General features: G+C 46.4%; 53 protein-coding genes and 1 riboswitch (2 of these 54 running past the window's edge). Of the genes, 1 reads left to right on the top strand and 52 read right to left on the bottom strand.

Annotation, left to right across the window (positions count from 1 at the left end; genetic code table 11):
- From ileS to RTV33_RS05515, 41 genes are all read right to left on the bottom strand, one after another.
- Positions 1-2737 carry the 5' portion of an isoleucine--tRNA ligase gene (ileS, locus tag RTV33_RS05715; RefSeq protein WP_312642445.1) on the bottom strand. It extends 56 nt beyond the left edge of the window, so only the first 2737 of its 2793 coding nucleotides appear in the window; its start codon is at positions 2735-2737; its stop codon lies off the left edge, out of view.
- A gap of 45 nt (positions 2738-2782) precedes the next feature.
- A complete protein-coding gene (locus tag RTV33_RS05710; RefSeq protein WP_312642443.1) occupies positions 2783-3691 on the bottom strand; it encodes a DivIVA domain-containing protein in 909 nt (302 codons plus the stop codon).
- An 11-nt stretch (positions 3692-3702) separates the two neighbouring features.
- The gene (locus RTV33_RS05705) at positions 3703-4479 is read right to left on the bottom strand and encodes a YlmH/Sll1252 family protein (protein WP_312642441.1); all 777 of its coding nucleotides are present in this window, start codon (positions 4477-4479) and stop codon (positions 3703-3705) included.
- 2 nt (positions 4480-4481) lie between these two features.
- Entirely contained in the window at positions 4482-4949 is a 468-nt protein-coding gene (locus RTV33_RS05700) for a cell division protein SepF (protein ID WP_312642440.1), read from the bottom strand.
- Between the two features lie 4 nt (positions 4950-4953).
- Entirely contained in the window at positions 4954-5679 is a 726-nt protein-coding gene (locus RTV33_RS05695) for a YggS family pyridoxal phosphate-dependent enzyme (RefSeq protein ID WP_312642439.1), read from the bottom strand.
- A complete protein-coding gene (locus RTV33_RS05690; RefSeq protein ID WP_312642437.1) occupies positions 5660-6877 on the bottom strand; it encodes an HlyD family efflux transporter periplasmic adaptor subunit in 1218 nt (405 codons plus the stop codon). Before RTV33_RS05690 ends, RTV33_RS05695 begins: the two co-directional genes overlap by 20 nt.
- A gap of 33 nt (positions 6878-6910) precedes the next feature.
- Complete coding sequence (hfq, locus tag RTV33_RS05685) at positions 6911-7153, bottom strand: RNA chaperone Hfq (RefSeq protein ID WP_312642435.1); 243 nt, start codon at positions 7151-7153, stop codon at positions 6911-6913.
- The gene (gene miaA, locus RTV33_RS05680; protein ID WP_312642433.1) at positions 7150-8106 is read right to left on the bottom strand and encodes a tRNA (adenosine(37)-N6)-dimethylallyltransferase MiaA; all 957 of its coding nucleotides are present in this window, start codon (positions 8104-8106) and stop codon (positions 7150-7152) included. Before miaA ends, hfq begins: the two co-directional genes overlap by 4 nt.
- Before the next feature lie 11 nt (positions 8107-8117).
- Positions 8118-10082 carry a DNA mismatch repair endonuclease MutL gene (mutL, locus tag RTV33_RS05675; RefSeq protein WP_312642431.1) on the bottom strand — a complete coding sequence of 655 codons (1965 nt, stop codon included), beginning with the start codon at positions 10080-10082 and terminating at the stop codon, positions 8118-8120.
- A gap of 21 nt (positions 10083-10103) precedes the next feature.
- A complete protein-coding gene (mutS, locus tag RTV33_RS05670) occupies positions 10104-12719 on the bottom strand; it encodes a DNA mismatch repair protein MutS (protein WP_312642429.1) in 2616 nt (871 codons plus the stop codon).
- A 38-nt stretch (positions 12720-12757) separates the two neighbouring features.
- Complete coding sequence (locus RTV33_RS05665; protein WP_312642428.1) at positions 12758-13165, bottom strand: YlbF family regulator; 408 nt, start codon at positions 13163-13165, stop codon at positions 12758-12760.
- A gap of 94 nt (positions 13166-13259) precedes the next feature.
- On the bottom strand, positions 13260-14684 hold the full coding sequence (miaB, locus tag RTV33_RS05660; protein ID WP_312642426.1) for a tRNA (N6-isopentenyl adenosine(37)-C2)-methylthiotransferase MiaB: 1425 nt from the start codon (positions 14682-14684) through the stop codon (positions 13260-13262).
- 120 nt (positions 14685-14804) lie between these two features.
- The gene (locus tag RTV33_RS05655) at positions 14805-16007 is read right to left on the bottom strand and encodes an FprA family A-type flavoprotein (RefSeq protein WP_312642424.1); all 1203 of its coding nucleotides are present in this window, start codon (positions 16005-16007) and stop codon (positions 14805-14807) included.
- Between the two features lie 146 nt (positions 16008-16153).
- Positions 16154-16312, bottom strand: a complete 159-nt coding sequence (gene rd / locus RTV33_RS05650) for a rubredoxin (RefSeq protein ID WP_312642422.1) — start codon at positions 16310-16312, stop codon at positions 16154-16156.
- 127 nt (positions 16313-16439) lie between these two features.
- Positions 16440-19271: an excinuclease ABC subunit UvrA gene (uvrA, locus tag RTV33_RS05645; RefSeq protein ID WP_312642420.1), complete on the bottom strand. Its 2832-nt coding sequence runs from the start codon at positions 19269-19271 to the stop codon at positions 16440-16442.
- Between the two features lie 63 nt (positions 19272-19334).
- On the bottom strand, positions 19335-19838 hold the full coding sequence (locus tag RTV33_RS05640; protein WP_312642418.1) for a GNAT family protein: 504 nt from the start codon (positions 19836-19838) through the stop codon (positions 19335-19337).
- A gap of 25 nt (positions 19839-19863) precedes the next feature.
- A complete protein-coding gene (uvrB, locus tag RTV33_RS05635; RefSeq protein WP_312642416.1) occupies positions 19864-21843 on the bottom strand; it encodes an excinuclease ABC subunit UvrB in 1980 nt (659 codons plus the stop codon).
- A gap of 527 nt (positions 21844-22370) precedes the next feature.
- A riboswitch (cobalamin riboswitch) is annotated at positions 22371-22559 on the bottom strand.
- A gap of 61 nt (positions 22560-22620) precedes the next feature.
- Positions 22621-23055 (bottom strand): cupin domain-containing protein, encoded by a 435-nt coding sequence (locus tag RTV33_RS05630; RefSeq protein WP_312642414.1) that lies wholly within the window; start codon positions 23053-23055, stop codon positions 22621-22623.
- Complete coding sequence (locus tag RTV33_RS05625; RefSeq protein WP_396327224.1) at positions 23055-24215, bottom strand: ethanolamine utilization protein EutH; 1161 nt, start codon at positions 24213-24215, stop codon at positions 23055-23057. Before RTV33_RS05625 ends, RTV33_RS05630 begins: the two co-directional genes overlap by 1 nt.
- 130 nt (positions 24216-24345) lie before the next feature.
- Positions 24346-24885, bottom strand: a complete 540-nt coding sequence (locus RTV33_RS05620; RefSeq protein WP_312642410.1) for a BMC domain-containing protein — start codon at positions 24883-24885, stop codon at positions 24346-24348.
- Between the two features lies 1 nt (position 24886).
- Complete coding sequence (locus RTV33_RS05615; protein WP_312642408.1) at positions 24887-26245, bottom strand: 4Fe-4S dicluster domain-containing protein; 1359 nt, start codon at positions 26243-26245, stop codon at positions 24887-24889.
- Between the two features lie 40 nt (positions 26246-26285).
- Positions 26286-26570 (bottom strand): EutN/CcmL family microcompartment protein, encoded by a 285-nt coding sequence (locus RTV33_RS05610; protein WP_312642406.1) that lies wholly within the window; start codon positions 26568-26570, stop codon positions 26286-26288.
- Between the two features lie 31 nt (positions 26571-26601).
- Entirely contained in the window at positions 26602-27330 is a 729-nt protein-coding gene (locus RTV33_RS05605; protein ID WP_312642404.1) for a hypothetical protein, read from the bottom strand.
- A 14-nt stretch (positions 27331-27344) separates the two neighbouring features.
- Entirely contained in the window at positions 27345-28166 is an 822-nt protein-coding gene (eutJ, locus tag RTV33_RS05600; protein WP_312642402.1) for an ethanolamine utilization protein EutJ, read from the bottom strand.
- A 19-nt stretch (positions 28167-28185) separates the two neighbouring features.
- Positions 28186-28797 (bottom strand): phosphate propanoyltransferase, encoded by a 612-nt coding sequence (gene pduL, locus RTV33_RS05595; protein ID WP_312642400.1) that lies wholly within the window; start codon positions 28795-28797, stop codon positions 28186-28188.
- 15 nt (positions 28798-28812) lie between these two features.
- Complete coding sequence (locus RTV33_RS05590; RefSeq protein ID WP_312642398.1) at positions 28813-29589, bottom strand: ATP-binding protein; 777 nt, start codon at positions 29587-29589, stop codon at positions 28813-28815.
- A gap of 40 nt (positions 29590-29629) precedes the next feature.
- Positions 29630-29914 carry an ethanolamine utilization microcompartment protein EutM gene (gene eutM, locus RTV33_RS05585; protein WP_312642396.1) on the bottom strand — a complete coding sequence of 95 codons (285 nt, stop codon included), beginning with the start codon at positions 29912-29914 and terminating at the stop codon, positions 29630-29632.
- Positions 29915-29973: 59 nt separating this feature from the next.
- The gene (eutM, locus tag RTV33_RS05580; RefSeq protein ID WP_312642394.1) at positions 29974-30258 is read right to left on the bottom strand and encodes an ethanolamine utilization microcompartment protein EutM; all 285 of its coding nucleotides are present in this window, start codon (positions 30256-30258) and stop codon (positions 29974-29976) included.
- Positions 30259-30294: 36 nt separating this feature from the next.
- Positions 30295-31761 carry an acetaldehyde dehydrogenase (acetylating) gene (locus tag RTV33_RS05575; RefSeq protein ID WP_312642392.1) on the bottom strand — a complete coding sequence of 489 codons (1467 nt, stop codon included), beginning with the start codon at positions 31759-31761 and terminating at the stop codon, positions 30295-30297.
- Entirely contained in the window at positions 31761-32369 is a 609-nt protein-coding gene (locus tag RTV33_RS05570) for a BMC domain-containing protein (RefSeq protein WP_312642390.1), read from the bottom strand. The genes RTV33_RS05575 and RTV33_RS05570 overlap by 1 nt, the downstream gene beginning before the upstream one ends.
- 13 nt (positions 32370-32382) lie before the next feature.
- Entirely contained in the window at positions 32383-33033 is a 651-nt protein-coding gene (eutL, locus tag RTV33_RS05565) for an ethanolamine utilization microcompartment protein EutL (protein ID WP_312642388.1), read from the bottom strand.
- A 19-nt stretch (positions 33034-33052) separates the two neighbouring features.
- Positions 33053-33946, bottom strand: coding sequence for an ethanolamine ammonia-lyase subunit EutC (eutC, locus tag RTV33_RS05560; protein WP_312642386.1), 894 nt, complete (start codon positions 33944-33946; stop codon positions 33053-33055).
- 18 nt (positions 33947-33964) lie between these two features.
- Positions 33965-35332, bottom strand: a complete 1368-nt coding sequence (locus tag RTV33_RS05555; RefSeq protein ID WP_312642384.1) for an ethanolamine ammonia-lyase subunit EutB — start codon at positions 35330-35332, stop codon at positions 33965-33967.
- Positions 35333-35445: 113 nt separating this feature from the next.
- Complete coding sequence (eutA, locus tag RTV33_RS05550) at positions 35446-36876, bottom strand: ethanolamine ammonia-lyase reactivating factor EutA (protein WP_312642382.1); 1431 nt, start codon at positions 36874-36876, stop codon at positions 35446-35448.
- A gap of 94 nt (positions 36877-36970) precedes the next feature.
- Positions 36971-38398, bottom strand: coding sequence for a histidine kinase N-terminal domain-containing protein (locus RTV33_RS05545; protein WP_312642380.1), 1428 nt, complete (start codon positions 38396-38398; stop codon positions 36971-36973).
- An 18-nt stretch (positions 38399-38416) separates the two neighbouring features.
- Positions 38417-39001 carry a response regulator gene (locus RTV33_RS05540; RefSeq protein WP_312642378.1) on the bottom strand — a complete coding sequence of 195 codons (585 nt, stop codon included), beginning with the start codon at positions 38999-39001 and terminating at the stop codon, positions 38417-38419.
- Positions 39002-39010: 9 nt separating this feature from the next.
- On the bottom strand, positions 39011-39442 hold the full coding sequence (locus tag RTV33_RS05535) for a EutP/PduV family microcompartment system protein (protein WP_312642376.1): 432 nt from the start codon (positions 39440-39442) through the stop codon (positions 39011-39013).
- A gap of 9 nt (positions 39443-39451) precedes the next feature.
- Positions 39452-39802 carry a BMC domain-containing protein gene (locus tag RTV33_RS05530; protein WP_312642374.1) on the bottom strand — a complete coding sequence of 117 codons (351 nt, stop codon included), beginning with the start codon at positions 39800-39802 and terminating at the stop codon, positions 39452-39454.
- 219 nt (positions 39803-40021) lie between these two features.
- Positions 40022-41161: a 1-propanol dehydrogenase PduQ gene (locus RTV33_RS05525; RefSeq protein WP_312642372.1), complete on the bottom strand. Its 1140-nt coding sequence runs from the start codon at positions 41159-41161 to the stop codon at positions 40022-40024.
- Positions 41162-41495: 334 nt separating this feature from the next.
- Positions 41496-42122 (bottom strand): CYTH domain-containing protein, encoded by a 627-nt coding sequence (locus RTV33_RS05520; RefSeq protein ID WP_312642370.1) that lies wholly within the window; start codon positions 42120-42122, stop codon positions 41496-41498.
- Between the two features lie 36 nt (positions 42123-42158).
- A complete protein-coding gene (locus RTV33_RS05515) occupies positions 42159-42842 on the bottom strand; it encodes a DNA repair protein RadC (RefSeq protein WP_312642368.1) in 684 nt (227 codons plus the stop codon).
- A gap of 145 nt (positions 42843-42987) precedes the next feature.
- Here RTV33_RS05515 and RTV33_RS05510 point away from each other — a divergent pair, with 145 nt between their 5' ends.
- Positions 42988-43953 carry an RluA family pseudouridine synthase gene (locus tag RTV33_RS05510; RefSeq protein ID WP_312642366.1) on the top strand — a complete coding sequence of 322 codons (966 nt, stop codon included), beginning with the start codon at positions 42988-42990 and terminating at the stop codon, positions 43951-43953.
- Between the two features lie 69 nt (positions 43954-44022).
- Here the strand turns inward: RTV33_RS05510 and hisB are convergent, their stop codons facing one another.
- The 11 genes from hisB to pyrH all read right to left on the bottom strand — a co-directional run.
- A complete protein-coding gene (hisB, locus tag RTV33_RS05505; protein ID WP_312642364.1) occupies positions 44023-44601 on the bottom strand; it encodes an imidazoleglycerol-phosphate dehydratase HisB in 579 nt (192 codons plus the stop codon).
- Positions 44602-44615: 14 nt separating this feature from the next.
- On the bottom strand, positions 44616-45668 hold the full coding sequence (locus tag RTV33_RS05500) for a histidinol-phosphate transaminase (protein ID WP_312642362.1): 1053 nt from the start codon (positions 45666-45668) through the stop codon (positions 44616-44618).
- A gap of 27 nt (positions 45669-45695) precedes the next feature.
- Positions 45696-46979 (bottom strand): histidinol dehydrogenase, encoded by a 1284-nt coding sequence (gene hisD / locus RTV33_RS05495; protein WP_312642360.1) that lies wholly within the window; start codon positions 46977-46979, stop codon positions 45696-45698.
- Positions 46980-47198: 219 nt separating this feature from the next.
- Positions 47199-51563, bottom strand: coding sequence for a PolC-type DNA polymerase III (locus tag RTV33_RS05490; RefSeq protein ID WP_312642358.1), 4365 nt, complete (start codon positions 51561-51563; stop codon positions 47199-47201).
- Positions 51564-51583: 20 nt separating this feature from the next.
- Positions 51584-52636, bottom strand: a complete 1053-nt coding sequence (gene ispG, locus RTV33_RS05485) for a flavodoxin-dependent (E)-4-hydroxy-3-methylbut-2-enyl-diphosphate synthase (RefSeq protein ID WP_312642356.1) — start codon at positions 52634-52636, stop codon at positions 51584-51586.
- A 29-nt stretch (positions 52637-52665) separates the two neighbouring features.
- Positions 52666-53706 carry an RIP metalloprotease RseP gene (gene rseP, locus RTV33_RS05480; protein ID WP_312642354.1) on the bottom strand — a complete coding sequence of 347 codons (1041 nt, stop codon included), beginning with the start codon at positions 53704-53706 and terminating at the stop codon, positions 52666-52668.
- Positions 53707-53735: 29 nt separating this feature from the next.
- Positions 53736-54884 (bottom strand): 1-deoxy-D-xylulose-5-phosphate reductoisomerase, encoded by a 1149-nt coding sequence (locus RTV33_RS05475; RefSeq protein WP_396327222.1) that lies wholly within the window; start codon positions 54882-54884, stop codon positions 53736-53738.
- A 119-nt stretch (positions 54885-55003) separates the two neighbouring features.
- Entirely contained in the window at positions 55004-55849 is an 846-nt protein-coding gene (locus tag RTV33_RS05470) for a phosphatidate cytidylyltransferase (protein ID WP_312642350.1), read from the bottom strand.
- A 1-nt stretch (position 55850) separates the two neighbouring features.
- Entirely contained in the window at positions 55851-56573 is a 723-nt protein-coding gene (locus RTV33_RS05465; RefSeq protein WP_312642348.1) for an isoprenyl transferase, read from the bottom strand.
- Positions 56574-56624: 51 nt separating this feature from the next.
- Positions 56625-57179 (bottom strand): ribosome recycling factor, encoded by a 555-nt coding sequence (gene frr / locus RTV33_RS05460; protein WP_396327221.1) that lies wholly within the window; start codon positions 57177-57179, stop codon positions 56625-56627.
- Positions 57180-57245: 66 nt separating this feature from the next.
- Positions 57246-57671, bottom strand: partial view of a UMP kinase gene (gene pyrH / locus RTV33_RS05455; RefSeq protein WP_312642346.1) — the 3' portion only. The gene runs 279 nt beyond the window's last position; only the last 426 of its 705 coding nucleotides appear in the window; its start codon lies beyond the right edge, outside the window — the gene reads right to left on this strand; its stop codon occupies positions 57246-57248.

Below are 57671 nucleotides of genomic sequence, written 5' to 3'. Positions count from 1 at the left end.
CGACAGTTTCACTATAAATCCAGCAACGCTCACATTTTTCGCCCTCTGCAAGTGTTACAGAAATTTTAAGCCCCTCAACTTCGCTCACAAACTCGCCCTGCAAATCTTTCACAAGCTCAACACTGGAAACGATAAATGCGGTTGCCAGTTCATCTCGAACAGAGGACAGGAAATCATACAATTCACCATCGCAGTGCAGAACAACCTTAGCCTCAAGAGATTTTCCAATTTCTTTGGCATTGCGCTTTTGTTCCAGTGCTTTGTTGACATCATCACGTACTGCATGGATTTTGTTCCATTTCTCCATGAACTCCTCTGTTACGTTGACATCAAAGTGCTCCGGCATCTGGTTATACATAACCGATGCTGCGTCCTCGTCCTTACCGTGCTTCATAGAACCCCAGATTTCCTCTGCGGTAAACGGAATAATGGGAGCAATCAGTCTGGTAAGACCGCTGAGAATTGTATAGATCGCAGTCTGTGCGGAGCGTCTTTCTTTACTGGTTGTAGCTTCACAGTAAAGTCTGTCTTTGATTACATCGAGGTAGAAGTTTGACATATCAATGGTGCAGAAATTGTGCACTGCATGGAACGCAACATGGAAATCAAATTTCTGATAGGCATCCTTAACCTTTTCGGTAAGTGCATTAAACTGTACAATTGCCCACTTATCCAGTTCAGCCATGTCGGCAAAAGAGACGCTATCGGTATCGATGTTAAAATCATAAACGTTTCCGAGGATATATCTTGCGGTATTGCGGATTTTACGGTATTGCTCGGAAAGCTGTTTCAAAATCTCTTTTGAAATTCTGATATCGGCATGATAATCGGAGGAAGCAACCCACAAACGCAGAATATCTGCGCCGTATTCTTTGATAATTTCCTCCGGCAAAATTCCATTTCCAAGCGATTTAGACTGCTTTTTACCCTCGCCATCAACCACCCAACCATGGGTGCAAACTGCTTTATAGGGCGCGGTGCCTTTCCAAGCAACCGCAGTCAGCAGAGATGACTGGAACCAGCCGCGATACTGATCAGCACCCTCAAGGTACAGGTCAGCCGGCCAATGTGTAAGGTCGCCACGGCCAGTAAGAACTGCAGCATGTGTAATGCCGGAATCAAACCAGACATCCATGATATCTTTCTCTTTGGTGAATTTCTTACCGCCACAATGCGGGCAGGTAAATCCATCCGGCAAAATTTCTGCCGCTGATTTTTGATACCATGCATCAGAGCCCTCTGCCGCAAATAGCTCGGAAACCGCGTTGATGCTCTCATCGTTTACGACAAATTTGCCGCAATCATCACAATAGAAAATTGGGATAGGTACACCCCAAACACGCTGACGCGAGATGCACCAGTCGCTTCTATCGCGAACCATGTTAACGATTCTGCCCTCTCCCCATTCAGGAATCCACTCAACCTTGTTAATCGCCTCAATGGTCTGCTCTTTAAAATCTTCAACGGAACAGAACCATTGCTCGGTTGCACGGAACAAAATTGGGCTATGGCAACGCCAGCAGTGCGGATACTGATGAACAATCTTCTGCAACGCAAACAAGGAACCGGTTTTATCGAGATACTGTGCAATTGTTTTGTTGGCATCGGTAGTGGAAAGACCGGCAAACTGTCCTGCTTCCTCCGTGAGAACACCCTCGCTGTCAACCGGAACAATAATGGGAATATCGGGATAGTGATTAACACACACTTCAAAGTCTTCGACACCGTGACCAGGGGCAGTATGAACACAACCTGTACCGCTCTCTAATGTGACATGCTCGCCGAGAATAATGGGAGAGACACGGTCGAGGAACGGATGCTTGTAGGTAATATGCTCAAGCTCACTGCCCGCCAAAGCGCCAACAACTTCATAGCTTTCAATCTTGGCAGTTGCCATGGTGGAAGCAAGCAGCTCGGTCGCAATCACATAGTATTCATCGTCTACCTTTACAATGCTGTACTCGTACGCGCCGCCCAGACAGATCGCCAGGTTACCGGGCAATGTCCATGTGGTGGTGGTCCAAATTACAAAATAGACCTTGGAGGGATCAATGCCCATAGCAGAGAATTTGCCTTTATCGTCTACAACATTAAATTTTACATAGATCGAATGGCATGGATCCTCTTCATACTCAATCTCTGCTTCTGCAAGAGCGGTATTACAGGTAGGGCACCAATAAACAGGCTTTAAGCCTTTGTAGATATAGCCCTTCTTTGCCATCTCACCAAAAATCTGAATCTGCTTTGCCTCCAGCTCGGGCTGCAGAGAGAGATAAGGGTGATCGTAGTCTCCGATGGAACCCAGACGTTTAAACGAATCTCTTTGCAAATCTACATAGCTGAGTGCGAATTCACGGCAGCCCTTACGAAGCTCTACGGGCGAAAGCTTTGTTTGATCGCCACCGATTTTCTTTCTTGCTTTGAGTTCGATTGGCAGGCCGTGGGTATCCCAGCCCGGAATATAAGGCGCCTTATAGCCCGTCATGTTTTTGCTTCTGACGATAATATCTTTCAGCACCTTGTTGAGTGCCGTGCCAAGATGGATATCGCCATTTGCATACGGAGGGCCATCATGCAGCACATACAGCGGTTTATCTGCATTTTTTTCAATCATCTTGTAGTAGCGGCGATCTTCTTCCCAAGTTTTAAGCCAATCGGGCTCACGCTGGGGCAATGCTGCTCTCATTGAAAAATCTGTTTTGGGCAGATTTAAGGTCTGGTTATAATCCTGAGACATTTAATTACTCTCTCCTTAATATTTTATATATCTCACAGTATGGTATTATTCACGGTTTAGGCTATAGCCGGCGCCAAATTTTAAAGTACCAAATTTCGATTCCTTCTTTGACCCGGAGCTATCTATTACTTGATCCTCATCTTCAAAATCTTCATAATACTCTTCGGCATACGGTGATTTTTTGCTTTCTTCCACGAGATCTTCATGATACGGTATAGGAATAAACTTTTTAGGCTTTGGTGCAGGCTCTTCAAAATCGTCCTCCTCATAATGAGGTGCTGAGTGCTTTTTCACCACAGAAAACCTTGGTACAGGCGGACGTTGCGGTTGTATAGGTTCACAAACCTCTTCTGGCTGAACCGATGCATCTTTGGGTGCAGCAGCAGGTGCAGGCTGCGCTGCAGGCTTTTCCGCTTCCCTTACCGGCTCGGTAACAACAGCATCTTCTTTTGCGGTATCTGCTTTTTGTTCTTTTTCCTCTGGTTTTGCAGATGCTGATTTATTCTGATCATCGGGGAGATTGCTGATAATTTCAAGATGCTGCTTGTAGATGGCGAGCAGTTTGTTTTTAAATGCTGCAACATCTTTCTGCATTTTAATCAAAACCATCTTTTCTTTTTCCACCTGATCGTGGGCTGTATTTACTAAGCGCTCTGCCTTAATGGTGGCATCACGCATAATAATTTCTGCTTTGTTTTTGGATTCACGAATGACACTGTCACCAAGCTTTTGTGCACCTAAAAGTGCAGAGCGCAGGCTCTCTTCATCGCTGCGGTATTCCTCCAGCTTTTCAGCCAAAACCTCCAGCTTCTTTGCGAGAACACTGTTCTGTTCCTCCAGTTCATCAAAGCTGCGCGCTACCTCACTTAAAAAATTATCGACATCGTCGTTGCGGTAACCGCCAATGGCAGCGCGTTCAAATTTGCGGTTTGCTATATCATTTGAAGTTAACATTACGAATCCCCCTATAAATATTTTTTACAAAGCACCTGAATGCGCCCTTTTTTTGTTATGCCTCCCACCTGCGCCACAATAAATTTACCGTAGCCGCGAATCGAGATTTTATCTCCTTCGCACACAGGATGAGAATTGTTTTGTATGCATTCATAGTTTTGGTTGACAAGACCCTGCCCAATCAATGCCGATGCTTTCTCTCTGCTTAGTCTTGTCAAAGTGGATACGATACAATCCAGCCTAAGGCTGCTAACGGTATCTTTTATTTCAAGAAAGCGTTCTTCGAGCGGTAAAACCTCAGGTAATGCGGCTTCACACCGTATCCCAACTCTACCGACCTTAGAAAGCTCATCTAGAATAATCTGTGTTACGGGGTGCATCACAAACAACACTGCAATTCCCTGCCCCACCAGAATGTCTCCAATCGATTCCCGTGAGATGTTCAGATTCATCAGTGCACCTAAAAAATCACGGTGTGAAAGACTGTCCTCGGTGCGGTAACGCAGGGTAACAGGATCAATGTTATCAAACAATGCGGTTGGTTCCTGCTCTATATCGATATAATCAGGAAAGACGCCAAGCACCTTTCTGGAGGCGCTGGCGTACCCACCAAACAAATAATAATTATGTTTATGATGCTGCTGTGCAAAAGATTTCGCGATTTCTTGCTGTCTTTCGTCAAGAAACCCTATCATTTTGACACAGCTTTTGGCGTCCGCCGCTTGAAAAGCGTCAGACACCTTAGCTAAAAAATATTTTTCGTCTTCCGACAGATTTGATAGGTTCATAATCAGAAGTAAACTCCGTTGTTTTCAAGTTCGTCAAGCAGGTCACCCATAATGTCGACGTTGTAAGGGGTAATGATGTATGTACTATTTGCAACGCGCTTAATCTGCCCATTGTTGGCGTAGGCAACACCACTTAAAAAGTCAATCAGACGGCGCGAAATATCTTTATTGGTGGATTCAAGGTTAAGTACAACCGTGCGCTTTTCGTTGAGATGATCTGCAACAGAGCTTGCATCCTCAAAACGTTCTGGCTTTACTAAAACTACCTGCAGCTGTGTTGTTGCATGGATGTTAACCACTTTGTTGTTGCGTTTTGGCACATCAGAAGTATAGGCAGGGGCAGCTGACGAAGATTGAGATGCAGATTGATAAGCTTCGTTATTGGGAGCTACATCATACTCATCTTCCTCGTAATCATAGTCATCTTCTGGAAATCCCATGAAGTCTTTGAATTTATCCATCAGTCCCATAGATTCAGTCCTCCTGTTTTTTTCTGGAACCAAACACGGAGGTTCCAACCCGTATAACATTAGCACCGCATTCCACTGCACAAATGTAGTCACCAGACATACCCATAGAAAGAAAATCCATATAGATATTATCTAATTTTTTACGGCTAATGTCAAGAAACTCTTTGTATAAACTGCTAAAATATTGCTTTGATTGTTCGATGTTTTCACAAATAGGCGGGATTGTCATCAATCCGCGTACACGAACGTGCTGTAAATGAGATACATCGATTAACAGCTGCTGCAAATCCTCAATAAGAACTCCGCCTTTGCTTTCTTCTCTTCCAATATTCACCTGAACTAAAATATCCATAACCTTACCTATTTTAGCGCACCGCTTATCAATCTCTGCTGCAAGCTTTATGCTGTCGACCGATTGGATCATGTCGACTTTATCGACGATATGCTTTACTTTGTTCAGCTGCAGATGACCGATGAATTGCACCGAGGCATGCACCTTGTCGTAGCCATCATACTTGGCTACCAGTTCTTGCACTCGGTTTTCACCAATATGCGTGATGCCATACGAAATAGCGCGGTTAATGGTAGTAACATTCTGCATTTTGGTCGCTGCCAGAATGGTAATGTCCTCCAGGCTGCGCCCACTCGCCTCAGCGGCCACGCGCACACGTTCTCGTACCATCTCAATATTCTGCTTTAAAAGGTTATCTTCAATTGACAGGCTTTCCATCTGTCATGTCAGTCCCTTCCACTACAATATCATCAAACAATTGAACTTGCTCTTTGTTTAGAACATCAATATTGCTTAAAACATAGCCGGTGCCCTCATAGATTACATCAATCGTTTTAAAGCGAATCTCACTGCCTGTGTTCACATATACTCCGCGCCGATTATCGACAAAACGTACTGCTTGATCAGGTATTTTCAGCCCGGTATAAACCTGAAAGTTTAGCTCTGCCGAGGGATTGCGCATTCTGGTAAGCTGCGGAGACATATAGTCGCAAGACATGACAACAATAACCTCATCTTCCCCTTCATCAGCGCGAATTGATGTAACGGTTGCAGGTACATCGCCGAAGGACGAAATGCCAAAATCAATGTTCAGTTTTACGCCTTCATATATGTTGACGGCTTCATCCTTAGGGACAGCTACAACAAAATACCATGGCCTTTGGCTGATGACTTTACCTATTTTGGCATTGTCTTGCTCGAACTTCTGCCCCAAGTAACCTTGAAGCTGTTCAACGGTAATCGATTCCAGTGTGTCCAAAGTCAAAACCTGCTCCATACCATCGACATAGCTGGAAAAGTAGCCGACTTGAGTTGCAGTGATAATCTCAGATCTGCTCGAAACTGAATTTTCAAGATTTGATTTTTCACTTTGAAGCTCATTTATCTTATTGGAAAAATCACTGACAACACCCGTTGCAAGTTGCTTTTTGTTTAGATTTGTGATCAGCTCCGATTTTTGAACAGAAATATCAGCCAGTTTGTGAGATTCGTTGCTCTCAATAATCGCATATAGATTTTCGTTGATCTGCTTTGAGATAGCCTCTGAATTCAGATAATAGTTATTGCCAGGGTTTTGAATGCTTTGACGCTTTTTAAGCTCCTCATCCAAATCCTTAATCAGGCGCTTATTGATGACATCTTCTTTGTTTGCGTAGACCTCTGCCACAGGTGTACCATAGGTTACCTTTACGCCGTCATCGTTATAATATGCCACCACACCAGGTGTAGATTGATCGATTATGTTCTCATCACGCACAATCAGCCCTTTTATTCGCTTTGTATCTTGTACGGTATAACTAAGCACAGTTTCTGTTTTGATGGGTGAATAATAATATCGGTAGCCTTGATACCCCACATATAGCAGCAGAAAAAGCGACATCAGCACGGTTAAAATTTTGCCCGATAGGGTTTCCATAGGTTTTCTCCTGTTCTATCTGTATGGGTACGGTTAGTTATCCGTTTCCTCATCCGAGATAGTCATATCAATTGCCCGCGCAGGAATAATGGTTGAAATAGCATGCTTGTAAACAAGGTTTTGTTTATCCTCGCAGTCCAGAATCACCGTAAAACTGTCGAAGCCCTTAACAATGCCTTTGAGCTGAAAACCGTTGGTAAGATAAACGGTAAGCGGTGTTCTTTGTTTTCTCGCCTGATTCAAAAAAATGTCCTGTAGGTTTCCGCTTTTTATCATGGTGAATCTCCTTCCATCATTTCGCGAATCAACTTTGACGCTTTCGCTAAAAGCTGATCAAAATTATCATATTCGTCTACATTCAACCAGTGAATACGCTTGTCCCTCCGAAACCAGGTGAGCTGCCGCTTGGCATACCGGCGAGATTCCAGCTTGACACACTCCGCAGCCTCCTGAAGCGACATCTTGCCGTCCAGATAATCAAAAAACTCTTTATATCCGATTGCCTGTACCGAGGTTTTGGAATATCCTCTTTCGGCCAAGGCGCGAACCTCGTCTAAAAGACCGTGTTGCAGCATTAAATCTACCCGTAAATCAATGCGGTCGTACAGGGTTTGCCGATTGCTGTAGTTCAGCCCCAGCATACAAAGCTCGTAAGGGGACTCTTGCAAGCGCGACAGCCGCTGGTGCTCTGTCATAGTGGTGCTGGTAAGGCGGTAGATTTCTATGCCGCGAATTACCCTGCCCTGGTTGTTCGGGTGGAGTGTTTGCGCCAGCTCGGGATCTATCTCATGTAGCATCTTCCAAAGATACTCATTACCATGCTCTTCGCCCAGTGCCTTTAATTCTGAGCGTAATGCCTCGCTACTTGAGGTTGGTGTAAACTTAATGTTATCAACAAGGCTGCTGACATAAAGCCCTGTACCTCCCGCCAATATCGGTAACTTTCCTCTGGTGGTAATCTCTGTAATCGCGGCTCTTGCGTGCTCTACATATTCTGCTACGCTGAATGTGCTGTCCGGTGTAATCAGGTCGATACAATGGTGCGGAATACCGCATATTTCCTCAGCGGTGGGTTTTGCTGTGCCAATGGTCATATATTGATAAATCTGCATAGAATCAGCAGAAACCACCTCACCGCGAAAGAGCTTTGCAAGCTCTACGGAAAGCTTGGTTTTACCCGATGCGGTCGGCCCGATCACACAGACCAACGGTATTTTTTTGCTGTGCATGTGTTCCTCCGTTATACTCTGCCAAATTGTTTTTCCAGCTCATATCTGGACATGGTGACGCATACCGGCCTGCCATGCGGACAGTGCTGAATGGAAGGGTCTTCCTCCAATAGCTTGATAATGGCAGATAGCTCAAGTTCACCGTTTTTATTCCCGCCTTTTACAGCGGTACGGCAAGCCACCGAGTGGTAGAGATCGTCTAAAAACTCAGGGGTAATGTCGTGCTTATGGCTTTTAAGGTTAGAGCAAAGCTCACTGACTACCACAGATACATCGCTGCTTACTAGCCACATAGGTGCACTGCGCACCAGTACCGAGCCGCCGCCAAAATCTTCTATTTCGAAGCCGCACTGTGCCAGAACATCTTTGTGTTCAATTGCCACAGCATACTCATCGCGTGAAAGCAGCACTGCCTGCGGACTGAGCAGTGTCTGGCTGAACTGATCTGCCTGCTCGGTTTTGATACGGTTGAACAAGATTCGTTCATGCGCCGCATGCTTGTCAATGATGAGAAACTTGTCCTTATTTTCGAGCAAAATGTAGGTGGAGAATATTTCTCCCACCATTCTCGCACTCTCATATTGGCCGGCTTCATCACAGCTTACTGCAACGGCAGTTGAGAGGGATGGAGACTCCGGCGGCTGTGCTGTTAACTTAGCAGGTTCTTTACACTGTGGCTCGCTCGTTGTATGTAAAGGTTTTCGACTTGTCACGTTATTTTCCTGTTCTGGAGGGCTGAACTTGGTTGAATAGTCCGAAAACAAATTGTTGTTATCTCGCATATCCATTGCTTTGTCGGGCTTCTGATCCATTTTAACAGTTACGGAATGCGAAACAGGGCGGTTTGTGGTGTTCTTCCAATTTTTTTCTGCCTGCGACTGCATCATCGCATGATACTGCTGCGCGATCATTCGTTGTTGAATAAATTCCTGCTGAGGGCTGTAATCTATAGGAGCGGGCTTGGGTATTGCCGTGATCTCCGGAGCTTTCAATGCAGCAAGTGCATTTTTCACTCCAAAGTACACCAAATCAAAAATCATCTTTTCGTTTTCAAAGCGCACTTCTATTTTAGCGGGGTGAACGTTTACATCCACCGTATGGGGTTCTATGGTAAGATTTAAAATGCATGCAGGAAATTTGCCAACCATAATCGCACCTTTATACGCTTCTTCAAGGGCTGCGGAACAGGTGCGGCTTTTGACAAAGCGTTTGTTGATAAAAAAGTTCTGCATAGAGCGGTTTGCGCGGCTGTGTTCTGTTTTGGATACCAGCCCGTCAATTGAAAGTGCTCCGTTTTTGTAGTGAAGCTCCGTAAGCCCTTTGGCAAACTCTCTGCCGAATACGGCATAAACCGCCGAAAGCAGCTTGCAGTCGCCGGGAGTGTTCAGCTTGAGCTCACCGTCTTTGATAAGCTTAAACGATATTTCAGGGTAAGATACCGCGATTTTATCTAAAACCCCGGCCACCGCATTTGCTTCTGAACTATCTTTTTTAATAAACTTAAGTCGTGCAGGGGTGTTATAGAACAAATCACGAATGATAATGGTTGTTCCCTTTGGGCAGCCTGCTGGGCTGTTTTCTCGCTCTACAGAGCCTTCAATCACATAGCGAGTGCCCTCCAGCTCCTCTTCGCGGCGTGTGAGCAGCTCTACTTTGGCAACCGCCGCAATAGAAGCAAGAGCCTCGCCGCGAAAGCCCATCGTCACAATTCCGTCAAGGTCATCCGCAGTGCAAATTTTACTTGTTGCATGACTTAAAAACGCATTTTTTACGTCATCGCGGTAAATTCCACTACCGTTGTCGGTGACACGGATAAACGTCATGCCACCGTTTTTAATTTCAACCGTTATGGCTGTGGCACCTGCGTCAATCGCATTCTCCACAACCTCTTTTACGATAGACGCGGGACGCTCAACGACTTCGCCCGCCGCAATTAGCTCAGCGATATGCCGCTCCAGCAGATTAATAACTCCCATTGTCCCGCACCTCCTTCGTTACTAGGATAACATGTTTTTCAGTTGATATAAAGCGTTTAAGGCCTCAATTGGCGTTAAGGTGTTCAGATCGATTGCTTTTAGCTTTTCAATTACAGGGCTGTCGGTAATCGAAAGCAGAGAAATTTGCCCGCTGTCGTACTGATCCAAATTCTGTTTTGGCCGTTTGGCGGCTGATGAAACAGAGTTGCCGCTTTCAAGGGCTATTAAAATTTCATGTGCTCTTGTAATAATCGCATCAGGAATACCAGCCAGCTTTGATACCTCGATACCGTAGCTGTCGTCTGCACCGCCGCGCACAATTCTGCGCAAAAATGTAATGTCATCGCCGCGTTTTTTTACCGCAATATTGTAATTCTTCACCGCTTCCAACTCATCCTCCAGCTCTGTCAGCTCATGATAATGGGTTGCGAACAGTGTTTTTGCACCAACCTTTTTCTTATCTGCGATAAACTCGATGACAGCGCGGGCAATGCTCATGCCATCAAAGGTAGAGGTTCCCCTGCCGATTTCATCGAGAATGAGCAGACTTTTGTTTGTGGCGCCTTTGAGTATCTGTGCCACCTCGTTCATTTCCACCATAAAGGTAGACTGCCCTGAAGCAAGGTCATCCGAGGCGCCGACGCGAGTAAAGATACCGTCTACAATGCCGATTTTTGCTGCAGATGCAGGGACAAAGCAACCGATTTGTGCCATGAGTACAATGAGTGCCACCTGGCGCATATAGGTGGATTTACCCGCCATATTCGGGCCTGTGATAATGTTGATCTGGTTATCAGTGCCATTGAGGAAGCAATCGTTTGCGACAAACGGTGCACCCGAAAGCAAGGCCTCCACCACTGGGTGCCTGCCATCCTTAATGTGCAGTTCGTCCGAAACGGTAATATCGGGGCGATTGTACCCGTACAGCATTGAAGCTTCGGCAAACGAGGCGTATACGTCAAGGCGTGCAATGGCATTAGCCGTAGCCTGTACGCGGTGCAGTTGAGAGGCAACAGTAACACGAACTTCTTCGAAAAGCTGCTGCTCCAACCGAACAATTTTTTCATTTGCACCCAGTATTTTCTCCTCGAGAATCTTTAACTCCTCAGTAATAAAACGCTCGCTGTTGGCAAGTGTTTGTTTTCTGATATAACGATCGGGCACATTCTCGGAGTTGGAGCGGGTAATCTCTATGTAGTAGCCGAAAACACGGTTATAGCCAATTTTCAACTTGGAGATGCCGGTTTTTTCACGTTCTTCTGCTTCAATTTTAGCTAGGTATTCTTTGGTGTTAAATACAATGTCGCGAAGCCCGTCAAGCTGTTCGTTGTAACCTTTTTCAATTACCTCGCCATCTTTAATTGTAATGGGCGGTTCTTCCTTGATGGCTCTGTGAATAAGGTCGTTAATATCGTTGAGCAGGTCAATACCTTCATATACCTGCGTTAAATAAGCCGATTTGAATTCTCTGATAGACTCTTTTAACTCGGGAAGCTTGGTTGCGGTATATTCCAGCGATTTTAAATCGCGCGGGGTACAGTTGCCGAATACCACCTTAGTCATCAGGCGCTCCATATCAAAAATACCAGCAAGCATTGTAATAATCTCGCTGCGCTGAATGCTGTTTTGATACAATTCATCCACCGCGTTCAGACGTTTGTTGATGGCGGTGGGGTTGATGAGCGGCTGTTCAAGATAAGTACGCAGCAAACGCTTACCCATAGCTGTTTTCGTTTTATCCAACACCCACAGAAGCGAGCCCCTTTTTTCACCGGAACGCATGGTTTCGGTAAGCTCCAAGTTTCTGCGGGCAATGATATCCAAATTCATATATTGTTTGTCGTTGTAATAGTCAATGGAGAGCAGACGCTCTAAGCCTGTTTTTTGGGTATCTCCAAGGTAACGCAGCAGCATTGCCACCGCATTTACACAATAAGGCTTGTCCTCAAGTGAGAGCTCGGAAAGTGTCTTTCGTTTAAAGTGTCCGAGAATAATCCCCTGTGCCGTGGCAATGATCTGCTCATCGTCATCGGTGAGATTCGCAGAGCAACCCAATTTGTTTTTAATAAAGGCTGTTACCTGCTTGTAGTCAAGAAAGCTTTGATTAAAAATGACCTCAATGGGGGAAAAACGCCCCAATTCGTTCATTAGCTTTTGCTGGGCGTCGCGCCCTATGTACTCGGTGGCGTTGATTTCTCCCGTCGAAATATCGGTAAAGCACGCGCCAAACCCCTTGGTATCGCAAAAAATGCTTGCAATAAAGTTATTGGTGCCTTCATCAAGCATACTGGTTTCCACAATAGTACCCGGGGTAATAACGCGGATAACATCGCGCTGTACCAGCCCTTTTGCCAGTGCAGGGTCTTCCATTTGCTCGCAGATGGCCACCTTATAGCCTTTTTTAATAAGCCTGGCTATGTATGCTTCGGCGCTGTGGTAAGGAACGCCGCACATAGGCGCACGTTCCTCCTGCCCGCAGTCCCGGCCTGTAAGCGTTAACTCCAGTTCCTTTGAAGCGAGCAGAGCGTCGTCAAAAAACATCTCATAAAAATCGCCCAGACGGAAAAACAGGATGTGATCCTGGTGCCTATTCTTGATGTCGTTATATTGCTCCATCATTGGTGAAAGCTTTCCCACTGTATTTCCTCCCGGCTATTTTATCTTATAACATTTTATTAGTGGCAACCGCCGCATGAACCGCAGCTGCCGCTGCACCCTTCAGATGCTTCCTCAACCGTAAACGGGTCTTCGCCGTTAACACTTGCGGTAAGAATTTGATTGATAAAGCTCATCATGCTGTCCACTGCTTTTTTGGTCGCATTGAATTCGATCATGGTTGGGTTTTTCATTACAGTATCGTAAAGCTCTTTGAGTTCTTTATCGAGAGCCTCAAGCTTTTCCTGATCAGGGTCTTGTGAGCTGACCGCATTGCTCATATCCATTCTCTTAAGATTAAATTTACCAATGAGATCCTGGAGCTCGGTATCGTTGTCTGCTTTGTCTTTTGCAGCGGTGAACAGCTTGTAGCCGTCATCCTCCTGAATTGCTTTGCCGAGTTCTCTTGTTAATTGAATAACATCCATATTAGTTTCCTTTCTGCCGCGCGTAATTTATAAGTTTTATTTATTTGATTCCGGTCTTGTCTCGCGCGGTGGCAAGAACGGTTGTTTGCGACCTTTATTCATCTACAATTTCGCCAAGCACAGCCCAACTGAGTGCTTTTGTAATATGCACCTTCACAAATTTGCCAATATGCCCATCATCTGCTTTAAAATCGACCACCGCGTTGCTGTCGGTACGCCCTGTGAGGTACCCTTCGCCAGATTTCGCATGCCCGTCGGCGAGCACCCGCAGGGTTTTGCCCACAAGCGCCGCATTGTGGCGGCTGCCGACTTCAGTTTGTGCTGCTTGCAGTTCGCGAAACCAAAGGGACTTTTCTTTTTCAGGCACTGGGTCGTCCATCCCTGCTGCTTTTGTTCCCTCTCGCTTCGAATAGATGAAAGTAAACAGTGCGTCATATTCCACCTCTTTGATCAGTTTAATTGTTTGCAGCAGGTCATCGTGTGTTTCAGATGGAAAGCCTACAATAATATCACTGGTAAAGGTCACATCTGGCATCTTCGCACGTGCATAGCGTACTAGGTCGAGATACTGATCGCGGGTATAGTGGCGGTTCATCAGCTTTAGGATGCGATCGCTGCCACTTTGTACCGGCAAATGAATATGCCTGCATACCTTGTCACACTGCGAAATCGTATCGAGTAGTTCATGCGTGCAATCCTTAGGATGGCTCGTCATAAACCGAACACGAAAATCTCCCTCTATCTCGTTTATCATGCGCAAAAGCTTTGAAAAAGATACATCGCCATCCAAACCCTTGCCATAGGAATTCACATTTTGACCCAGCAGAGTAATTTCTTTGTAGCCTTGTGCAACTAACTCCCGCGCTTCTGCAACAATCTTTTCGGGGCGGCGGCTGTGCTCTCTGCCACGTACATACGGCACAATGCAGTAGGTGCAAAAGTTGTCGCAGCCATACATAATCTGAATCCATGCCTTGTAGCTACCATCACGGCGTATGGGCAGCCCCTCTGCAATGACATTCTCGCTGTCGTCTATCTGGAACACACGCTGCTTTTGCGTGAGTGCCTGAAAAAGAATTTGCGGAAATTTATGCATTGCATGGGTGCCAAATACAATATCGACATGAGGATAGCTTTTTTTAATTTTTGCCGCCACTTGTTCCTGCTGCATCATACAACCGCACAACCCAATAATCATATCCTTACGGCTGCGTTTGTTGTGCTGCAGTTCGCCAACATTGCCAAACACTCTATCCTCTGCACCTTTGCGAATAGCACAGGTGTTGTAAAGGATGAAATCGGCGGAGTCGGTGGAATCGGTAAAGCCATACCCCATTTCGGCAAGCATGCCCTTAATGCGCTCACCATCGCTGACGTTAGCCTGGCAGCCAAAAGAGTGCACATGCGCCAGAGGCGGGTGCACATAACGGTGCTGTAAAATTTCTTTTACCTTTGCCATATATTCATATTGACAGTGTAATTCCTCTGCTGTCATCTCAACGTGTTTCTGACTTGACAAAATATATCCTCCAATGAAAAGATGTATCAATAAATTATAGCATTTTTTGCACAATTGTTCAAGAACTTGTCAATTAAAAAGGCTTATCGCAGAAATGAATCTACGATAAGCCTTTGGCTATTAAAGTGTTTTTGCAAACTCGCGGCCAAGCTCGGTTGCTTTTTCAAGATCTGCTTCAGAAGGTACAAACTGAAATCTGAATCCGTCTCCAAATACATTCAGCTTTAACCCTTGCATTCTTGCAATAATATTGGGGACACCTTCTCCGCTCCATCCATAAGAACCAAACGCAAGAGCAGGTTTCTTTTTGTTGTTAATTGCATCAACATGGCTGAGCAAATTCCACACAGGGGCAACTGCATCGGCATTGATGGTGGGTGTACCGATTGCAAAGGCGTCCGAAGCGTTTAGTGCAGCCTGCAAATCGGACATGTTATGGTTATTGATATCGTAAACAGTAACGTTTGCATCCGGAATAACCTCGTCGATGCCCGCCTTGATTGCCTTTGCGACTAGCCCGGTATTACCGTATGCAGAACAATAGAAAATCGGCACAGTTTTCACTGCATTTTTATGCGGCTGGCTCCATTCGTTGTACATTTTTCTGGTGTATTCCAAGCGGCCACCTTTGGTAAGGATAGGGCCATGGCTGTTGCAAACATACTCAATATCGAGATCTCTAATCTTATTTAAGCCATTCTGTACATAGGTTGGGAAAGGACCAAAGATTCCGGTATAATAATACTGAAAAGCATCCTCATACTTCTCAGGATATGCAATGTTATAGTCAAAATCATGCGGCTCACAGTAATGGCAGCCGAGGAAATCGCAGGAAAACAGAGTTTTTTCCTCTTCACACCAAGTAAACATAGAATCGGGCCAATGTAGAAATGGTGCGGAAATAAATTTAAGTTTTTTGTCGCCAAGGTCAATCATGTCGCCGTCTTTTGCAACACGCGCTTTAAAATCTGGTAGATTTGTAATTTTTTTCAGATAGATAGAACCCGCCTGCGACGCCACAATCTCCGCATTGGGGCAATGTTTTGCAAGCTTTGCAAGAACACCCGAATGATCCGGCTCGCAATGGTTGAGAATAATGTAATCTATCGATGCAGGATCGCAAACCTCCTCAATATTTTCCAGGTACTGCTTCCAGTAGGTAAGGTGGCAGGTATCGATTAGCGCTGTTTTTTCGCTGCCTTTCACTATATAAGAGTTATAGGTGGTGCCGTAATCGGTGGTCATGACGACATCAAAAATTCTCATAATTGGGTTAAGAATACCAACAGAATAGATGCTATCGGTAATTTTTCTGGATGACATATAGGATTACCTCCGTACTGTTAAACTTCGTTTAGGCGCTGACAAATTGCGCTAGGCGAAGCTTGCTGCTTCGCCTGACACAATTTCTCGGCGTCTGATGTACTGCGCAAAAATATTGAGGGGCATTTTGCCCCTCAATAAAAAACTTAAGCTTTTTCAAACATGTCTTTGCCAACGCCGCAAAGTGGGCATACCCAGCTGTCGGGAACATCTTCCCATTTTGTACCTGGAGCAACGCCATTATCCGGATCGCCTTCCGCTTCATCATAGATGTGACCGCAAATTGAGCAAACATATTTTTCCATTGAGATGTACCTCCTGTTAAATTTAATAATAATATGTCAATATTATACCACATAGGTGTAATATTTGTAAATATAAAATTGAGAACAGTTCTTACTTTTTTTATCTTACTTATAATAATACTAAAATTTATTTGTTTTGCAATAGTTTTTTCAAATATTTACCGGTATAAGATTTTTCGCATTTTATAATCTCCTCCGGGGTACCGGTAAAAATAACTTCGCCGCCCTTATCTCCGCCATCGGGGCCGAGGTCAATAAGATAATCTGCCGTTTTTATCATGTCCAGATTATGTTCAATTAATACAATTGAGTTTCCAGTATCGACCAGCTTTTGCAACACTTCTATCAGCTTGTGAACATCTGCAGTGTGCAAACCGGTTGTAGGCTCATCAAGAATATAAATCGTTTTGCCTGTAGGGCGTTTGGATAGCTCTGTTGCCAGTTTTATCCTCTGCGCCTCACCGCCTGAAAGCGTTGTAGCCGGCTGACCGATTTTGATGTAGCCGAGACCAACATCATAAAGAGTTTGCAGTTTGCGCTTAATCTTTGGCAGATTATCAAAGAACAGCAAGCCCTCTTCCACCGTCATCTCTAAAACATCGTAAATGGATTTATCCTTATATTTGACCTCTAGCGTCTCACGGTTGTAACGTTTACCCTTACAGACCTCACAGGGTACAAAAACATCAGGCAAAAAGTGCATTTCAATTTGGATGATTCCATCGCCTTCACATGCCTCGCACCGGCCGCCTTTTACATTAAAAGAGAAACGCCCCGAATTATAGCCGCGCATTTTTGCCGCATTGGTAGATGCAAACAAATCGCGGATATCAGTAAACACGCCGGTATAGGTTGCGGGATTAGAGCGCGGTGTTCTTCCAATGGGCGACTGATTGATGTCGATAACCTTGTCGAGGTTTTCGAGCCCCAGAAGATCATCATGTTTGCCCGCACGGATACGTGAACCGTTCAGCGTGGCAGCCAGCTTTTTGTAGAGTATTTCATTGACCAAAGAGCTTTTTCCCGAACCGGAAACACCTGTTACCACTGTAAAGGCACCCAGTGGGATTTTTACATCAACCCTTTTAAGGTTGTTTTCGGTTGCACCAATAATTTCAATCCAGCTTCCGTTGCCTTTGCGACGTACCTCGGGCACAGGAATTTTCTTACGTCCGCTTAAATACTGTCCCGTCAGCGATGCCGGACACGCTTCAACATCTTTCAGAGTACCTGCACAAACAACCTCACCGCCATGTACCCCAGCACCCGGGCCAATATCAACAATATAATCCGAGTTGCGCATCGTATCCTCATCATGCTCGACGACAATCAGAGTATTTCCGAGATCCCTCAGGCGTTTGAGCGTTGCAATCAGTTTATCGTTGTCCTTCTGGTGCAGACCAATGCTGGGTTCGTCCAAAATGTACAACACCCCCATTAGTGAAGAACCGATTTGCGTGGCGAGACGAATGCGCTGGCTTTCGCCGCCCGATAGAGTGCCGGCGGAACGTGATAACGTTAAGTATTCCAACCCCACACTTTGCAAAAAGCCGAGACGCTCTCGAATTTCTTTGATAATTTGAGACGCGATCATCTGCTCGCGGTCAGTTAGTTGAAGCGTGTTTAGAAAATCAAGTGCTTTCGCCACCGACATTTTACAAAAGTCGCTGATATTCGTCCCACCAATCAATACGGAAAGGTAAACGTCCTTTAAACGGTCACCGTGGCAGTCGGGGCAACACTCAGAGCCCATGTAAACAGTGAGTTCCGCCTTCATCCATTCGCTGCTGGTAACACGAAAACGGCGCTCAAGATTGTTGATAACACCTTCAAAATCGGTAGTATACTCTCCTTGCATCGAGCCTGCGTCACGGTAAATCGTGAATTTTTCTCCATTTGTACCGTAAAGCAATAAGTCTTTACAGTGCTGTGGTAGGTCTTTGAAAGGAATATCAAGCGAGAAGCCGTAATGTTTGGCAAGGCCCTCATAATAGCTTTGTGCCATACCACCCTCGGCATAGTACCAGCCGCTTGCTTTGATCGCGCCTTCTCGAACAGATAACTTTTTGTTTGGCACCACGAGGTCGGGGTCGACCTTCATAAACGTACCGAGGCCGGTGCATTTTTCACAGGCACCCTGCGGATTGTTAAACGAAAACATGCGCGGTGCAAGTTCTTCAATGCTTATATTGTGCTCTGGGCAGGCGTAGTTCTGCGAAAACATAATCTCGTCGCCGTCAATTACATCAACAATCGCAAGCCCGCCCGAAAGCCCTACCGCTGTTTCCAGCGAATCGGAAAGACGCGATTTAATATCAGACCTAACAACAAGCCTGTCCACTACAATTTCAATGGAATGCTTTTTGTTCTTCTCTAGTTTTATTTCTTCGGTGAGGTCGTAGATATTTCCATCCACGCGTACCCTTGCGTATCCGGAGCGTTTCGCAGCTTCAAATTCTTTGACGTGCTCGCCTTTGCGCCCGCGCACAACCGGTGCAAGAATCTGTATTTTAGTGCTCTCGGGCAGGGAGAGAATTTGATCGACCATTTGATCGACCGTTTGCTGCTGAATAGGTCTGCCACAGATAGGACAGTGCGGAACTCCAATGCGTGCATACAACAAACGCAGGTAATCGTAAATTTCGGTAACCGTACCTACGGTGGAACGCGGGTTTTTTGAGGTGGTCTTTTGATCTATCGAAATTGCAGGAGACAATCCTTCGATAGAATCCACATCCGGCTTTTCCATCTGCCCTAGGAACTGGCGAGCATAACTCGACAGGCTCTCAACATAGCGGCGTTGGCCGTCAGCGTAGATAGTATCAAAAGCCAGCGAGCTTTTTCCAGAACCCGAAAGCCCTGTAAAGACTACAAGCTTGTCACGCGGAATCTCTAAGTCTATATTCTTGAGGTTGTTTTCACGTGCCCCTTTTATAATAAGTTTATCGTTAATTGGCAAAATATCTTCCTCCAGACCGTGCATTTCATTAAATTGCAGATAATCTTTTGTTGTCACCTGTATTTATTTTAAAAGCGCATAGATACAGGAATCGAAAAACTCTCCGTTTTTATATACACTCTTCTTTAAGACTCCCTCCAACTGAAAGCCCGCATGCTCCAGCGCCTTACAAGAACCGATATTATATGTGTAGGGCTCTGCAAAGATTCGAACTACATCATAATTGTCAAAGGTAAATGCGCAGATTTTTCGGATAGCGCTACTCATAACGCTTTTTCCCCAAAAGGGTTCTGCTAACCAGTAACCAAGCTCTGCGCTTTTACAGTAAACATCGTCCTTTAAAAAAACACCGATGCTTCCCACAGCTTCTCCATCTATCACAATCGCACGAGTGCATTGCCGTTCTTCATTATTTTCTGCGCAGAAACTCACATAGCTTTTTGCATCTTCTAAAGTATAGGGATAGGGAAATGAATTGCGGAGGTTATCGGCAATCTTTTTGTTGTTCGCATGTTTTAAAACACTTTCTGCATCATTTTTGTCCCACTGCCGCAGTATGAATTCCATCACACTTCCCTCTTGTTCTGTAATTTTATATTTTTTGCTGCTCTTTTAGCTTTTTAATTTTATCGCGCAAATAAGCGGCATGCTCAAACTCCAATATCTTAGCAGAGTTTTTCATCTCAGCAGTAAGCTTTGCAATCAGCGCTTCACGTTCTTTAAAGCTCAACCGCTTCGTTGATTTCATTTTGTTGTTCGTTGTATCCTTCGAAGAAATCTCCAGTATATCCCGTACCTCTTTGACGATCGTCTGCGGTGTAATGCCATGCGCAGCGTTGTACTCCATTTGCAGCTTACGACGTCGCTCTGTTTCAGTAATTGCCCGTTCCATCGAATTTGTAACAGAATCGGCATACATGATAACCATACCCTCAGAATTTCGCGCGGCACGCCCGATTGTCTGAATCAGAGACGTCTCGGAACGAAGAAAACCTTCTTTATCCGCATCAAGAATGGCGACAAGCGATACCTCGGGGATATCGAGACCCTCTCTCAGCAGGTTGATTCCCACCAGCACATCGAATTCACCAAGGCGCAGATCGCGGATGATCTCCATGCGCTCAATCGTATCGATGTCATGATGCATGTAACGAATTTTAATGCCCATACCTTCAAAATAGGTAGTCAAATCTTCGGCCATCTTCTTTGTAAGGGTAGTAACCAGTATGCGTTCTTTTTTTTCAATGCGCATATTGATTTCGGAGAGAAGATCATCAATTTGCCCCTCGACGGGTTTTACTACAATTTCCGGGTCAATAAGCCCTGTGGGGCGAATGATTTGCTCCACCGTTTGAACACAATGTTCTTTCTCAAACGGGCCCGGGGTAGCACTGACATAGATTGCTTGATTGATTTTTCCATGAAACTCATCGAAATTGAGTGGACGGTTGTCATAGGCTGATGGTAGACGAAAACCATAGTCAATCAAATTTGTTTTCCGCGCATAGTCGCCGCCAAACATACCGCGCACCTGCGGCAGTGTAACATGAGATTCATCTACAAAAAGCAGAAAATCATCTGGAAAATAATCAATCAGTGTAGTAGGCATACTGCCCGGAGCCCTGCCGGAAAGTACACGCGAATAGTTTTCAATGCCTTTGCAAAAACCGATTTCATTGAGCATTTCAATATCATAATTGGTGCGTTCTGCTATACGCTGCGCTTCAATGAGTTTGCCATTCTCATTAAAATAGCGAACACGCTCGTCACACTCGGACTGTATTTCGTGAATGGACTTTTCCATACGTTCACGCGGGATAATATAATGGCTGGCGGGATAGATAACGGCACTTTTCACGTTGGTTTTTACCTCACCGGTAAGTGTGTTGATTTCACTAATGCGCTCAATTTCATCGCCAAAAAACTCCACACGTATTGCAGTGTCACCCGAATAGGTTGGAAATATCTCAACCACATCGCCCCGTACACGAAACTTATTTCGGATAAAATTGATGTCGTTGCGCTCGTATTGGATTTCAACCAGTTTGGAAATCAGCTCGTCACGATCCTTCTTTTGCCCTAAACGCAGAGAAATCACCATGTTTTTGTAATCGATGGGGTCGCCCAAGCTATAGATGCAGGATACGCTGGAGACCACAATCACATCTCGTCGCTCGCCGAGAGCTGCGGTTGCAGAGTGACGCAAGCGCTCAATCTCATCATTGATCGCGCTGTCTTTTTCAATATAGGTATCGGTACCCGCAATATAAGCCTCAGGCTGATAATAGTCGTAATAGCTTACAAAATACTCTACCGCATTATTGGGGAAAAATTCTTTAAACTCGCTGCACAGCTGCGCAGCAAGTGTTTTATTGTGGGCAAGAATCAGAGTAGGCTTATTTACCCGAGCAATCACATTCGCCATTGTAAAGGTTTTACCGGAGCCCGTAACGCCAAGCAGCGATTGTTCATGCGCCCCTGCATGGATTCCCGCTACCAGTTTATCAATTGCTTGAGGCTGGTCACCTGTGGGACTATAAGGAGATACCAACTCGAATTTATCAGGCAACATTTTTGCCTCCTTTAGATGATTGTTTTTTCTATATAATGTTACCACATTCGACCAACTTGTCAATGCTTCTCACCGCTTTAAAGCTTCCTGCAACTCTACTAAATGATAGCATGTCCAACAAATATTTCTTTATATCATATTTCGCTATAGAACAAATGTTCTATAGGCTTTATTATACTACTTTAGAGGCCTAGAGTCAAGCAGTGCTTTATACGATCCGGCTTAGCTGTAACAAGGCAAAAAGCATGCAGCAAAAGCTGCATGCTTTTTGCAAGGGATTCGTTGAAAAACCTTACATCTGTATCTATCATCAATACCGGTCAGCGGCTTTCAAGCATCATCAAATATGCATCCCGCACGTTAGGGGCTGGCAGACCCTGTAACGTTTGATAAAGCTTGCTGCAGGATGCCAGGGTTATATATCAATCAAGACAAAGCATAAAAATAGCTGTACCTAAAAAGGTACAGCTTAAAAGGCTATAAAAAACTAAGCCCATAAACCCACACCTTCTTAGTGACGAAGAAGTATTCGTGTGAGGTACGTAGGCAGGTATTCTGACTCAAACATCAAGCGCGATTTTCGCCTTCCCAGAAAAACATCCAGTGGCAAATGAAAATCGCTACGTTTACACAGCAACGGCCTTGTGTGGGATTTGCACCCAACTTCCCTTTTAAGTGTTTCGATTAAGAAGCACACCTATGCACCGCAATATTTACTTGTTAAGCTAATTATAGATTTTTGAGTTAGGATTGTCAATATCTCAGATTAGGTTTTAATTATTTTTGAGACTGCCAATCCGCAGGATAGACAAAATAAACAAACCGTGCGTAATCTGGTGTTTGGAAATGAATATGACTGCCTTTGGGGATATAAAGGATATCACCTTTTTTACCTGAAATTACATTACCATCAATCTCAATTTCGAGATTGCCTTCGATTACATAATCGAATTCGTCGTAACTTAGCGTCCAGTCGAAGCTGGTATGATCCAGTTCCATAATACCGGCACCCATGCGGGGAGCCTCTTCCAGAGTGACAATGTCCTTCAGTGAGACCCCCTCTTGTTCAAATGGTTCCGTTTTTACGGTCTCTGTCTTCACCACCAGCACGCCGCTCTTATCAACATGCTTCTCAAAAGAAGCCTTGTTTCCCTGAGTTTCGAGCAATACCTTTTCGACAATCTCACGAATCAATTGTTCACTTACATTCATTATTTTTCCTCCGATGAATCTCCGCTTTCAATTTTGGAGAGCAGTTTTGGTGAAAGAATATTGGCGAGAATGAGGGCGGTGATACCGGCTACCAGCTTACCAACAATAACTGGGAAAATCATTTCTTTGTTGACACCTGCGGTGAAACCGAGGTGATCACCAAATACAAACGCTGCCGATACTGCAAAAGCCACGTTAAGAACTTTGCCTTTCGGGTTCATATCGCCAAGGATATTGAACATTGCAATATTGTTGGCAAGGTTTGCAATCAAGCCGGCAGAGCCAACCTCATCCATGCCAAGGCTCTTGCCAACCTTCATCAAAGGCTTCTTAAAGGCTTTCTTAATCCACTCAACCATCGGGAATGCACCAATAAGAACGATTGCAATTGTGCCGACAACAATGATACCGTCAATTAACGGGATGTTGCCGCCGCCTTCCGGCTCCTCAACCATCATGTTGAATAGCGGGAAGTGGATACCGGTCTGAAATTGGAATACAGCCAGTGCGGTGCCAATGGTGATAATGATGGTAACAGCATTGCCAAAATGGTTAAATCCGCGCATCATTGATCCGGGTTTAAACCAAAGGCCGATTGCGATTAGACCAGCAATGATGATAACCGGAATCAAGTTAACGATAATGGTTACAAAATCAATCTTATACGGGGTCATATTCATCACCAGACCACCGACGATGCAGCCGATTGGAATTGTAATCAAACCCGCAAGTGTACCTGCTGCCAAATAAGGGCGATCTTTGGTAGCGATAATACCCAACGCAACAGGAATTGTAAATACGATGGTCGGGCCCATCATGGTACCGAGGATTAAACCGGCAAAGTTACCGATGGTTTCTGTTTCAGCAAGCTGCATTGCAAGCGGATAACCACCCATGTCACAGGCCAGAAGAGTGGTAGCAAACATAGCCGGGTCAGCACCGAACAGCCCATAGATTGGAGCGATGATGGGTTGCAGCAGTACACGGAGCACAGGAGCCATAGCCACAACGCCAACCATTGCGATGGCCAGAGGCCCCATTGCATTAAAGCCTTCGTCAAATGCCGCACCATAACCCAATTTGTTACCACGAATTTTATCAATAGCACCAACAACCATGAAAATCATCATAATTGTCATAATGACCGAGTTAATGGACAGGTTGGAAATATACCCCTGTATGCTTTCTGTAAAAACGGAAATATCGGTTATTCTTTCTACCAGTTCTTGAAACATATAGATTCTCCTTCAATAAATTAATTTTTGAATGAGTGTCTGTGCGTTATTTGCGCTACAAAAGTGTTTCAAACAGTTTAGGAGACGGCCTTGGAATGACCGTAGTGCCCACCAAAAGCTCGATGCCCTTTTCCGCTGCAGCGACAGAAGCACGAACAGCTCCGACATCGCCAGTCAGAACAACTACGCCTTTTCCACCAATTGCATAACCAATCTTTACTTCGATGAGGGTGACATTAGCTGCTTTCGCCGCGACGTCCGCCGCCCGAATCGCCGATGCAATGGAGTAAAACTCCAGCACGCCGACTGCGCCGGGCTTTTCTACCTGGTTGGTCATACTGATGGCGGGGATTAACTGGGGGTGGATATTCGGGATGAGCAACGTATCAACTACGCATTCACCTCCGCGTTTTTTGCCTTCCTCCATAGATGCCGTCACATCACCGGTATAACCTGCAATAAGAACAATATACTTCCCCGGGCACACAGTAGATGCCCGCAGAATTTCAACCTGCGCCGCTTTCACCATAAAATCGGTGATTTCAATACCTCTGGCAATGCTTGAAAGCTCAATCATGCCAATCGCATTTGCCATGCTATGATTCCTCCTCGCTTTGACCGATTACAGCACAAGCTGCGTCTTGCCGCAAAATCATACCGTCAATGCTGGCATGGATGTTAGCCGATAGAGCGCCGTCTACCGCTGCCGCCAGCAATTCACCCTTCTGTACGCGGTCGCCTACTTGTTTTACGGGAAGAGCCGGCTTGCCAATATGCTGCTGAAAAGGAATCTTTACCGTTTTAGGTGACAGCATAAAGCATTCTTTTGCATGAGAATCGTAATATTTTGCCAAGCCAAGCCTTGCCGTCAGCCGCCCTGTGGGGGTACGTTTGATATCAATCTCCTCACGGGCAACAGGATTTAGATTGCGTTCTACCTGTATTCTGCGCTCTCTGAGACGCGCTTTAAAATATCCGTTTACCTTTTTGGGTGAAAGCCCCATTGGGCAGGCAAACATTTCACAAATACCGCAATCACAGCAGTTTACGGCATCGCCGAAAGCTTGTTCAAATTGCGTGTCATCGGTAAGCAGTGGCTCGCGGTACAGATTGCGCATTACCAGGTGGGGACGGATACGATGGCCGATCAGATACCTTGGACATAAGTCGGTGCACATTCTGCACTGAATACAGGCACTTCTTGTCTGAGCACGGATAGTGCTCATCGGAAGTACATCGTGTTTAACCAAATAGTGATCCATCGGCAATACTATGACATTTCCGGTGGTCTTTGTAACAACCAAAGAGTCAATCTCCTGTTTGTTGTTATATACCTTGCCCATCATTGGCCCGCCTAGAATAACAGCGTAGCTCGAAAGCGTTGGTTTGGCTTTTTCAATGCATTCAACCACAGAGGTTCCGATTGGCACCTTGAGCATTACGGGCTGCTGCACTTCGCCTACCACAGAAAGATATTTATCTGTGACCGGAATTCCTTCCAGTGCATCGTAAATATCTAGCAGTGTACCCACATTGTTTACAACAGCACCCACTTGAATCGGAATACCGCGTTCCGGTACCGACTTGCCGCATATCATATGTACCATAGTCTGCTCATCACCCGCAGGATAGAACGTGGGCATCTCAAAAATTTCTATTATTGAACCGGATTTATCAACTGCTGCTTGCAATGCTGCAATTTCAGCCTGATATTTGCCTTTAAGCGCAATCACTTTACGTTGTGCGCCAAGATGTTCCGCTACCAGATTAACTGCCGCAATCAGCTTGTCCGCAAAAGTACGGCACAGGTATTTATCCGTTTCAATGAGTGGCTCGCATTCTGCCGCGTTAATGATGAAGCAATCGGCTTTCGTATCTAGCTTTACATGGGTTGGAAAGCCCGCTCCGCCTGCACCCACAATTCCAGATGCCCTTACCGCTTCAATTAAATTCATGGTTCTTCACCGCCCTTTTCAAGGCATTCTAAAATAAGATTCAGTCTAAAGCACTCGTGTCAATTTCCTTATCGTCTACAATTCCTACAACCGTGGCATCCACAGGAGTATGCATATCGCCCGCCGCGCTGCGAGCGGAGCTACCACTGACTACGAGCACTGTTTCACCAACGCCTGCGCCAATGATATCCGCCGCAACATACGGGCTGCGCCATTCCTTTTCGTCCAATATGTTAATGGGCTTTACAATGAGGAGCTTTAGCCCAGACAGGCGTTCCTCCTTGCGGGTCGCCCATATCGTCCCTATGACCTTAGCAATTTGCATTTCGTTACCCCCGTCTTATGGCTTTTTTGCTTTACTCACGTACAATTGCAATGCCGCGCTCGTGGGCATAATCCCGAGCAAGGTCTGTTAAAATACTTTTTGTACCTATCTGTAAAAGGGTAATTCCGCCTGCATGTGCAGCGGTGAGATCTTTTTCGGTTATCACTTTTTTCTTCAGTTGTAGCTGTTTTTCCTTTTTCGCCTCTTTCTTGCAGGCTAAACAGCCAGGCTCAAGTGTACAACCTGTATTTTCCAGAATGGCATCCTCGATCCTACTATTGTCACAGAAAATTACGCCCGAGTCCTCCAAAAGCTTAACCTTTTGAAGCATCATGTTATAGTACACAGCGGGTGCAGTTCCGCTGTAATCAAACAACTCCACCTCATTGCGTATTACATATATTTTTTTACCGGCGAGGATTGCCTGAACAATTAAAGCTACATAAGGTATGTCACACATGCCGGCGGCAACTCTGGAAAGTGCTGAATTGTTAAGATGATAAACCAGAAGCGCTTCATAATCGTTGACATCACAGTCATAATTCTTCAGCAGTGCACAGTCTATCGCAAATTTTTCAGCAAGGCGGCTGCTTTCCAACGTTTCATAGCAGCAAGCTCCATGTTCCTGTGTTAAAACCAGCAGTCTAGGGCGGGGTGTTTTGACCGACTGTATATCCGATATTTCAACCGCTTTCTCTGCAAGCTCTACCTGTGCCATTACCTTTGCGACAATTGTTTCTACCAAGGTGTTAAAGTTCATGCTTTTCCTCCTTTCTACCCAATTTCACAATTCATTGCAATTCCTGCAGGTGTTACCAGAAATGGGTTTTGAGGCTTTATGGTATGGATACCGGTTTCACGTTCAAAAACTTTTTCAATTCCGGTTAAGCAGCAAGTACCACCACAAAGATAAATGGTATTGGTTTTGGATTTATCAATATAACGATTGACGATACTTGACATTTTCTCCAGAACCGCTTTTACAATGGGAAGAATCTCCTTATGACGGCTGTAATCCTGTTTGATTTTTTCCGCCTCTTCAAAGGGGATACGAAAGTTTCCGGCGATAACCAGTGTAAGGTGCGTGCCCCCTGTAGGCTCGTCTTCGACTCGGACGACCTTTCCGCCTTGCAAAATTGCAAGCCCGGTGGTGCCTCCGCCAATATCTACAACCACGCCATCGTCAATTTGAAAAATAGAATTTGCCGCCGTTGGCTCATCAAGCACATTGGTAACCTCAAAGCCGGCACCCTCTGCCACATAGGTGTGGGTTCGAACGCTGCCATCAGTTCCTGCCGGCATTGCTATGGCACAGTGTGTAAGCTCTGTGTTCAGCCGTGCCTCTAGCTTTGCCTTAAGCTCTTTTACAATGCGAAGAGCACCAGAATAGTCTACGACCACACCGTCGCGCAAGACGTTTGCCGCTTTCTTTTCACAGGCAACAGGGTTGTTCTCTTCATCAAGAACCACAATGACAATATAGGCAGTACCCAAATCTACGCCTACCTTAAGCTTTTTGCCGGTCGGCACAAATGTAGTGGTCTCGGATTGTTCCACCCGCGCCATATAATCATTTACCCTATGCAAATCCATCATATTCATAATGCCCCTTTGCTTATTTTATAATTTTCCCCAGTGTAAACCCGCTCACCGCGGCAGCATTGGCTTCATCAAAATCGATGTGCATCCGGAAATTAAAGTTCCCATTTACACGAATGACCACATTTTTAAAGATAACGGGTCGTTCGGTCATCATCTCCACACAAACTCGCTGTTTATCCTTCAACTCCAGCATTTGGGCAGTTTCAGGTGGCACATGAACATGGCTTTGTGCCACAATGACACCCTCTGTTAGGGTAACCGTGCCGCAGGGGCCTTCCAAGGTCATCGTACCTGAGCCTTTAACGTCTCCCGACTCACGCAGTGGAGCGGTGACGCCTAACTCAATACAATCGCTTTTGGATAGCTCCACCTGAGTGGAAGGCCTTGTCGGCCCCAAAACAGCGACACGTTCTTTGCGCCCTTTCGCACCGATCAGATTAACCCTTTCCTCCGAAAGATACTGCCCCGGTTGAGACAAATCGCGTTTTGGAGTAAGCGTCGCACCCTCGCCAAACAGTATCTGCACGTCCCGCTCGGTGAGATGAACATGTCGTGCCGAAACCTCTACTTCTACAAGACCGGAACGGGAAATTGCCCCAACAATCTGCTCCATTAGGTTTTGCATGCTATCCACCTCACTTCAGCGGTAATTGCCTGCCAGATATTTACACATCATAATGTGAAAAGCACTGGAGAGGCGGTTTAGTTCTTCAATGATATCTCTGCGGGTATACCTTCCACCCTCATGGAACGCATTTGCCGCCGAAACTTCACATTCACGCACTGCGGTGCGCAGCTGGTTGAGCAGGGCATATTCTTTTCCCATTGTGTAATCGGGAAGCACCATCTGTTTTACATGATAGAACTTCATCGGGTCGTGAGAGCGCTCTCGCAGTTCGGCGTGACTGAGTCCGATGATATACTCGTTGCGGAATTCCTCGTCGAGCACATCGCATCGCATCATTTCTCGCAAAACCTCAAGAATATTGCTGAGATCCCCCAGCAGTACTTCCTTGCCGTCATTCTCTGCAATCAGTGCCTGGTTTAATACAACCAGAGCCTGCAGGCTGTCCAGCTTGCCGCGAAACAGAATGCGTGGATGGTTCTTCGGTACCAAGACATTCCCGTAAAGATGCGTCATATGCTCCGGTTTTTGCATGTAGTAGGCTCCGGTAACATAATCTATAAATTTAGGTTTTGCACCCTCGGCTACGTGAATAGTGGGCATTTCCGGAACCGGCGTTGCGACCGGTTCCGGAATAACTGCCGGGGGTGGGTTTTTGGAGATTTTAATCTTACGCTGCTGTAGGTATTCGCGCGCTGCGGGAGAGAGGATTTTTCCTTCCGGAATATAATAAGTATCCGGCTGAGTATTTCTCAATTCGTCCCGTAATATAGCTTCCGTAATTACCTTCAAACAGTTTCGCCCCCTCTTCGGGTCAATTTAAAGCACCGATTTATTTGCCTAGTTTTGGAAGAATAAATTCAACCTCATCATGCGGTCTTGGGATGACATGGACAGAAACTAGCTCTCCAACACGCTCTGCTGCTGCAGCACCCGCATCAGTCGCTGCCTTAACCGCGCCAACATCGCCGCGAACCATTACGGTTACCAGGCCGCCGCCAACATGCTCCTTGCCAATCAAGGTTACATTTGCAGCTTTTACCATTGCATCGGCAGCCTCAATCGCTCCGACCAATCCTTTTGTTTCTATCATGCCCAATGCTTGCATCGTTGCCATATAGCATACTCCTCACATTTGTAATTTAGATTGGTATCAAAACATTTTTTGATATTATATTATTTCTCAAGTACGGGAAGAATAAGCTCTACTTCCTCATGCGGTCTCGGGATAACATGCACAGAAACCATCTCGCCAACACGTTCTGCTGCCGCTGCGCCTGCATCGGTTGCCGCTTTTACTGCACCGACATCGCCGCGCACCATAACAGTGACCAAACCGCCACCGACATGAACCTTACCAATTAGGGTAACATTTGCCGCCTTTACCATTGCATCGGCAGCCTCAATGGATGCGACGAGACCTTTTGTTTCGATCATACCCAAAGCTTGCATTGTTGCCATATTAAGTACCTCCTATAATAAATTTATAAGAAAATTTTACATTGCCCGCAGCCGCTCAATGATTTTCTGAACAATAACATCGATTTGAACCGTACCCATTTCATCGGAATCTACATCGAGCGGGGCACTGTCTCTTCGGATATCTTCTATCTCTTTCACTCCGTAAGCGACATGGCGAAGATTCAGAAGATTGAGTGGACCAACGTTATCGGACGTTGCACTGCCGCCGATTGCGCCGCAGCCCAGAGTAAGAGCCGGCATCAGCCCCGTTGTGCCGCCAATTCCACCCAAAGCACTGGGGGTATTGACGAGAATACGGGAAGCGGGAATGCGTGTTGCAAAGTAATCGACCATTTTTTGATCGGTTGTGTGAATAGCGAAGGTGTGCCCGGCACCTTCATAGTGGAGAATTTCGCGGCAGCGCTCGCAAACCTTTTCATAATTATCTTCAGTATAGAACGCCAAAATGGGAGCCAGTTTCTCATTGGAGTAGGGGTGTCCGCGTCCTACGCCGTCTTCCTCCGCCACAATAACCCGAGCCGACTGCGGTATTTCAATCTCTGCCAGTTTAGCAATCACCTGCACACTGCGCCCTACAATCATAGGGTTCATAGTGCCGTCTGCACGGAGAATGAACCTGCTGAGTTTGGCAGACTGCTCTGGTGACAGGAAGTAGGCACCTTGGCGTTCCATCTCCGCTTTTACCGCCTCTTTCCTATCGGTATCGGTGATTACCGACTGTTCTGAAGCACAGATGGTACCGTTATCAAAGGTTTTACTGTCCATAATGCGTTTTACCGCGAGCTGCAAGTCGGCTGTACGCTCTATGTAAGCGGGGCCGTTGCCCGGCCCAACGCCGATAGCAGGGGTACCGGAAGAATACGCTGTGCGAACCATTCCCGCACCACCGGTTGCCAGAATCAGAGAGGTATCGGGATGCCGCATCAACACTTCGGTGGACTGCATGGTAGGAATGGTTACACAAGAAACAAGGTTCTCATTGCCGCCAGCCTCTGCCACAGCCTGCCGAATCACCTTTACAGTCTCTAAAATTGATTTTTGAGCGTTCGGATGCGGTGAAAATACAATGGAGTTACCGGCTTTGATGGCGATTTCCGATTTGTATAAAGTGGTAGAGGTAGGATTCGTAGATGGAATCAGGCCTGCGATTACACCCATGGGAACTGCAATGGAACAAATCTTTGTCTCTTCGTCCCTACTCACTTCTCCAATCGTTTTCATCGATTTAATACGCTCGTAAACGCCTTGACTTGCAAAAATATTCTTAATCGTTTTATCTGCCACAATTCCGAATCCTGTTTCTTCTTGCGCCATCTTCGCAAGGCGTTGTGCATTGCGCACGCCCGCTTTCGCAATCGATTTTACAATCAGATCGACTTCCGCCTGGCTTTTGCAGCTTAATTCTTGCTGCGCTTGCTTGGCTTTTTCAATTAGTTCTCGAACTTCCTGAACGGATAGCAGATCCTTATCATAAAGCTGCACTAATCATCTCTCCTGTTCTGGAATTCGCAAATCCGCTCGATGAGCTCTTCTTTCTTTGCGAACCGAATCTCTTTTTTGCTCATGCTTTCCAGATTCAAGGCACGTGCAATATCCCTAAGCTTTACCACTTTCATATCCGCCATGCTTTCACGTGTCAACCCCTGCAGGTCAATTGCTTCTGCTTCATCTGTGTTTTCTGCATCGGGCTTTTCTGGCTGAACTGCCGGCTCCCCCGACCTAAGCTCGTTTTCAGGCTTGGGGTCAGGCTCAGGCTGCTCGGTAACGGCAGGCTCCTGCGGGTTTTCAGGTGGGGTTTTCGGCGGGGGGGCGGGTGATTTTGAGCCGCCAGAAAGCATCTCCTCAATATCAGCGGCCGGTCTGGGGATGACGTGAACGGAAACCACCTTACCCACACGGCCAGCGGCAGCGGCTGAAGCATCCATAGATGCTTTGACAGCTCCTACATCTCCCATCACAATAACAGTAACCAAACCACCCGTAACTTTTGTAACACTGACGAGATTGACGTTTGCTGCTTTGAGGGCGCTATCCAGTGCTTCCACTGCTGACAGATATCCATAGACCTCTATCATCCCTAAAGCTTTCATGCTATCACCTTACCTAAACTTTTGGATTTTCTGCTACAAATTCTATTGCTGCCGCAAATGCTTCACAAGCGGCTTTGCAAGCAGATTGGCTGCCGGTGAGCAGCGCACCGCCAAAGTTGGTCTCGGATGGAGGAGCATACAGCACACACATGGTTACGTCCGCAGCCTTCAGTGCAGCATCAACGCCGTACATTGCTTCCAGCGGAGGAGCAATGAGGTAAGCAAGTGCTTCGCCCTCTTTGATGCCTGCGCTTGCCGACAGGTACGAACCGGTTCTTGAAATAACATGCGCATAATAAGGGATGGAATCGTCATCGTTTGCACTTACAAAGTACGCTACATTTTCAATTACATCCACGCAGGCTGCCAAACCGCTCTTAACCTCTGCGGGGTTGGGCCCAGCCAGAATGCCTATAATCTCACCGGCAAGCTTGGTGTTTGCATTGGCTGCACCGGCATAAAAGCTTTTAGCATAAACAACTTTAACATCCGCCGCCTTGGTCGCCTCATCGAGAGCAGTATATGTGACATCATCGCTATCTGCGGTAATGAGACCAAGAGACTTCTGATCGGGGGTGAGATTCAGTTCCTTCGCCAAATCGGGGTCAACATTGGAGATGATCTTGGTTGCAAGCACTGAAGCCTTTAACGGATCTCTTTTCATGGTATTTTCCTCCCTTAACCTACAGTTTCAAATCGGTTCCGCTTGCTTTTTTCTCAAGCATAATTTTGATAATCTCTGCAATATGCGCACCGGCTTCAACAGGAATGGTCCCGCCTTTATGTATATTCGATACAACGGTTCTTCTTGCCTCGGGCATATCGACGGTTGCCTTGTAAACGATGTATGCGCTCATACTTTCCGCAGTGACAAGACCCGGGCGTTCACCCACCAGCAGGCATGTAACCTCTGCGCCAACCACCTCAGAAACATGGTCCATAACGCCGACACGGCCGTATTTTACAAAGAACGGTGTGCCTACATCAATGCCAAAGCTCTTGAGACCCTGTGCGATCGCCGGAAGTACATCCTTGACGTTTGCTTCAATTGCGGAGGAGCTCAGACCATCCGCAACCATAATCTGAACGGTGGGTTTCATTTTGCATTTTTCTTTGATCGTCTTAACCGCATCATCGTCCAGCTGTCTGCCAAGATCGGGGCGGGTAATATATTCATCTTTACTCTCACAGCGCGATTTTACACTGAACAAATCCGCTTGTTTCAGAAAATCCTCCGATACATCGGAAAAAACGGCGTCCTGCGCGGCAGAGTGGTCGGCGCGGAACCGCAGATAGGTGCTCGTAAGGTAACGCGGGCCTGCACGCCAAATACCCACACGAGACGGAGTAAATTGCTTCATTTCCAAAAATGCTTCACCATTGACCGGATTGGGAACCAAATACTGTTTTCTGAGGTCTACTTTTGTAATATCCTCAATACAGCCATCCTCAATGGTAGTACCTTTTGCAGCGGAAGTTACTTTGCTTGTAACAGCTGCAGCAGCGGCACTGTCCGCTGTAATATTCATCTCACTGAGTACTTGTTCAATGATCTTCTTTAAATCTTTAGGATCCATAATTCACGCCTCCCTCTCCTACTTTGTTAGAAATACGGAAGCGTCGCCCGCTAATGCGGTTAGCTTGCCGTCTTTTGAAAAGCCCATTTTTTCCATCCATTGGTCGAACTCGCGGATGGGGCGTAAGCCGAGCAGTTCTCTCAGTGCCGGTGTTTCGTGGTAACCGGTGCACTGGTAGTTGAGCATGACGTCATCGCCATGAGGAATACCCATTACGTAGTTGCAGCCCGCGTTCACAAGAAGAACAGCTAGGTTTTCGATATCATTTTGGTCTGCTTTCATATGGTTGGTGTAACAGGCGTCGCAGCCCATAGAGATACCGGTTAGTTTACCCATAAAGTGATCTTCCAACCCTGCGCGAATAACCTGTTTGCTGTCATACAGATATTCAGGGCCGATAAAGCCAACCACGGTGTTTACTAAGAATGGGTCATAACGTTTTGCAAAGCCATAGCAGCGGGCTTCCATCACCAGCTGGTCGCAGCCGTTGTGTGCGTTGGAAGAAAGCTCAGAGCCTTGACCGGTTTCAAAGTACATTACGTTTGGGCCTACAGCAGTTCCTTCATGCAGCATCAGGTCTTTCGCCTCGTCCAACATAGTAGCGGTAAGCCCAAACGCCTCATTGCCCTTTTGTGAACCTGCGATGGATTGAAAAATCAAGTCGGAGGGAGCACCTTTGCGAACAGCCTCCATTTGAGTGGTAACATGTGCCAATACGCACTGCTGGGTTGGAATCTGCCATTTGTTCTTAAACTCATCAAAGGTTTTCAGGCAGCGCATAACACTCTCTACAGAGTCATCAACCGGGTTCAAACCGAGTACCGCGTCACCAACACCATAGCTGAAGCCCTCCATTGTGGAGGCAAGAATGCCTTTGGGGTCATCGGTAGGATGATTGGGCTGCAAACGTGCTGAAAATGTACCCGGTAAACCGATTGTAGTATTGCAATGCGCGGAAACCCTAATTTTCTTTGCTGCGTAAATCAAATCCAGATTGCCCATCAGCTTTGTAACAGCAGCGACAATCTCACTGGTGATACCACGGGAAGCTCTGCGAATCATATCTCCTGTAGTATTTTTGTTCAGTAACCATTCGCGGAACTCTGCAACCGTCATATTCTTGAACTCGTTATGAATTCTTTCATTCACAGCGTCTTGAATAATTCTGGTTACTTCATCCACTTCATAAGGGACTGCCGGAGTATTGCGAAGCTCTCCGAGGGTTACATGCGAAAGAACCACCTTAGCAGCGACTCTCTCTTCTGCTGAGGAAGCGGCGATGCCTGCCAGCTTATCACCGGATTTTTCCTCATTTGCCTTAGCCATAACTTCCATGAGGTTTTTAAACTCATAAGTGTGGCCGAACAACTTTGTCTTGAGAATCATAATACTTTCACCTCTCGCTCACTATGCTTTACATAGTGATATTTTGTTGTCTCTCAAAACCAGTTCTTCCCGCAGCACAGTTGAACCAGTTTTGGCAGATTGGGCTGCTTGGCTTATGTGTTAAAAATTAGGGTCTTGATTACGACAGGTACCACACGCCCGTCGGCAATTGGTTCTCCGATATCGATGTAATCGCCGCTGAGCGTCTGAATGCCGTCAATACAGATGACATCCTTTTTGTGATTCAGCTGAACGTTGAGCGCATGACCAAGCGCTTTTCCGATATCGTTTTCAATGACAATAATGATGGGATACTCATGCTGGATTACTTCCTGCGCACCATCAATTACAGCCGCTGCCAGTGATTGAATTTCTGTAAAGCTGGTGCGGTTTTCGCCGGTAAAAGCAATGGCAATCTGTTCCATCTTTCCCTGTGGCATGTATAATGGAATTTGGCTTCGTATTGAGGCTGCCAGCGTCTCCAGCGATGCTTCTTCCTCTTGCGAAACCTTCAGTATAGGGATGTTTTTAATGGGCAGCTTATCTTTTGCATATGAAATTGTGCTGCCGCTGATTTCGGTGGTATGGGTACCCGCGCCCACCACCGTTGCACGAATGGTTTCAGCCGCTCGAAGGAGTTCCACCTTTGCAAAATGGGTATTTTTTTGGATTTCCTCCCCGAGCATGATTCCGATGTCACCAAATTTAAATACGTCTTCATCCGGCGGATTATAAACATAGTCTGCAACCCCCCCCGAAAAGGTGACTGCTTGGATGGACGGCTCATGAGGGAGCTCCTTACCGTCATTGGTAAAAATGCGGTTGTAATATCCGCCCGGCGGTGCAAGGTGTAGCGCCTGCGCCAGAAGCTCTGCCATTAAGGTGCAAATTTTGCGCAGCTTGGCAGCGTCTGCCGTTTCGCCCACCGCAATGCTTATTCCGTTTTGCTTGGCAAGCTCCTGTATTTTATGATAAATATAGGTGATCTTTCCATGTTCAATTTTGATTAATCTACCGCCGATATCAAGGCAGGCAACCCCTATAAGCCGACCTTTGGAATAGACTGCGAGGTTGCTGGTGCCTCCTCCAACATCGAGGTTCGCCACAGTGAGCCGCTTTTCTTTTGAAAGCTTATCTGCTCCCGCCCCACGTGCCGACAGAACCGATTCTAAATCGGGCCCTGCGGTAGCAACTACGAAATCACCTGCAAGCCCACTCAATGTTGCGAGTACCTGATTTGCATTTTGCTTGCGTGCCGTGTCACCGGTGATTATAACCGCTCCGGTTTTAATATCTGCAGGCTTAACCTCTGCTTTCTGGTATTCGGTACGGACAATCTCTTTCACCGCCTCCGCATCGATCTCAGTGGGAGAAAGCAGCGGTGTAAAGTAGATGTCACTGCGATAAGTTACCTCTTTATCCACAATACTGATACGCGGTACCGTATAGCTGGTTGCAAGGTTTTCGATGGTAAGTCTGCTAAAAATGAGTTGGGTTGTCGAAGTACCAATATCGATACCTACACTAAGGACTACTTCTCTCAAAGTGATCGCCGACCTTTCTGTAAAAAAGAGCCCGGAATACAAGGATACCCCTTGTTTTCCGAGCTTCATCGCCTGGTTTTATTGCGGTTAAACGTTACGTCACGCCAACCATATTCATAATTTGATTTTTAAAGTTAAAGGTAACGCTGGTTCCCTCCGGTGAAGTTTCGATGGTGAGGTTCCCCCCAAGCTTGTCTTTCACCAGCGTGGAAACGATGCTGAGACCCAGACGGTTTTGCGGTACACTCTCGATATCAAAACCGCTTCCGTTGTCAATCACCTCTATCTGAGAATACAGCTCCCCATGGGTGACCACTATGCGGACAAGCCCGGTATCTGTTTCTTGAAATGCATATTGAAGGGAATTTTGCAGCAGCTCATTGATGATAAGCGCCACCGAGGTTGCAATATCGGAATCCACGTGGAAGTCATCGCCCTCCAGCAGGATTGAGACGTTAAAGTGGGGGCTGGCAAAGTAGCGTACCGTATTGTTTTTAATATTTACAATGACTTCGCCTATTTTAACTTGATCTATGCCGCCCTGTGCCAGCAGTTCGTGCGTGGTGGCAATCGAAAGAATACGATTCATGCTCTCCCCAAGCACCAGCTTGGTTTCCTCGTTTCCGCTGCGGCGAACCTGCAGCCGTAAGAGGCTTGCAATTGTCTGCAAATTATTTTTTACCCGGTGGTGCATCTCTTTAATCGCAACCGATTTTAAAATCAGCTCTTTTTCCTTTTCTCGAATGGGTGTAACGTCACGGATGACTACCGCAAAGCTGATACCGTTTTTCTTGAGTGCAATCTGCTTCACATTCAAATAGTGCTTGCCAATGCTCACTTCCACCGCGGAATAGTTACTGTCCTTATCGCTGCTGTTCAGCTCAGAACCATGCAGCAAGACATTTTCATAGGGCATCCCTAAAATATCCTCTACATATCCAAGTTTATTGTAGAGATCTTTTGCAAGCGTATTACGAAAGGAAACAATACCTTTTTCGTTTACCATGATCAGTGCTTCGTCTATGTACTCGGTGAGCCAGCCGTCTTCCTCTACCATACGCGAGAGAGCGTCGGCAAATTTTTCGTAGCCCTGCTGGGAAAAATGAATACGTTCGCCGATACCACGTTCGTCATCCACACGCTTTTCACGGATGAGAACCCCGATTACCCTGTTTTTATTTTTGATAGGCTCTACCGACTGGATGACATTGGTGCTCTCTTGTGTAACGGCCTTCATCTGCTTGGTAGCAACGCCCAGGCGAAAGGTGCGAGCCACGGCAGGCTCGTTTTCCTGCTTGGCAAGCAACCCCACGACGCTTTTTTTGTATGATGATGGAACACCCTGAGGCTTTGCTTCCGCCACAACAATCGCATCCCCATCACGTGCGGGGCAATCCACAAAAATATCGGCGTCCTCTAAATTTGCCAGTGGCTGAAGGCAGAAGCTCATCGCTTGGATGATGCCAATCTCTTCTTCGGTCAAATCAGTATGTTTTTTGCATAGATCCTTAATGATGTCCATAGCATCCATGCCCCATTCCTAGTTTTTTAACAGAATAAACTCGGCAACGCGCCGCATGGAAAGGTTTTTCGTCAAACTCAAGTTTCGGATGTAGTCATAAGCATCCTGCTCATTCATGTTTTGCTGCTCCATAATTTTGCCTTTTGCTTTTTCTATAATTCCACGGCTTTCCAATCGCTCAGATACCTTTGCAATATCTTTTTTCAGCCTTTTAATCTCCTTGCTGCGCGCAACAGAAAGCTCAATATTGGGAATCAGTGACTTCTCATCAATGGGCTTGACAAGATAGCCCGAAACGCCAATTGTCTTTGCTTCATCAATAAACACGCGCTCACTGTAAGCCGTGAGCAGTATGACGGTATCTGCCAAATCTTCGCAGAATATAATGTGAGCTGCCGAAAGCCCGTCCAGCAATGGCATTTTAATATCCATAAGCACCAAATCCGGGTGTAGCTGCTTACAAATTTCTACGGCATCAAAACCATCAGCCGCCTCGCCTACCACCTGATAATGCTCAGCTTCCAGAATCTCTTTTAAATCCATTCTTGTAATTGGCTCGTCATCGGCTATGACGACCCGTATTTTTTTTGCCGTCTCTTCCATTGGTTCACCTCATATGCTCAAATACGTGTAAAGCTCTTCGCAGCCCTCTCCTGTTATACTGCTGGTTACAAAGATCGGATCAGCACCAGCCGACCGTAAAAACTCCTTTGCCCTCTCTATCTCGTCGGGTTGAGCCAAATCACATTTTGTTACAACGCCGACAACCGGCTTTGCAAACATAGTGGAAAACTGGGGTGCAAACATATTGGTCTCATCGGTAGCATCCTGCACAAGCACGATCACCTCTGCTTCTACCGAGGTGACAATCAGTGCTCGGTAATAGTTTCGTCTCTCCAGATATTCTCCGGGTGTATCGATCATGTTATCGCCAATTACCTGTATGGTCTGTGTTTTATGATATTCCAGCGTCTCATTGTTGAGGTACTGGCAAAGTGTTGTTTTCCCTGAGGCAATTCTGCCTACCAGCATTATTTTTTTCATAGTATATCCTTATGTTTTTGTAATTGGTGCCTTGGAGAACATCAGTTGACCACCCAACACTTCTAATACCGCCCTAAGTGCGGCTTCGACCGCAGCCACATCGCCTGTAATAACGAGCGACCCGCTAAAGCGGTCAACAAAACCAATGCTGACATCCGCCGCTTTAGTTGCAACATCCGCCGCAATAATAGCAGCCTCACTGGGTGTGATGGTTAAAATACCGATAGCCCCTTTTGCTTCGGTAAGCCCCAGTTTTTTATGAAGGTCCGCATCGGGGTTTGCGATAAGATGTGCTAAGGTTACCTGTTTGCCCGGTACAAACTCCTGTATAATCCGCTGTTTATCTTCCACTTCAAACAAAGCACTGCAGCTCCTTCCCGCTTGGTTATTACTCAGAATCAGAAAAGCCCCCAAGATACTGGCTATCTTGGGGAGCTTCGTCGCTCTTGTTGTTCGCTCCTTGAATTTGTTGAACATGACAGGCACTACACCGTACTCCGTGGAAGTTTTAAACAAATTTGTATTATCAAGGGATATTATATTGTTCATATTACCACTTATATGCTCAGCTGTCAAGTTTTAGGGTAATTTTCCTGTATAAGCTTTTCGATATACTTTTTCGATGCTCTCTATTGAGCACGGAGCGGGGTTGGTTGCAGTACAACGGTCTGCCAGGGCATTCTCAGCCATTTCATGAATCATTTTTTCAAAAGCTTCAGGGGTAACTCCCGCCGCCTCAATGGTTGAAGGCATATGCAGTTTTTTTACAAATCTACGTACCGTATGAATGAGGTTGAGGGCACTTTGTCTGGTGCTCGTTGCCTCCATTCCGAGCATACGGGCAATTTCGGCATACCGCGCAGCGGAAGGAGTCAGTGCTTCTGCCGTACAGCCTGCGTTATAACTCATAACATAGGGCAGCAAAATAGCATTGGCTCTGCCATGCGGCAGCTTTGCATGTGCACCCAGCGCATGTGCCATGCTATGGTTTAGCCCCAGCGAAGCATTGCTAAAAGCCATTCCCGCTAAGCACGAGGCATTGTGCATCCCTTGCCTTGCCTCAAAATTATCCGGTTCGTTATACGCAGTAAGCAAATGCTTGTACACTAATTTAATGGATTTTTCCGCAACGGCATCGGAAAAATCGGTAGCTGCTGTAGATACATATGCCTCAATTGCATGGGTAAGAACATCAATGCCGGTATCAGCCGTTACATTGGGCGGCACGCTGAGTATCAGGCTCGCATCCAAAATTGCAGCATCCGGCAGAAGAGCATCGTCGAGCAGCGGATATTTAATGTGTTTCTCTTGATCGGAAATCACCGCAAAGCAGGTTACCTCAGAGCCGGTTCCGCTGGTTGTAGGGATGGCGATAAACGGGCAGTCTCGTAAATCATACACTTTACCAGCAAAAAATACGATTGCCTTTGCCGCATCAATGGGGGACCCACCGCCCAAGGCCACAACACTGTCGGGCTTAAACTCTATAATCTCCTCAACACCTTTTGTTACGATTGAGATATCGGGGTCGGGTTTGACGCGCGAAAAGATATGGAACTCTGAACCCATGCGATAGAGTTGATTGAGGATATAGTCAACCTTGCCGCTTTCAGCCATAAATGCATCGGTTACAATAAAAACCCGCTTTGAATCCTTGAGCACGCTGGAAAGAGCATGGGAGCCCATATAAATTTTTGTCGGCGCGTTAAAAACATTCAAAACTGCCCCTCCTCAAATCCTTAAAACGGCAAAAAACGTCCTGACCTAACCGATCAAGACGTTTCATCACGTTTTATCATCATTTTTCTCAGCAGAACACTACTTCGTACTCTGCCTAAATAACTAGCTTTATATTATGCTCAGGTGCATTGATTGTCAAGTGTTTTCTTATAATTTTACAATAGTTTGTGGAACATATCTAATTTTCATTGTCTAAATTGTACTTGAAAATTGAGTGACAGCACGCAATAAAGAGCATAATGCGACACAAACCACTCTGAAAAAGAAGCAGGCATGGTGCATTGAATTATGTTGCCGGAATAGGCCAAACCGCTCATAGCGAAACAAGCTGCATGCCCCGCTGATATTTGGAATCTTGCGTGGGGATTAAGCCGGAAACATTCCGTTCGAGAGAATCTGCAAACTGCAAAAGTTCTTCTTTTCCGGTACCGCCCGATTTAAGTTCAATTTCAATCTGATACTCTCGGGCAGTTTTCTTTACAGGGTTTTCATAGGTTACCTGGTCAAACACCATCTCCAGCACTGCGTTTATCCCTTTGAGCAAAAAGGTGCTTCTTTTATTTTTAATTGTTAAACACGGTGAAAAAGAGGCTTTTCCGTCGAAAAAATTCAGATGCTTGAGAATAAAGCCGATCTGCTCATCCAAACTGCTGCTCTCTAACTCAAGTTCTGCCTCCTCGCGCTCCAGTGGCTGCGTGCCGTCGCCGCTTTTATTGGGAGGAGACTTGACCGTAAGCGTATACCTTCCGGATTTTTCACGAATGCGCAGAGATGCTTTTGCGGTTCTAAGTACACCTTCGGCAGTATCGTAATAGGTGTCTGTCTGCAGTTGTTCCCCCAAGTTAGCCACAGCAAAATCACTTTGATTATTTAAAAATGTCTCTGTCCGGGTAAAAATAACACAGTCTGTAAAATAATACTTTTTCTCAAGCTCAATCATAATACCATCCTTTCGGATATCGATAACCGAAATTGGTTATTTTTTATAGAATAGCCCCGAATCGGCAAGCGAGACAAAGTCTTCACCTGCAACAATAATATGATCTAAAAGTTTGATGTTCACACGCCTTAATGTCTCATAAAGCTGCTCTGTGGTGTTGATATCATCCGTGGAGGGCAGAGCGAGCCCACGCGGATGATTGTGCGAAAGAATCACTGAGGTTGCACCATATTTAAGGGCAGCCTCCACCACACTGCGCGGTGTAAAATTAACACTGACAATATCGCCGCGGCAGATGAGCGGGCACCCCAGCACCTTATTTTTATTGTCTAAGCAGAGGAGGTAAACCAGCTCACTGATTTCTCCGATGTATTTGGGCAGCAAAAAATTGCCGCTTTCACTGGTGCTTTTAATCAGCGTACCGATTGTATTTTTGTCGTCTAGGTACACCTTACCAATCGCTGGAATAAGCTTAATGAGCACGGCGGAATTTTCGCCTATTCCCTTCACTTTCATCAGCTGTTCTATCGGAGCATCAAACACACCCGAAAGCGAGCCAAATTCATCAATTAGCCGGTGGGCAAGCTCGTTGGTATCCTGCCGAGGAATGGTGTTGAACAGCAAAATCTCTAAGATATTATGTTTTTGAAAATGCTCCAATCCGTTCTGGATAAAGCGTTCGCGCAGCCTTTGTCGATGCCCTGCATGAGGATTATCCATACCATTCTCCTTCTTAAGAACATTGGTTATGATTATAATGGAAATAAAGGATATTGTAAAGAATATTCCTTTTCTCTCCTCATTTTTCGTGCTATACTGATTCTATCACAGATTGTGGTGAAACTACAATGTTTTGGAGGCATTCATGCGCAGTTTTTCAATTAATTCCAATGACGCAGGACAGCGCGTCGACAAATTTATTACAAAGGCGGTACCGCGCCTGCCCCAGACGCTTTTGTACAAATATATTCGCCTCAAGCGCATCAAACTTAATCATAAACGGTGCGAAATTTCTACACGCCTGAACGAGGGCGACCTGCTTGAAATGTACATCAACGATGAGTTTTTCAGCGACGTTGCACTGGAATATGAATTTAAACTCGCACCTACAACCCTCGATATTGTCTACGAGGATGAAAACATCTTGCTGATTGACAAAAAACCGGGTCTGGTGGTGCATGAGGATGAAAGCGGGCAGCCAGATACTCTCATTAACCGTATACAGCATTATTTATTTGCGAAAGGTGAGTTTAGCCCAGAGGAAGAACACTCGTTCTCACCCGCGCTATGCAACCGCATTGACCGCAACACGGGCGGTATTGTCATTGCGGCAAAGAATGCCCCTACTTTGCGTGTGCTCAACCAAAAAATCAAAGACCGCGAACTAACCAAGCTCTATCTCGCGGTGATTCACGGTATACTTGAGAAAAAAGCTGCTACTCTCGAGGCATACCTTTCTAAGGACAGCAATGAAAACAAGGTGAGGGTTACCAAGTACAAAACGCCAGAAACCCGAACTATTCTCACCAAATACCAAGTGCTTGCAGAAAATTCGCGTTTTTCTTTGGTTGAAGTAGATCTGCTGACAGGGCGTACCCACCAGATTCGCGCACACTTTGCATTTATTGGGCACCCACTGCTTGGGGATACCAAATACGGCTTTGCACGGGATAACAAAGGGACTACTTATAAGTATCAGGCACTGTATTCGCATAAGCTCATTTTTAACTTTATCACCGATGCGGGACACTTAGAGTACCTGAATGGCAAGAAGTTTGCTGTACCGGGGGTATGGTTTGCAGAGGATTTTGAAAACGGAAAGATTGTTTAAGAAAGTAAAGCATGAAAAAACAGCAGCCTTCTTAAAGGGCTGCTGTTTTCTATTTATTGCAGTAGGCTTTTATAAAACACCTTTCGAAGACAGTACTTCGCCTTTGCTGTTTGGCTGAACTGCAATTTTAAGGCTATGTGCAACCGCTTTATAAATAGCTTCGGCCTTATGGTGGTCATCGCGGCCGTAAGGTACGTTAATGTGCAGAGTAACACCCGCATTGTTCGCAAAGGACAAGAAAAAATGTTCTGTCATAGCAGTGTCGTACTGCCCGATGAGCGGATTGGCAAACTCTGCGTTAAACACAAGATAGGCTCTGCCGGAAATATCAAGAGAACAGTTTGCCAATGCTTCATCCATGGGAACAAAAAAGCTGCCAAAACGTGCAATCTCACCGCGATCCACTGCTTGCGCAAAGGCCCGCCCCAGTACGATACCCACATCTTCAATGGTATGGTGGCTGTCCACCTCAAGGTCGCCCTTTGCTTTTACGGTAAGGTCAAACCCCGAATGCACAGCAAAGGCGGTGAGCATATGGTCGAAAAAGCCGATTCCGGTGCTGATTTCTGCTTTGCCAGTACCGTCAAGGTTCAGATAAAGCGTAATATCGGTTTCACGTGTGGTTCTGGTTACCTCTGCTGTTCTCATATTTTGTCGCTCCCCTATTGTAGAATCTGCCTCAGCTCTTTGAGCAGCTCTTTATTTTCGTCCTCGCTGCCTGCTGTGATACGCAGGTAATCACCCATATGCCGTACCGCAATGGATTTACTCAGCAGTGCTTCGTATACCGTTTTCGCGTTGGCCAGCTTAACAAAGATAAAGTTTGTGCAGCTCTCAAAAACCTTGGTAATATCTGATTTTTCTTCTGCTAATGTCTGTAACGAAGCTTGTAAATCATTTTTTGAATTTAATATTTCTTTTACACAGCGCTGAAGTAAATTTCTTTCAGATAAAATCACTTCGCCCACAGCCTGCGTGAGTGCACTTACATTGTAGGGAGATTTGGCGGCCCGCATAGCATTGGTAAGAGCTTGGTTTGCAATGGCAAAACCAAGGCGGATTGCTGCCGCACCAACCGCTTTGGAGCAGGTTTTCAGCACAATCACATTATCGTAGTCACATGCAACATCCAAAATGCTCTGATCCCAAAAATCCATATAAGCTTCGTCTATAACCACCAAAGCATCGGTACCCTGCACAATCTTGAGTACATCCTCCCTCGCTAAACCAAGCGACGTAGGGTTGCACGGGTTTGAAAAGATGAGCAAGCGTGCACCTGTATCTCGCAGTGCTTTTAGTACGGTTTCAGGGTTTATTTCAAGAGATTCCCCTTTGTCAAGGGAATTTACTTTACATTCATACATCTCTGCATAAAATGTATACATCGAAAAATCCGGCGTCAGTGTGAGCATCGTCTCGCCCTTTTTGAGAAAAGACGCAATAATCACACCAATCATTTCATCGGAGCCATTGCTTGCTGTAATAAAATCGGCATTTAGCGAATAGCGATCTGCAAATGTTTTACAAAGCTTGCCCGCATAAGGGTCGGGGTAACGGTTAAAATCGAGGTTTGCAACAACACTTGCAAAGCGCCCTGCAAACCCGTCTGCAAAGTTAAGGTAGCTTTCGTTTGCATCAAGGCGAATTTTATAATCGCCGCTAATCGGCTGGTATGGTACCAGCGCTGAGAGTTTGTCGTTCAGTTGATAGGACATCTGATATCCCTTTCTTTTGCCAGGTTTTTAGAATCGAACTTTAATTGAGTTTGCATGCGCGGTAAGCCCCTCTTTGTTCGCAATCAGAACAATATCGTCATGAGCTGCGCGCAGTGCATCCTCGGTATAATAAATGTAGCTGGTTTTTTTGATAAAGCTATCCACCGAAAGCGGTGAGAAAAAGCGCGCCGTTCCGCTGGTGGGCAACACATGGTTTGGCCCCGCATAGTAATCACCAAGCGGTTCGGGGGAGTATTTCCCAAGAAATATCGAGCCGGCGTTATCCAGCCTGCCGATATATTCCATAGGATTTTCGAGCATAACCTCTAAATGCTCGGGGGCAAGCAGATTAGCAAGATCAACCATTTCATCGGTATTGCGGCAGACGATGATTGCACCGAAATTTTGCAGTGCCTCCAGAATAATCTCTTTGCGCTCAAGTGTTTCGACTTGTCTGCTCAGCTCGGCAACCGTCTGCTGTGCAATGGATTCTTCTGTGGTGAGCAAAATAGAGGATGCAAGCTTATCATGCTCCGCCTGGCTCATCATATCCGCGGCGAGAAATTTTGGCTCGGCGGTACTGTCTGCCATAATTAAAATTTCGCTCGGGCCGGCGATCATGTCGATATCAACGGTACCGTACAGCAGCTTTTTCGCCGTTGCAACATAGATATTGCCGGGGCCGACGATTTTATCCACTTTGGGTATGGTTTCGGTTCCAACCGCCAGTGCGGCAACCGCCTGTGCACCGCCCACCAAAAAGATGCGATCAACCCCTGCAATTGCAGCGGCTGTTAGAATATCAGGATTGGCTCTTCCGTCCTTCATCGGCGGAGTGACCATAATCAGCTCCTCAACACCTGCAATTTTGGCAGGCACCGCGTTCATCAGCACAGAGGACGGATAAGCAGCAGTACCGCCGGGTACATAAAGCCCCACGCGTTTCAGCCCGCGAATACGCTGCCCCATTATAACACCATCGGGTTTTGCGTCGATAAAGCTTTGCTGCTTTTGGCGAGTATGGAACTCGGCAATATTTGCCTGCGCGTTGAGCAGTGCATCTACAAAAGCAGGGTCTGCCTCGGTAAGCGCGTCGTTGATATCCTCACGGGAAACCTCGAATACATCGGGACAATGCCCGTCAAACTTTAATGTGTATTCACGCACTGCTTGGTCGCCATGCGCTTTTACGTTATCAATAATTTCAGTAACAGTCAGGCTTACCTGCCGATCTACCTCGGTGCTTCTGCTGCGCAGAAGCTGAATCAGCTCAAATTCTGCTTTACCATCTGCTTTTGTTATGGTTATCATAATTACACCTCGTCTTTATACAATGCCAATTTACTTTAGTATGATACCACAATAAAGTGATGCCGTCAATATGCTCCATTTTTACCGCATATTTTGGTGTGAATATTTTTCTTTACCAGCTCTGTGTTTATCTCACTTAACCTGAAAGAGCCGATCCCTTTCCCCTGATAATTATAATCGACACAAAATTGATTCATGTAATACTCTTCACCCCTAAAGTTAGAAGAAGGTCATCTGGCTGCTGTCTGGCAAACCGTCAAGTGCACCGGCAGCTGTGAGCAGCTCGAGTACACCCTTACCCACACCTGCCCGGGTACCAACCTCCTCTTTCGAGAGGTATGCCCCCTGCTTGCCCGCTTTATGCAGTGCGTTTGCGGCATTTTCACCCAAGCCCTTGAGAGAACAGAACGGTAAACGAATTTTTCCGTCCTCCACAGTGTAGCGCGTTCCGGTAGATTTAAACAGGTCAACAGGCAAAAATTCGAGACCGCGTGCCATCATTTCATTCACAATTTGCAGCGTATTATACTGGTCGTCCTCTTTGGTTGTACGCTCGTTGCCCTTCATCTTGAGCTCCGACATCTTCATTTTTACTGCGCCTCGCCCACGAATTGCAGATTCTGCGTCAAAGTCTCCGCCGCGTACCGTGAACATTGCGGCATAAAATTCAATCGGACGATATACCTTATACCAGCAAAGCCTTATTGCACCAATAACGTAAGCCGCCGCGTGCGCTTTCGGGAACATGTACTTGATCTTCATACAGCTGTCGATGTACCATTGCGGTACGCCATGCTCTTTCATCTCGTTGACCAGCTCCTCAGTGAGCAGCTGGGGCGCCTTACCCTTTCGGGTAATCTCCATAATCTTAAACGCACTTTTAGGCTGAAGGCCTTTGTGCAGCAGATAGGTCATGATACTGTCACGCGTACCGATAACGTTAGAAATGGTACAGGTTCCATTTTTAATTAGCTCCTGCGCATTACCAAGCCAAACGTCGGTGCCGTGAGAAAGCCCTGAAATCTGCAGCAGATCGGAAAAATACTTTGGCTGTGCATCCTCCAGCATGCCACGCACAAACGGGGTACCCATCTCGGGGATACCGAGCGTGCCGGTGTTGCAGTCAATCTCCTCTGCGGTGACACCAAGAGCATTGGGCGAAGTAAACAAGCTCATAACGTTCTCGTCACTCATCGAAACGTCCATTACCTTAACACCGGTAAGGTCTTCAAGGTGCTTGTACAGCGTGGGAACATCGTGTCCGAGCTCATCGAGCTTGAGGATCGTATCGTGCAGCGAATGGAAGTCGAAATGTGTGGTGAGAACTCCGGAATCCGCCGAATCGGCGGGGTGCTGAATGGGCGTGAAATCATACACCTCGTAATCATTCGGTACAACTACCATGCCGCCCGGGTGCTGCCCGGTGGTACGCTTAATGCCGGTGCAGCCGTTGATTAAGCGTTGTTCCTCCGCTTTATGAACGATCCGTTCTTTTTCATCCAGATATTTCTTCACGTAGCCATAAGCGGTTTTATCCGCAACGGTTGCAATGGTTCCCGCCTTGAATACGTGTGAGGTGCCAAACAGCTCCTCGGTGTAGCGGTGCGCACGCGACTGGTACTCACCCGAAAAGTTAAGGTCGATATCGGGCGCTTTGTCGCCATCAAAGCCAAGGAACGTTTCAAACGGAATGTCGTGCCCATCACGGTTGTAGGGCGCTCCGCATTGGGTGCAATTTTTGGCGGGCAGGTCAAAGCCCGACCCGACAGAACCGTCGGTGATAAACTCGCTGTGCCTACAGTTGGGGCAAACATAATGCGGCGGCAGCGGGTTAACCTCAGAGATACCCGCCATGGTTGCAACGAAAGATGAGCCTACAGAGCCACGCGAGCCGACGAGGTAACCCTCACTCTCCGATTTCCACACCAGTTTTTGCGCAATAATATACAATACGGCAAACCCGTGCTTGATGATAGACCCCAGCTCGCGCTCCAAACGGCTGGATACGATTTCGGGAACATCCTCGCCGTAGACCTGCTTTGCTTTTGCCCAGGTGATGTTCTGCAAATCCTCCTCACAGCCCTCGATGGTGGGGGTATAGGTACCGCCGGGTATCGGCTTGATACCCGCCTCTACCATGTCGGCAATTTTGTTGGTGTTGGTAACAACTACCTCAAATGCCTTTTGAGCACCAAGGTAAGAGAACTCCTCAAGCATCTCGGTGGTGGTGCGCAGATAAAGCGGAGATTGTAAATCGGTATCTTGAAAACCCTGCCCTGCCATCAAAATCTGACGAAAGATATTGTCCGATTTATCAAGGATATGTACGTCACAGGTGGCAACAACGGGAATATTCAGTGTTTCACCCAGCTTCACAATGGTTTTATTGTACTTTTCAAGCTCGTCATGGTCCTTAGCGGTGCCATTGCGAATCAGAAACTCGTTGTTTGCCAACGGTTGAATCTCTAAAAAGTCGTAGAAGCGGGCGATATCGCAAAGCTCACCCCAGCTTTTTCCGTCAAGTACGGCGCGGAACAGCTCGCCTGCTTCGCATGCACTGCCGATGATCAGCCCCTCGCGGTGCTTGATCAGTTCACTTTTAGGAATTCTAGGCCTTTTGAAAAAATAGTTGATATGTGCAAACGACACCAACTTATACAGATTTTTCAGCCCAACGGCATTTTTAACGATAATAATTTGATGGTAGGACTTTGCCTTTTTATAGTCGGTGCCCGATAAGGAGGTGTTGATTTGATCGATACTTTCGATGCCCTTTTCCTTTTCTAAAATTTCAATCAGGTGCACGAAGATATCGGCCAGCACCTTGGCGTCGTCACATGCGCGGTGATGGTTAAACGGCGGTAACTTCAGGTGATTCGCCACGGTATCAAGCTTATGGTTTTTAATGTTTGGAAACAAGGAACGACAAACCGGTACGGTATCAATGTGCGAAAAGTGGTAAGGCATACCGCAGCGGTTTGCCGCCGCTTTTACAAAGCTAGTATCAAACGGCGCGTTGTGTGCAACCAATACCGCCTTTTCATCCCCGCAAAAATCGTAGAACATTTGAAGTGCCTCTTGCTCAAGCGGGGCACCCTTGACCATAGCATCGGTAATGCCGGTGATCGCCGTAATCTTATCCGGGATAGGTTTTTGGGGATTTACGAGTGTATTAAACGTGTCAAGTATTTCGCCTTTACAAAGCTTAACCGCACCAATTTCGGTAATACGCTCAGTTGCAGCGGAAAGCCCCGTAGTTTCAAGGTCGAAGACAATAAAGGTATCATCAAAGCGTGCGGCTGCCCCGCCTGCAACAATGGGAACCATATCGTTAACAAAATATGCCTCAACGCCGTAAAGCGCCTTGAAGTCGCCACCGTTTTTATTGATTTTTGCAACCGCCGCTGCAACCTCGGGGTATGCCTGCACAACACCGTGGTCGGTGATAGCGATGGCCTTATGCCCCCACTTGGCTGCACGGTTGATAAGATCTGCCGCACTCGAAATACCATCCATAGAGGACATGGTGCTGTGGCAGTGCAGCTCAACACGTTTCTGTTCGGCATCATCGGTATACTGATATTTTGACACTACACTGATGTCACGCGGACGAATGGAGTACTCACGGTCGTATTTATCGTAAGACATTTCACCATTTACAAGAATGGTCATGCCCTTGGAAAGGCTTTCGTAGGGCTTCGCCTTTTCTTTTTCCACAATAATTTTCAGCATATTCGATCCAGTGTAGTCGGTAAAATAAACAGACATAATGATACGGTCGCCGGCTCTGGTTTCGCGGCTGTCAATCTGGAAGATATCGCCCCAAACCGTAACACGGCTGCTATCTTGGCACAACTCGGATAAAGGGGTAGGATTTTGTTTTACCGGTTTACCAACCACCGCTGTGATGGTAGATTTATCGTAGGGCATTATGTCGCCCGCCGCCCTAGTACCTGCGGCTTTTGGTTTTGCAGGCACATTCGATTGCACAGTAGATTTTGCGACTGCGTTCGCAGCGGGAGCCGATGCAAATGCAGGCTCGGCGCTGCGCGCCTGTGCCATGTCGCGCTTGACGGCATCGTGGAAGCTTTCGGTATAATCGGTAATTTCCGTGTCCCCGGTAAAGCAAACCGCGCAATCCACTCCAAATTCCTCGCGCAGCAATTCACGTACTTTTATGTCACAGCCAAACCGGAGCAGCAAATCTCCGCCGCCATGTGTAAGATTAATATGATAGCTCCCATCCTCACTCAAGGAAGCTGTAGCATCGTTTAAAAAACCATTCACAACGGTGTTGTGATGGCGTAAATATTTTTCAATATTGGCAAGATAACCGCCATCCAGAAGCTCACGCGGATATTTCGTGGTAATATGTACATCGCTTAGCTCATAAGCAAGCCTTATGTTCGATTCAATTGTGAAAATGATATCTTTGTCCACAAGTTCTGCAGGGTGGAGATCAAACGTCATCCTGCGTGCATCCTTGTCAATCACAATGCCGGAAAGCTCTGCTTCCAGCACGGCTTGCGGAGCATTCTTAGGGGCAAATTTACCGAAGATATCTTGAAAGCATTTTTCCTGCATCTACTCACCTACCAAAATTTCTACATTTTTTCTATTTCACGAAGAAGCTCGTCCACAATCTGTGCTTCGGGAATTTTACGCAGTGCCTTGCCTTTTTTAAACAGCAAGCCCTCGCCTACACCGCCCGCAATGCCAATATCTGCTTCGCGCGCTTCACCTGGCCCGTTAACGATACAACCCATGATCGCCACGGAAATGTCTTTATCGCAGCCTGCAAGAGCCTGCTCTACACGGTTTGCCAACCCGATTAGATCGATGCTGGTACGCCCACAAGTGGGGCATGAGATAAACCTCACCCCTTTGCGGTACAGCCCAAGGCTGCGCAATATATCCTGTGCAGCAGTAATTTCCTTTACCGGATCAGCTGTGAGTGAAACCCGTATGGTATCGCCAATGCCGTCGCATAAAAGAGAGCCGATGCCGATGGCAGATTTGATAAGCCCCATGCGTTCGGTTCCCGCCTCGGTGACACCTAGATGCAAGGGATAAGCATAACGCTGTGCCATAGCGCGATAGACAGCGATCATTTTCGGTACATCGCTTGCTTTAATCGATACAACGATGTCGTCAAAATCGTATTTTTGCAGTAGCCCAATATGGTACTGTGCGCTTTCCAGCAGTGCTTCCACCGTGGGAGAGCCGTGCTTGGCAAGAATCTCTTTCTCTACCGAGCCACTGTTTACCCCAATGCGAATGGGGATGTTCTTTGCCCTGCATGCATCTACCACCTGCTTAACGCGGCTGTCGTCACCGATGTTGCCCGGGTTGATGCGTATTTTATCAATACCGGCCGCAACCGATTCCAAAGCTAGACGATAATCAAAGTGGATATCGGCAACGAGCGGAATCGAAATATTTTCTTTAATGGCGGGGATGAGCGCAACGGCATTGTGATTTGGAATGGCGACGCGCAATATCTGGCACCCCGCCTGCTCAAGCGCTATCGCCTGAGCTATGTTGCCTGCAATATCTGCAGCAGGTACGCTTAGCATCGACTGAATGGCGATGGGGGCGCCGCCGCCAATGGTGACGCCCCCGATATTGACCTGTCTGGATGGAATTGTGTGAAGCATTTTTACCTCCTGCGTGCAGTGCTGCGCTTTTATTTATTGAAAAACAAGCGTGTAATGTCGTTGAACGTTACAAACAGCATTAGGCCAAGTAATAGGATTAGGCCTGCTGTATGCACGTAGTTTTCGTATTTTGGTGGAACCGGCTTGCGAAAAATTGCCTCAATGCAGATAAACAGTATCTTGCCACCGTCGAGTGCAGGCAGCGGCAAAAGGTTGAATACACCAAGGTTGATGGTGATAAACGCAACCAACAAGAGCAGCGGACGCAGACCCATTGAGGAGGCCTGACTGATTACTGCTGTAACACCAACCGGCCCAGAAAGCTGATTGACCGAGAACTTACCCGAGAGCAGGTCAACTAAACTCACCCACACCATCTTTGCAATCGAACCGGTGTAAAAGATACCGTTATACGCCACATTCACAAAGGTCTTCTCCAGTGGGTAGACGGTGAAATCGATGTAAACTGCGTTGGTGCCGTCGGGGTTTTTGGTCATTTGGAATGGCACTTGCAGGTTGAGCAGCTCGTCACCGCGTTTTACCTGCATGTTAACCAGAGCATCTTCATCGCGCACCAATCCAAACACAATATCGTTGTCGATATGAACGCGTGAACCGTTGATTTTCATAATTTTATCGCCCACCTGCAGCACAGAGTTGCTGACAGGCTGTTGTTGAAAATTTGAGATGGTGGTGCTGCCAAGTGTTTGCTGCATATTCAGCACAACGAGTACAACAATAAAACCAAGCAACAGGTTCATAAACCCGCCTGCCGCCATAACAATAAAACGCTTCCATAATTTTTGTTTATGGAATGAGCGTTCGTCATCGCTCTCTTCATCCTCGCCATCAAGCGCTACATAGCCACCCAGAGGAAAAGCTCGAACTGCATAGGTGGTTTCACCTTTGGTAAATTTAAAGAGTGCAGGTCCAAAGCCTAATGAAAAATCATTTACCTTCATATGAAAAGCCTTAGCAGACAGAAAATGCCCAAGCTCATGAACAAAAACAAACGCACCAAAAATCAGAATCGCCAGCAAAATTGTACCGACAGTATTCACTTGCTTCACAACCAATCCATTTTAATTTGCGAATGGGGCTACATTACCTCCCGTAATATAAAGTCACGCGCAGCACGGTCTGCGCGGAACACATCGTCCAAATCATATTGTTCCATGGAGCAGTCGATTTCATTCAGTGAACGGTGCACTAGCTCACCAATCTGCAAAAATGAAATCTTACCGGCGAGGAACAACTTTACCGCCTGCTCGTTTGCTCCGTTTACCACCGCGGGATACAATCCGCCGCGCGTAATTGCCTCGATGCAGGCAGAGAGGCACTCAAAGGTTTCGGTATCCGGCTCGTAAAACGTAAGCGTCGCAATCTCTTTAAGAGACAAACGAGGCACTTCACAAGGATGACGCTCCGGATAGGTAAGTGCGTACTGAATGGGAATTTTCATATCGGGTACGCCAAGCTGCGCAATGACCGAATTGTCGGAAAACTCCACAGCAGAGTGCACAATGCTTTCACGCTGTATCACAATTTCAATATCTTGCGGGTGCATACCGAACAGCCAAACCGCCTCCATTACCTCTAGGCCTTTATTCATCAATGTGGCGGAATCAATGGTTATTTTTGCACCCATGCTCCAATTCGGATGATTTAAAGCATCGGTAAGGGCTACATTTTGCAGTTCATCGCGTTTTTTGCCAAAAAACGGACCGCCTGATGCGGTAAGAATCAGTTTTTTTGGTTTACAACGCCCCTCAAATCCGTTTAGACACTGAAAAATTGCAGAGTGCTCGCTGTCCACTGGTAATATACGCACCTGATTTTTCTGCGCCAATTCCGTTACCAGTTTACCGCCGGCCACTAAGCTTTCTTTATTTGCAAGCGCAACGTCATGCCCTGCTTGCAACGCAGCAATGGTCGGGCGCAGCCCTGCAATGCCCACAATGGCGTTAAGCACAAGATCGTTTTGCGACAGCGCGGCGATTTCGCATAAGCCCTCAACGCCGCACAGCACCTTCACCGGCAGGTCGGAGATGCGATCGGCAAACTTCTTATAAGCGAACTCATCCGCTATAACGGCATATTGTGGGCTGAATTCCCTCACCTGCGCTTCAAACTGATCGATTGAGCTGTTGGCGGAAAGCGCTACAATCTCATAACCGAGATTTTTACACACCGCAAGGCTCTGCACGCCAATGGAGCCTGTTGAACCTAATATCGTAATCTTTTTCAAAAGCGTCACCTTTAAAAAAATCGCGCCACGCGTTGCCGCTGCACGAAGCAACAGAGCTTGTTAAAGCCCATTGCCGCCGCCCGCTGCCCTGCCTGGCACAATTTTTTTGTTCCTTTTATTTATCGTACAATTTTAAACAGATCAACATACTGAATATACATAAACACTGTGGGAGCCACAAAGAGCACACTGTCAAAACGGTCCATAACGCCGCCATGCCCCGGCATAATCGAGCCGAAATCTTTGATGCCGCACTGGCGCTTGATAACCGATGCAGAAAGATCGCCCAGAATACCCGCAAGCGATGCAAGCGGTGCAAGGCAGCCAAGTGCCAGGTAGTTTACCTGAATTGTAATGCCAAACACAAGATCTGCAACTGTTATGTACAGCATAGTAAGCACATAGTAGCAGATAAGATTACATAGAATACCACCGATAGCACCCTCAATTGTCTTTTTAGGGCTGATAGTAGGCGCCATTTTATGCTTGCCAAATTTACAGCCTACAAAATACGCACCTGTATCGGTAAGCCATGCGCCGCCCAGTGTGATTAAAAGATACAGCATGCTCACCGGCATCACATAGCGGTCGTGCATGAACAGCAGCGTGGAAAAAGAGAACGGTATCATTAACCCAAAGAAAAATGCCAGGCTGAGCTGTTCAATATGCAATGTATCGTGGTAGCGAATCAGCGCACAAAACAATAAAAATGCATAAGCACCGCAGATAAGCGCCAGCTGATTTGAGAGATGCTTGGTTTGCATCAAGGGCACCAGTACCGAAAACACAAGGCACAGTGCAAAAAGCGGTTTATACTGAGTTAGCTTTGCCGCCTTGAACAGCTCATACATTGCCATTACAATCAGTAGTGTGACAGCAATATTGAATACTGCTGTTTCGTAAAATGCCAGCACAAAGCCGAGTACACAAAGGCCGAGCAGTGCAGAAATAATTCGCTGTTTCATGCTAACAGACACCTCCAAATCTTCTGCTGCGTTTGGAATATTCCAAAAGTGCCATGTCCAAATCATCCGTGGTAAAGTCAGGCCACAGGATATCCATAAACACATATTCGGAATAAGCGGACTGCCAAGCAAGAAAATTGGAACTGCGTTTTTCTCCACTCGGTCTGATAATTACATCCGGATCGGGAATTTCAGCAGTGTAAAGGTGTTTTGCAATACAAGCTTCATCAATCGCATCGACTGCAAGAGAGCCGCTTTGCACTTTGCGCGCAATTTGCTGCACCGCAAGCCGAATTTCATCCCTGCCGCCGTAGTTGATCGCCATGCAAACGGTGAGCGCCGTGTTGTTGCGGCTTCCCTGTTCTGCCTCAAGCATCAGGGCGCGCAGTTCATCATCCAACGCGGTGCGGTCGCCCAAAAAGCGAAGCCGGATGTTTTCGTCCTTATATTTTTTGGTATCACGCAGGTACTGCTTGAGTAAACTCATAAGCTCGCGAACCTCGCCCTCGGGGCGCTTCCAGTTTTCAGTAGAGAAAGCGTATACCGTAAGGTAGCGTATGCCTATGTCGCGGCAGTAGCGGGCAATTTCGCCAAACACATTTGCCCCTTTTTTATGCCCTGCACTGCGAGGCAAACCGCGCTTCTTCGCCCATCTACCGTTGCCATCCATAATAATACCGATGTGATGAGGCAGATATTCAGGTTGTAAAAATTCCTTCTTCAACAGCTGGTTTGCCCCTCTTTCATTTTTATGTTCCCGTGAAAAAAGATATGATTATATCTCCATAATCTCTTTTTCTTTCGCCTCACACATCTTATCAATGTCTTTGACGTATTTATCGGTCAGCTTCTGAAGATCGTCTTCATAGGTTTTCAGATCGTCCTCGCTTATTTCAGAGGATTTTTTCATCGCTTTAAACTTCTCATTTGCATCGCGGCGAATAGAACGGATGGCAATCTTGGCCTCCTCGCCATATTTGCCAACTTTTTTGCTGAGCTCTTTTCTGCGCTCCTCAGTGAGCGGAGGAAATACCAAACGAATCGCAGAGCCGTCGTTGTTGGGGTTGATTCCGATATCAGAAGCCATGATTGCTTTTTCAATGGGCTTCAGCGTTGATTTATCCCAGGGCTGAATCATAAGCATTCTGGGTTCGGGAACAGAAACCGCCGCCATGGAGTTAATCGATGTTGGCACACCGTAATAGTCCACCGTCACCTTATCAAGAATTGCGGCGGTTGCCCTGCCTGCGCGGATTCCTGCAAAATTGTAATTCAAAGAATCCAGTGTTTTGGTCATTTTTTCGTCGTATGGCTGTAGATGAGCTTTCATAGTGATACCTCCGTGTATAAAATTATTTTTGTATTCTCAGCAGCATCTGCCGCCGTCTATCGCCGTCTATTCTACAAGAGTTCCGATCTTTTCGCCTTGAATTGCGCGAACAATATTGTGCGGGTCATCAACGCTGAATACAAGAATGGGCATGCGGTTGTCGCGGCACATGGAGGCTGCTGTGCTATCCATTACTCCGAGCTCCTGCGTGAGTATCTCTGCAAAGGTAAGGTTGTCATATTTCTTTGCATTCGCATTTTTCATCGGGTCGCTGTCGTATACACCGTCTACCTTGGTGGCTTTCATGATGATATCGGCATCGATCTCGGCAGCACGCAGAGAAGAGGCCGTATCGGTGGAGAAATAGGGGTTACCGGTACCACAACCGAAGATAATAACTCTGCGTTTTTCGAGATGACGCAGCGCCCTACCCCTGACATAAGGCTCGGCAATCGCCTGCATGGTAATGGCTGTCTGTACACGTACATCAAC

The sequence above is a fragment of the Hydrogenoanaerobacterium sp. genome, from assembly GCF_032017025.1.
Taxonomy (GTDB): domain Bacteria; phylum Bacillota; class Clostridia; order Oscillospirales; family Ruminococcaceae; genus Hydrogenoanaerobacterium.
This window is presented reverse-complemented; position numbering and strand designations above follow the sequence as displayed.

Bases quoted from the DNA above. Each gene is read 5' to 3' on its own strand.
- uvrB (WP_312642416.1), bottom strand. From the start codon at position 21,843: ATGTTGCCTGATAAATTCGAGTTGGTATCTCCTTATAGTCCCACAGGT.
- pduL (WP_312642400.1), bottom strand. From the start codon at position 28,797: ATGCAAAACCTAATGGAGCAGATTGTTGGGGCAATTTCCCGTTCCGGT.
- RTV33_RS05500 (WP_312642362.1), bottom strand. From the start codon at position 45,668: ATGTCCTATCAACTGAACGACAAACTCTCAGCGCTGGTACCATACCAG.
- RTV33_RS05555 (WP_312642384.1), bottom strand. From the start codon at position 35,332: ATGATTCTCAAGACAAAGTTGTTCGGCCACACTTATGAGTTTAAAAAC.
- RTV33_RS05705 (WP_312642441.1), bottom strand. From the start codon at position 4,479: ATGAACCTATCAAATCTGTCGGAAGACGAAAAATATTTTTTAGCTAAG.
- RTV33_RS05520 (WP_312642370.1), bottom strand. From the start codon at position 42,122: ATGATTGAGCTTGAGAAAAAGTATTATTTTACAGACTGTGTTATTTTT.
- eutM (WP_312642396.1), bottom strand. From the start codon at position 29,914: ATGGCAACGATGCAAGCATTGGGCATGATAGAAACAAAAGGATTGGTC.
- RTV33_RS05655 (WP_312642424.1), bottom strand. From the start codon at position 16,007: ATGTCATCCAGAAAAATTACCGATAGCATCTATTCTGTTGGTATTCTT.
- RTV33_RS05540 (WP_312642378.1), bottom strand. From the start codon at position 39,001: ATGGAAGAGACGGCAAAAAAAATACGGGTCGTCATAGCCGATGACGAG.
- rd (WP_312642422.1), bottom strand. From the start codon at position 16,312: ATGGAAAAATATGTTTGCTCAATTTGCGGTCACATCTATGATGAAGCG.
- hfq (WP_312642435.1), bottom strand. From the start codon at position 7,153: ATGATAAAAAGCGGAAACCTACAGGACATTTTTTTGAATCAGGCGAGA.
- RTV33_RS05515 (WP_312642368.1), bottom strand. From the start codon at position 42,842: ATGGATAATCCTCATGCAGGGCATCGACAAAGGCTGCGCGAACGCTTT.
- RTV33_RS05510 (WP_312642366.1), top strand. From the start codon at position 42,988: ATGCGCAGTTTTTCAATTAATTCCAATGACGCAGGACAGCGCGTCGAC.
- RTV33_RS05710 (WP_312642443.1), bottom strand. From the start codon at position 3,691: ATGTTAACTTCAAATGATATAGCAAACCGCAAATTTGAACGCGCTGCC.
- RTV33_RS05700 (WP_312642440.1), bottom strand. From the start codon at position 4,949: ATGGGACTGATGGATAAATTCAAAGACTTCATGGGATTTCCAGAAGAT.
- RTV33_RS05665 (WP_312642428.1), bottom strand. From the start codon at position 13,165: ATGGATGTTATTCAATTAACAAGAGAACTCGGCAAAGCAATTCAGGAG.
- RTV33_RS05640 (WP_312642418.1), bottom strand. From the start codon at position 19,838: ATGGAATTCATACTGCGGCAGTGGGACAAAAATGATGCAGAAAGTGTT.
- miaA (WP_312642433.1), bottom strand. From the start codon at position 8,106: ATGCACAGCAAAAAAATACCGTTGGTCTGTGTGATCGGGCCGACCGCA.
- eutC (WP_312642386.1), bottom strand. From the start codon at position 33,946: ATGGATCCTAAAGATTTAAAGAAGATCATTGAACAAGTACTCAGTGAG.
- RTV33_RS05615 (WP_312642408.1), bottom strand. From the start codon at position 26,245: ATGAATTTAATTGAAGCGGTAAGGGCATCTGGAATTGTGGGTGCAGGC.
- hisD (WP_312642360.1), bottom strand. From the start codon at position 46,979: ATGATAACCATAACAAAAGCAGATGGTAAAGCAGAATTTGAGCTGATT.
- eutM (WP_312642394.1), bottom strand. From the start codon at position 30,258: ATGGCAACAATGCAAGCTTTGGGTATGATCGAAACAAAAGGTCTCGTC.
- RTV33_RS05630 (WP_312642414.1), bottom strand. From the start codon at position 23,055: ATGAATGTAAGTGAACAATTGATTCGTGAGATTGTCGAAAAGGTATTG.
- RTV33_RS05605 (WP_312642404.1), bottom strand. From the start codon at position 27,330: ATGAACTTTAACACCTTGGTAGAAACAATTGTCGCAAAGGTAATGGCA.
- RTV33_RS05695 (WP_312642439.1), bottom strand. From the start codon at position 5,679: ATGGAAAGCCTGTCAATTGAAGATAACCTTTTAAAGCAGAATATTGAG.
- RTV33_RS05610 (WP_312642406.1), bottom strand. From the start codon at position 26,570: ATGCAAATTGCTAAGGTCATAGGGACGATATGGGCGACCCGCAAGGAG.
- eutJ (WP_312642402.1), bottom strand. From the start codon at position 28,166: ATGATGGATTTGCATAGGGTAAATGATTATATGGCGCGGGTGGAACAA.
- RTV33_RS05535 (WP_312642376.1), bottom strand. From the start codon at position 39,442: ATGAAAAAAATAATGCTGGTAGGCAGAATTGCCTCAGGGAAAACAACA.
- RTV33_RS05490 (WP_312642358.1), bottom strand. From the start codon at position 51,563: ATGCAGGAAAAATGCTTTCAAGATATCTTCGGTAAATTTGCCCCTAAG.
- hisB (WP_312642364.1), bottom strand. From the start codon at position 44,601: ATGAGAACAGCAGAGGTAACCAGAACCACACGTGAAACCGATATTACG.
- RTV33_RS05690 (WP_312642437.1), bottom strand. From the start codon at position 6,877: ATGGAAACCCTATCGGGCAAAATTTTAACCGTGCTGATGTCGCTTTTT.
- eutL (WP_312642388.1), bottom strand. From the start codon at position 33,033: ATGAAAAGAGATCCGTTAAAGGCTTCAGTGCTTGCAACCAAGATCATC.
- RTV33_RS05470 (WP_312642350.1), bottom strand. From the start codon at position 55,849: ATGAAACAGCGAATTATTTCTGCACTGCTCGGCCTTTGTGTACTCGGC.
- RTV33_RS05570 (WP_312642390.1), bottom strand. From the start codon at position 32,369: ATGAAAGCTTTAGGGATGATAGAGGTCTATGGATATCTGTCAGCAGTG.
- RTV33_RS05545 (WP_312642380.1), bottom strand. From the start codon at position 38,398: ATGGACATCATTAAGGATCTATGCAAAAAACATACTGATTTGACCGAA.
- frr (WP_396327221.1), bottom strand. From the start codon at position 57,179: ATGAAAGCTCATCTACAGCCATACGACGAAAAAATGACCAAAACACTG.
- mutL (WP_312642431.1), bottom strand. From the start codon at position 10,082: ATGGGAGTTATTAATCTGCTGGAGCGGCATATCGCTGAGCTAATTGCG.
- RTV33_RS05620 (WP_312642410.1), bottom strand. From the start codon at position 24,885: ATGGCAAATGCGATTGGCATGATTGAGCTTTCAAGCATTGCCAGAGGT.
- ispG (WP_312642356.1), bottom strand. From the start codon at position 52,636: ATGCTTCACACAATTCCATCCAGACAGGTCAATATCGGGGGCGTCACC.